This window comes from Klebsiella sp. JN_Kp121 (assembly GCF_040062145.1).
In the GTDB taxonomy this organism is placed as follows: Bacteria; Pseudomonadota; Gammaproteobacteria; order Enterobacterales; family Enterobacteriaceae; genus Klebsiella; species Klebsiella aerogenes.
Map to the genome: position 1 here is coordinate 57,672 of NZ_JBEAHX010000011.1, position 57,671 is coordinate 115,342.

Below are 57,671 nucleotides of genomic sequence, written 5' to 3' on the forward strand. Positions count from 1 at the left end.
TGGTCGCGCTGCCGGCAGCCGAGGCGGATAAAGCCATCGCCCTGCTGAACGAGCAGGGTGAAAACGCGTGGAAAATCGGTTACATCAAGGCATCCGATGCCGAACAACGCGTGGTCATTGAATGAAAAACATTGTGGTGCTGATTTCCGGTAACGGCAGTAATTTACAGGCGATTATTGATGCCTGCGCCCGGAAGCAAATCAACGGCACCCTGCGTGCGGTATTCAGCAATAAGGCCGAAGCATTCGGCCTTGAGCGCGCCCGCGAGGCCGGTATTCCGGCCTTTGCGCTCTCGCCGAAAGCGTTTGATAGCCGCGAAGCCTTCGACCGCGAGCTGATGCAGCAAATCGATGTCTTCCAACCCGATCTGGTGGTGCTGGCGGGCTACATGCGTATCCTTAGCCCAGCGTTTGTTGGCCACTATCAGGGGCGCTTGCTGAATATCCATCCTTCTCTGCTGCCGAAATATCCAGGGCTGCATACTCATCGCCAGGCGCTGGAAAATGGTGATGAGGAACATGGCACCTCGGTGCATTTCGTCACCGACGAACTCGACGGCGGGCCGGTGATCTTACAGGCTCGGGTGCCGGTATTTCCGGAAGACAGCGAAGATGACGTTACCGCCCGCGTTCAGGCGCAGGAGCACGACATCTACCCGCTGGTGGTGAGCTGGTTTGTTGATGGCCGCCTGCGTATGGAAGCTAACTCTGCGTGGCTGGATAATCGCAAGCTGCCGCCGCAGGGCTATGCCGCCGAAGAATAAGTTCGACCTGCCCCGGAGCAATCGCCGGGGCACCTTCCTCTCTTATTTCCTCGCTAATTATCGCCGTTTTCCAGACATAGCGCGTTAGGGTTCCAGGCTGCCGGTAACGGTATCGGACGCTGATAATCAAACTCGCGCAGTGTCAGACCCGCTACGCCGTTGGCATACAGTACCGGCAAACCGCCGGGATAAGGTTCGACACCCCAAACTCGGCCGCTTTGCGGATTCAGACACCAGGCGTTATCAATCCCCATCCCGGTCGGCGACATCGGATTGCACGGCGGGCGGATATCATAAAGCCCCTGCTCCGCTGCCAGGTTCAGCTTCTGGGTGAGCTGCACGCCGTCAAACAGAATACGCCGGATCTGACCTGGCGTTTCACTATGCAGGTTTATCGCGCCTTCGCACTCGCCAACCAGCCCGCGGAACTGGATCTGTGAGATTTCGCCGGGTTCAATCGCCGGATCGCGACGGCGCGCGGAAAGGAAAACAGGGTCCGCCTCGCCCCAATGACAGGCCGGCGCGCTCACGCAATCAAAAGCAATACTGCTAAAAATCATCCGCCGTAGCCGCCCGCCGTCGCGGGATATCAGGCCAATGCCGCGATTGGAGTCAAAGATAGTGCAGTTACTCACCAGCACATCTTCAATATCCTGCCAGGTTTCAGTACCGATTTTAAAGGCGCAGCTTTTCGAGCGCAGCGTGCAGTTAACGATGGTTACCTGACGCAACGGTCGCTGGATCCGCTCAGGTTTATCGGTGGTTTTCAAACAGATGGCATCATCCGCCGCGCTGAAATAGCTATTGGCGATATGGACCTGCTGGCAGCTGTCGATATCCAGCGCATCGGTATTGGCCATCGTCAAATCATTGTCGACGGTGACGCCGTCAACCACCACGCCCGTGCAGGAGACCAGATGAATTGTCCACATCGGGGCATGCCGTACGGTGATATTCTCCAGCCGGACGCGACGGCAATTTTCCAGCAAAATGATCCGCGGGCGCGCCCTGGCTGGCGTGCGGTAACCCATGGCATCAACTTGACGGGAAAACCAGCCGTCAGCACTGCCGTAAATCTCGCCGCCTCCGCAGATAGTAATATTCTGTGCATCCACAGCATACAGAAAGGCCCGATCTGAAGATTCCGCCCGGCTCAGCGCCGTCGCCTGAGCAAAGTCATCATAGTTTTCGCTAACGATAAGCTCGGCGCCCGGCGACAGCCACAAACAGGTGTTCGAGCCTATCCGTAAACCGCCGAGCGCGTACCTGCCACAATCAACCACCAACCGGCCGCCGCCCGCCTGCGCCAGTTCGTCCAGCGCCTGTTGAAAGAGTTCAGTATCAGGCGTCACGCCATCCGCATGGGGATGACGCTGCGAAAGATAAATGTTCATAGCATGTCCTGGAAATCAACGTGGGGACTATCTCACCATCTCTCTCACCCTCAGCGTAGGGTCGAAATCGCTACCGCGGAAATATCTGCGTACTCTTTCACATTCGCCGTCAGGATCTGGGGCAAAACGTGAGATTACGCGCAAAATTTGCCTGCGGAAAAAATGAAAACAGGGCCGTTATCACAGTAAACGCCCTCTTAAACCGCTGCATATGTGAGTAGCGTCACGGGATTTATTTCATTTTGTCGCCTTTTGGCATGCTGCTCGCAGAACGGTACGAAAAACCGACTGTCGGGATTTTCGCCTCCTTCCCCCTCTTTTACTGTGCAACCTCGCTTTCCTTCATATAAGAGATATTCCAATGACGAGGACAGTCTCCCCACAACGAGAAGTCAAAACCCGCAACATCCTCTGCTGGGGGATGGGCGATATTTTCGGCAGCGGCGCGATGACCATCACCGGCCTGTGGCTGCTCTACTTTTATATTGAAGTCGCCGGGCTCTCGCCCGCCGCTGCGGCCTCTATTTTCGCCATCGCCAAGATTTGGGACGGCATCACGGACCCGGTGATGGGCTACATTACCGACAACATTCGCACCCGTTGGGGGCGGCGACGGATCTTCTTTATTCTCGGCGCGCCGTTATCGCTCTGTTTCGCCCTGATGTGGATAAGTGGTTTTGGCTACGCCTGGTACCTTGGTACCTATCTACTATTCAGCACCGTCTTCACCCTGCTGATGGTGCCTTACGATACGCTGCCTGCAGAGATGACCACCCGCTATGATTTGCGCTCGAAAATGTCCGGCGCGCGAATGCTATTCGCTCAGGCGACAGCCTTTCTCGCGGCGCTGATCCCCGGGCAAATCATGGCCCACGTCGCCGATAAATCGCAGGCGTTTCTCTATATCGGCATTATCTTCGCCCTGCTTTTTGCCTTGCCGTGGATCTTCGTCTGGCGCGGTACCTGGGAACGTGAGCATCTCCCACCACCGCAGACGCAGCAAGGTTTAGGCAAAACACTACGTTCGCTGTATCGCGAAATGGCCTCTACCTTCCGTCTGCGGACCTTCCGTATTCATATCATGATGTATGTCGGCGGCGCGGTGGCGCTGGATATTTTCGGCTCGCTGTTTATGCACTATATGACCTACGTGCTACGTGTCGGCACCTCGCTGGCTTCGCAGGCCATGAGTCTGATGACGCTGTTTCAGTTCTTCGCGATCCCTTTATTTACCTGGCTTTGCATCCGCGTCGGCAACGGCAACGCCTATAAGGTCGCTATCGCGCTGATCCTCTGCGCGCTACTGTGGTTCAGCCAATTGACCGCTTCTTTCAGCCATCTTTCCTGGCTGCTGCTCGGCGGCGCAATCGTGATGGGCATCGCCCGCGGCGGCACCTATCTTATCCCATGGAATGTCTACAATTTTCTGCCCGATATCGATGAAGCTTACACCGGCGTGCGGCGTGAAGGGATCTACGCGGGGGTGATGATGCTGACGCGCAAATTCTCCCAGGCGCTGGCGCTGTTTATCGTCGGCCTGGCGCTGGAAGCCTTTGGATTCACCAAAGGCGCCGAAACGCAGAATACCGCCGTGCTGAATGGTATCTGGTGGGTATTCCTCGTAGGCCCCGGCCTGCTGGCCTTACTGGCAATGTATGGCGCGTTTCGTTTTCGCTTGAGCCAGCCGCGACATCAAATCCTGATTAGCGAACTGGAGCGTCTGCGCGCCGGTGGTCATCCACAGGATGCCAGCCTGCAGACCCGCGAAACTATCGAGCTACTGACCGGCCATCCTCATCGCAACGATCGCTGGCAACACGCCGCCGTTTCTTCTCAAGGAAATCACTATGTCGCAGAAAAACAACCGTCCTGAATTACAATCACTCATCGAAGCGCTAATCGGCAACTTAACCGCGATTACCGATGATAGCGGCGAGTATTTGCAACGGCTGGCGGATGGCCGGGTGGTTGACACCAAAGGTTGGGACGGTTGGGAGTGGACGCATGGCATCGCCCTGTTTGGCCTGTTTCGCTACCAGCAGCTGACAGGATCGCTTCGGGCTCGTGAACTTATCGACGGCTGGTTTAGCGCCCGTTTCGCCGAGGGTACGCCGGAGAAAAACATCAACACCGCTTGTCCGTTTTTAACCCTGGCGCTGTGCTATCAACAGACGCCGCGCAGCGACTGGCGCGCCTATCTGGAAAGCTGGGGAGATGCGATATATCGCCAGATGCCGCGTACCGAAGAGGGCTGCCTGCAACACGTCACCTATGAGAATCCCCATCATCAACAAATTTGGGACGATACGCTCATGATGGCGGTACTGCCGCTGGCGATGCTCGGCAAGATGTTTGGTAAACCGCGCTGGGTAGAAGAGGCGAAATTTCAGTTTTTGCAGCACCTGCACTATTTAAGCGACCACCAAAGCGGCCTGTGGTTTCACGGCTGGCATTTCGACGGCAGACACCATTTCGCCGGCGCGCTGTGGGCCCGCGGCAATAGCTGGATAACGCTGGCGATACCGGAACTGCTGGAGATACTTGAGCTCGACGAACATGACGCCTTTTACCGCCAGTTGCAAAATACTCTGCAGATTCAGGTCAGCGCCCTTGCCCGCTGCCAGGCCGAAAACGGCCTATGGCCGACGCTGCTTAACGACCCGGATAGTTATCTGGAAGCCTCTGCGACGGCGGGTTTTGCCGCGGGTATTTTCAAGGCGGTCCGCCTCGGCTACCTCGACGATGGGTTTCTGCCGGTCGCCGGGAAAGCCTGCCGGGGCATTATCGAACATATCTCGCCGCAAGGAGAGTTAACGCAGGTGTCGTTTGGCACGGCGATGGGCAACGACCTCGACCACTATCGTAACATCCCCCTGACCGCCATGCCCTACGGCCAGGCAATGGCGATACTGTGCCTGGTTGAAGCGCTACGCCGCACGCTTTAATACGGCTATCTGAGCGCCGTCAGTTCGGTGCTCAGGCTATCCGCCAGATTACGTGCTCGTACAGGATCGAACATCACGTAAAACGCCGGTGAGGCCTCGCCTGTCTGCTGACAAAGCGTTTCCATTTCCGATGCGCAGCGATATAACGCCTGCACGTTAATATGGCAAATCTCCCGCATGCTCCAGCTGTTTTCCACCTCTCGGGCGAAGTGCAGAGTAAAGAAGGCCTTTTGCGCGTGGGTAAACGTCTGGCAATAGAGCGCCAGTCCCTGCCACTCCTCACGCCACCGAAGCGCCAGCGCGGCGGGAAAATCCGCCGTGAGAGCGAACGCTTGCGCCGCTTTCCCCAACTGCTGCGCGCTGGCTGCGACCTCATCTTTTTCTTGCGCGATTTGCGTGAGATTAGCCATCGACTTCTGCGGGTCGTCGCGGGTGAAGTGGATATCCTGCGCCGAACCGGGTAACCAGTGGCTGCGCGCCAGTTGTCCGTAAAGGCCCCACACCGCCTGGCCGTAGCTTTCAGGCAATTGGCTATGGCGATGGAAAACATGGTCTCGCACATATATTGACTGATAGAGCGTCTGCGTCGCCTGCTCAAGCAGCGACTGGAACTGCTGCGCGACATCGGCTGGCGGACACCAGCCGTAACGCTGCGCCAGCCATTGCACCAGTAACTGCTGCTGATTTTTCGCCGCCCCTTCGCCCAGCAACTGACTACAGGCGAAGAGATTACATTCGCTTAACGTCGCAGGGATCCAGTGATTATCGATACTTTCCCAACTGGTTTTACAGATAGCGCCGGTAATGCACGGGTTGCGACTCTGACACCACAACAGTCGCCCCTGCAGCTCATCAATACGTAAAAACGGCATGACGCCCCATCCCACTTCTTCGCCGGCAAGATCGATATCGATCCATACATCTCGCGTCTGCACCGCCAACAGCGCCGGATTGTTAGGGAAAGCAGGCCAGAAACGTTCCGGCGTGAGTTTTATCGATACCGAAACCGCAGGCGGCAGCGGTTCAATCGCGTCCAGCACGGCGCTGAGATCGTCATTGCTGGCAGGGAAGACACGCAGTACCAGATGCTTATTTTGCGCGGCTACCGCCTGACTCAGGGCGTTAAAACAGCGGCGGTAGAGCATCAAGCTTTGCGCTGGCTGGCGGGGATCGTCGTGTTGTCTGTCCCACTGCGGGCGAGAGATCGGTAATAATCCATCGGTACTGGAGAGCGCGATAATCAAACCGGTGAGCGCCGGTACGCTTTGACACACGGCGCGGATTTTGTCGGTTAACCAGCGGCTCCAGAAATCGACATCAAAACGCACCCCGCGCGGGGTATCCAGCAGTTCCGGATGCGCTAATAACAGTTCGGTCGGGAAGCTAAGTTCTTTCGCCTGCAGATAACATCGCAACCCCTGCTCACGGCAGCGTAACGCCAGCCGGTTGAGATAGATACAGCGCGCTCGTTGTTGGCTCGACAATCGGTCGTTATAGTCAAAAGGGGTATACCCCTGTGGCGAAACCAGCTTGCCAAATAACTCGGCCTGTCCCACCACCACGGTATTAAAATCATGCTCAATTGCGTATTCAATCAACCGACAGGCCGACGGCCAGTGCCAGATGTCCTGATTATTGAGCTCCAGCGCCCGCGTTTCCCACATTGTTTCGCCCTCCATTTCGCCCCTGACTGAACATAACGTAAACAAACAAACGCGTCCGCTTTTTCCCGGCATCTGATTGCAAGAAAACTGTCATATTGCTTTGACATAGTTGGACATTCAATGGCAAAGCTCGCCATAATGAAAAAGCGACGTCAATGATCCGGAGTGTGAGTTGTAATGGGCCAGGAAAAGCTATACATCGAAAAAGAACTCAGCTGGTTGTCCTTTAACGAGCGCGTACTTCAGGAAGCGGCGGACAAGAGCAACCCGCTTATCGAGCGCATGCGCTTCTTAGGAATTTACTCCAATAACCTTGATGAGTTTTACAAAGTGCGCTTCGCTGAACTTAAGCGACGCATTCTTATCAGTGAAGAACAAGGTAGTACCGCCCATTCGCGTCATCTGTTAGGCAAAATCCAGGCCCGCGTGCTAAAGGCCGATCAGGAATTTGATGGTCTCTATAATGAACTGCTGCTGGAAATGGCGCGTAATCAGATCTTCCTGATTAACGAACGCCAGCTGTCCGTTAACCAGCAATCCTGGTTACGCAACTACTTCAAACAGTATCTGCGCCAGCATATTTCGCCGATTCTGATCAACCGCGAGACGGACCTGGTTCAATTCCTGAAAGATGATTACACCTATCTGGCGGTGGAGATTATCCGCGGCGATACCATTAACTATGCGCTGCTGGAAATTCCATCCGATAAGGTGCCACGCTTTGTGAACCTGCCGCCGGAGACGCCGCGACGCCGCAAACCGATGATTCTGCTGGATAACATTCTGCGTTACTGCCTGGATGATATCTTTAAGGGCTTCTTTGACTACGATGCCCTGAATGCATACTCGATGAAAATGACCCGTGATGCCGAGTACGATCTGGTACACGAAATGGAATCGAGCCTGATGGAGCTGATGTCCTCCAGCCTGAAGCAGCGCTTAACCGCCGAGCCGGTGCGTTTTGTCTACCAGCGCGATATGCCGGATGCGATGGTCGAAATGCTGCGCGATAAGCTCTCCATCTCGAACTACGATTCGATGCTGCCGGGCGGTCGTTATCACAACTTTAAAGACTTTATCGGTTTCCCGAATGTTGGCAAGGCCAATCTGGTCAACAAACCGATGCCGCGCCTGCGTCACCTGTGGTTCGATAAATTTCGCAACGGCTTTGACGCTATCCGCGAACGCGACGTACTGCTCTACTATCCGTATCATACCTTCGAGCACGTGCTTGAACTGCTGCGTCAGGCCTCGTTCGACCCAAGCGTGCTGGCAATCAAAATCAATATCTACCGCGTCGCTAAGGATTCACGGATTATCGATTCGATGATCCACGCCGCCCACAACGGTAAAAAAGTGACCGTGGTGGTTGAACTGCAGGCTCGCTTCGACGAAGAGGCCAATATTCACTGGGCCAAACGTCTGACAGAAGCCGGCGTACACGTTATCTTCTCGGCGCCGGGGCTGAAGATCCACGCCAAACTCTTCCTCATTTCGCGTAAAGAAGGCGATGAGGTAGTGCGTTATGCGCATATCGGCACCGGCAACTTCAACGAGAAAACCGCTCGTATCTACACCGACTATTCGCTCCTCACCGCCGACGCGCGCATCACTAATGAAGTCCGTCGCGTGTTTAATTTTATCGAAAACCCTTACCGGCCAGTCAGCTTCGACTACCTGTTGGTGTCGCCGCAGAACTCGCGTCGTCTGCTGTATGAAATGATCGACCGCGAAATCGCCAATGCGCAAAATGGGCAACCGTCCGGAATTACGCTTAAATTAAATAACCTGGTCGATAAAGGGCTGGTGGACAGACTCTATGCCGCCTCCAGTACCGGCGTGCCGGTTAACCTGCTTATCCGCGGCATGTGTTCGCTAATCCCGGGTCTTGAGGGAATTAGCGAAAATATTCGCGTGATTAGTATCGTTGACCGTTTCCTTGAGCACGATAGGGTCTATTGTTTTGAAAACGGTGGTGATAAACAGGTGTGGTTATCCTCCGCCGACTGGATGACACGCAACATCGACTATCGTATCGAAGTCGCCGTACCGCTGCTGGACCCGCGTCTGAAGCAACGCGTACTGGATATTCTCGATATCCTGTTCAACGATACCGTAAAAGCGCGCTATCTTGATAAAGAACTGAGTAATCGCTACGTGCCGCGCGGCAATCGCCGCAAAGTACGCGCACAGATAGCGATTTACGATTATCTCAAATCACTCGAACAACCCGATTAACCTATGCCAATAAACGAAAAAACACCTCGGCCGCAGGAGTTCGCTGCGGTCGACCTTGGTTCGAACAGTTTTCATATGGTGATCGCCCGTGTCGTCGACGGGGCAATGCAGATCATCGGTCGCCTGAAGCAGCGCGTCCACCTGGCCGATGGCCTGGATGAAAACTCGGTGTTGAGCGAAGAAGCGATTACTCGTGGGCTGAACTGCCTGTCGCTGTTTGCGGAACGTCTGCAGGGATTCTCCCCTTCCAGCGTTTGTATCGTCGGTACGCATACCCTGCGCCAGGCGGCTAACGCGGCGGATTTTCTCAAACGAGCGGAAAAAGTTATCCCTTATCCCATCGAAATAATCTCCGGTAACGAAGAAGCGCGTCTGATTTTTATGGGCGTCGAACATACGCAACCGGAGCGCGGCCGTAAGCTGGTTATCGACATCGGCGGCGGTTCGACTGAGCTCGTCATCGGCGAAGATTTCGAGCCCCGCCTGGTTGAAAGCCGACGTATGGGCTGCGTAAGCTTCTCGCAGGCCTATTTCGCCGGCGGCGTTATCAATAAAGAAAACTTCCAGCGCGCGCGCCTGGCGGCGGTGCAGAAACTGGAAACCCTGGCCTGGCAGTTCCGTATTCAGGGGTGGAACGTGGCGCTGGGCGCCTCTGGCACCATCAAAGCCGCGCACGAAGTGCTGGTCGCCATGGGGGAGAAAGACGGCTTCATTACCCCGGAACGTCTTGAAATGCTGGTCAGTGAGCTTCTGAAGAATAAAAACTTCGACTCATTAAGCCTGCCGGGATTGTCGGAGGACCGCAAAGCGGTATTCGCCCCGGGCCTTGCGATTTTGTGCGGGGTATTCGACGCGCTGGCGATCAAAGAACTGCGCCTGTCCGACGGCGCCCTGCGCGAAGGCGTGTTGTACGAGATGGAAGGTCGCTTCCGCCACCAGGATATTCGCAGCCGTACGGCCCAGAGCCTGGCGAACCAGTACAATATCGATCGCGAACAGGCGCGCCGGGTACTGGAGACTACCACTCAGATGCTGGAACAGTGGCAGGAGCAAAACCCGAAACTGGCTAACCCGCATCTGTCTGCCCTGCTGAAGTGGGCGGTAATGCTACATGAAGTGGGGCTGAACATTAACCACAGCGGCATGCATCGCCACTCTGCCTATATCCTGCAAAATAGCGATCTGCCGGGCTTTAATCAGGAACAGCAGACCCTGATGGCCACGCTGGTGCGCTATCACCGCAAAGCTATCAAGCTTGATGATTTGCCGCGTTTTACCTTGTTCAAGAAAAAACAGTTCTTGCCGCTGATCCAACTACTGCGTCTGGGCGTATTACTGAACAATCAGCGTCAGGCGACCACTACGCCGCCAAAACTGACATTGAAGACGGAAGCCAACCACTGGACGTTAATTTTCCCGCATGACTGGTTTAGCCAGAATGCGTTGGTGCTGCTGGATCTGGAAAAAGAGCAACAGTACTGGGAAGGCGTGCCTGAATGGCTGCTGAAAATTACTGAAGAAGAAGCGTAAAGCTGACATCTTTCACTAAAACGGCCGGGTCACACGCCCGGCCGTTTTTTATGCGACGTCAGCCGCGCAGGCCAGTTGTTCTATCGGAACCGGCATTCCAATGTCAAAGCCCTGCATATAATCAATCCCCAGCGAAATCACCGCCTGGCGGATCTCCGGCGATTCCACATACTCCGCCACTACCTGCATATTTTTGATTTGCGCCAACCGGCAAATCGACGCCACAACCTGATAATCCAGACTGCTGGTGACCAGATTACGGATAAAGCTACCGTCAATTTTCAGCATATCCACGTTAAGCGTTTTCAGCCGCGCATAGCTGGCATAGCCGGTACCGAAATCATCAATCGCCACCCGGCATCCCAACTCCTGCAACCGCGCGAGGGTTTGTTGCGCCTGCTCCGGATTACTGAGCGAGTGGTTTTCCGTCAGTTCAAAAATAAGCTGCCAGGGCTCAATATTATAATGATGCAGCATTTCCTCGACTTCGTCCGGGAAACGGCTGCGGCTGACCGAAACTGGCGACAGATTGATGGCCAAACGCATGCCCGGCAACGTATGGCGATTAGCGTTCATAAAAGCCAGCGTATTGTCGATAACCCAGCTGTCGATGCGCGAAGCCAGGCCAAATTCGTGCGCCGCAGGCAAAAAATTATCCGGCGCAACTAGCTCGCCCTGCTCGCCCACCATACGCAACAGGACTTCATGATAACTATCGCCGCGCATGCCGATAATGGGCTGCGCCATCAGCCGAAAACGATTCTGATCCAGCGCCTGCAGGATCTGGTTCATCATTGACACACGTTCTTTTAACCCCTGCTGAACGTGAACGGCGCCGCGGCGCTGCACGTTTTCCGGGTGGCCGCTGGTCAATGACATGTCGGCAATATTATTCAGTTCGCCGAGCAGTAAATACAGATGCTTGACAGGAGAACGTACGTTGCAATAGCTGATCCCGACGGGCGGCTGTAGCGGAATACCATCCCAGATAAAACGGAATTGCTTAATCCGCTCATCCAGCATCACGATGCGTTGTTGATGATCGTCGCTATTCAGGCGTATCACCAGGTCATGGCCCGAAAGGTGATAGACCATTTCGTTCGGCTGCAGTATGTGACTCAGGTATTCCGATAGCTGCTGCTTATACTGAATGCGTAGCATCACGCCGTAGTGCCGCCCAAGCAACTCCAGCTCTGGCATGCGTAAAAAGCACAGCACCGACCAGGTCGAGTGGTTTAGCGCTCGGCTCAGGGCCCGTAAATTCGGCATATGAACGACCGGGTCGAGAAAGGCCATCCGGCGAACCCGACGGTGGATCATCCGCTGCTGCGTCGCCAGCATTGCCATATAAGCGATAATAAAAGAGAACACCAGGTAACTGGAGGAGGTAATCGCCAGCTGGTTATTGTAGATCGGGGAAAATGGCAGGTAGCTGTAATGAAAATGGATAACCAGAATTAATATCGGCGGCCACGCCAGGGAAATAAAACGATAGCCAAAACGCATCGCCCCCCACAACATGACCGGCATAAGTAATGACAATGTATAATTTGTGCTAAATATCGTGCTGCTGGCATTTAACGGCATGAATAATAAAGCCAGTATTATTAACAATACTATTGCCCAGACAATAATTTCCAGCGGTTTTATTTTTTGGTCGATTTGTAAACGCACCTGGGATATAAAACCGCGTAAGTGTAGCGGGTTACGAATAACACGCAGCAAAAAATAGCACAGTGGCACACCGGTCAAGCACCCCACCATCAGCGCCTGAAAAGTGATTAACGAACGTAAACTAAATGGCGTTGACCCCACCAGTTCCGCCGCCCGCGGATGCAGGCCAAGATACTCAGCAATCTGCGAAATAATGAGAAAAATTACCGAGGGCAGCAGCATTTGCCAGAACAGCCGATACGGCATCAGGGCAACATTACCATGTGAAATCTGCTGACGGCGTGGAACGAAAATGCGATAACCGCCCCAGCACAGCACTGAAGGGATCAAAAAATGAAACAATACGCCGATAGATTGCTCGAAGGTCATTCCGCGCGTAATGGTCAGCAGCAAGCCGACTATAATGCCCGGAATCGCCGCCCAGCCGAAAAACAGCATCAGGCTCAATACTAACGCCAGCGGAAGATAAAACAGAAAGACGGTGTGACCGTTAAGATTTGCAAATGTATTCGCGGCGCGCGCCAGCGGCAACAGCAGCGTAGGGAGGATGAGCGGTAGTGCCCACCATTTATCCTGATATCGTTTGTATAGTTTAATAATACTCATAGATGCTCGACAGATTACCCCAACTCCTGCGGAGTATATTCAGACAGGCATCCAACCCGACCAGGCTAACCGCGAAAGTAATAACGATGCGGAACAGATGGACGATTTTAGTGGCCAATGGAATCAAGCAATTGACGCAAATCAACAAACTATTTAGCTAATATTAATAAAACTTATTTTTTTGCGGCCTGGTGCAATAACTAAAATCCGTGTAAATACGATGTTCATTTTATATAACATCTAGTAATGTTTTAGCACTACGATTTTTACACCGCCGACAATTGACCCCGCCGCTATACTATGACTTAATACCCCCATCGCCCGTCTTCGGGTATACTTCAAGGAACCTTTTGTGAGTCAGGCACCCAGTATGCATAAACGACATCGATTTAACCGTCGCATGACCCGTATCGTACTACTTATCAGTTTTCTCTTCTTCTTTGGACGCTTTGTCTACTCCTCTATCGGTGCCTGGTACCATCATCAGGACAAACAAGAGTCGCAGCAATCGACCATCACCATTGACGCTCCCGCGACGCCAACGACCCCAGCCCAGGAATAACGCCTACGGCAAAATTTTTAGTTGGTGCAGCAGACGCAGCATCTCCGCTATCCCTTTGTTGATAACTTTATCCTGACGCATCACTACGCCCAGTTGGCGATAGAGCCGCGGCGATAGCGACTGTACACGTATTCCGGTGCGGTCATCTTCAGCCGCCACCGCCATCTTCGGTACGATACTGTATCCCAGACCAGCACGCACCATACGCTTGATAGCCTCAATGCTACCGAGTTGCATCACCGGCGCCGAGTTTACCCCGGCAGCGCGAAACCAGCCATCGATCAGCTCACGGGTCCCGCTGCCGGCTTCAAATGCTATTAGCGAAAGTGCCTGTAGCAGTGAAGGCGTCAATTGCCCCACTAGCGGTTCATCATCGTTGGCAGTAATAAATACAAACTCTTCCTCCAGCACTGGCGTTACCGCCAGGCTGCGGCCGCTGGCAGGTAAGGTCACCAATCCCAAATCAAGCCGGCTCTCTTCCACCGCACGTACAATGTCAAGCGTATTACCGGTCGTGACGCCAACCGTTAACAGCGGATGCTTCTCGCGTAGATGGCACAATAGCGGCGGCAGCAAATGAATACAGGCCGTCGCCCCGGTACCGAAGCTCATCGTACCGTGCACTTCATGGTTAAACTCAGCCACCGACTGCACCGCCGTATTCACCGCCTGCTCAATAATCTCACTATGGGCCAGTAGCGCCAATCCGGCGGCAGTAGCCTTGATCCCTCGCCCGGTACGCTCAACCAACCGCGTCTACAGGAACTGCTCAAGCTGGCGAACCTGCAGGCTTACCGCCGGCTGCGATATTCCCAGTACATCAGCGGCGGCGGAAAAACTGCCGCGCTGCGCCACCAGCCGGAAGGTTGTCAGATTTACCAAATTCAGCATCGTCATCACAAAGTTTCTCTTATGCAGGCTATAAGCCCCAGGTGCTGCCTGCACAATAGCGCGCGCGATATGCTGCCGACAACTGCATAACGCTCTGGAATTCAATGAAAACGTCAATCTTGCCTGGCACCGCGCCTCTTTCCCTTACCCTCGCAGCCGGCGGCAACCAGCTCATCAACTGGGGGATCGTTTTTTATATGCCCGGTACCTTTGCCGGCGCTATTGCTAATGATACTGGCTGGGGCGGAACAGAGATCTTTCTCGGTTTGACCTTCGCCATGCTGGTGATGGCGGCGATCTCGCCTTTTATCGCCCGCCTGTTGGCCTGGTTTGGCGGTCAGCGGGTGGTGTTCATCGGTTCATTAACCATCGCGGCAAGCTGCCTGGCAATGTCGCAGGCAGACAGCCTGATCTTCTGGTACGTCGCATGGCTACTGGCCGGTGTCGGTATGCGGCTGGCGCTATACGATGCGCTGTTCGCCGCGCTGGTTAACCTGTATGGTCAACGCGCCAGAGTAACTATTTCACGGGTGACCCTGGCTGGAGGACTGGCCTCAGCGATATTCTGGCCGCTGGGCACCGCGCTGCTCGCGCTAATGGGCTGGCGTGGAGCGCTGGTAATCTACAGCCTGTTTGGCCTGCTTAGCGCACTACTGCTGTGGCGGATGCCTAATCAACGCTTGCCCGACCGGGGCGCTCATCAGGAGAAAGTGCCGCTTTCCCGTCGCAACCAGCACATAGGCCTGCTGTACGCCTCGCTTATCGCTTTGGTCACCTTTATTTCTAACGGCACATCCACCCATCTGCCTGAGTTTATCGCCAGCTACGGTCTGCCGGTAATGATAGGGGTACTATGGGGCATCGGACAGACCGGCGCCCGATTTCTGGAGGTGATTTCAGGAGCGCGCCTCTCCCCACTTCAGTTAACGCTGTTGACCACAGCGCTGTTGCCGCTCTGCTTTTTACTGGGCCTCAATGCCGCCTCGCTAAACTGGACCGTTGGCGGTTTCGTTTTCGCCTACGGGGCAATTAACGGCCTGACGACGGTATTTAAAGCAACATTACCGTTGCAGCTATTCGCGGCGGAAGATTACGCGCAGCGTACCGGACGGCTGTTGATCCCAGCGCAACTACTGGCCGCCGTCTCGCCATTTGCCTATGCCTGGCTAAATCAACATCTGGGGATAGAAAGGAGCCTTGCTATTTCGGGTCTATTATCGCTGGTCGTACTGGGGCTGGCGCTGAGAATCGGCTGGCTGCAGCGGCGGCAGGTTGTGCGGATAAGTCATGGACAAAGTGAAGAGAGGGTATAAAAAACCCTCTGTAAAACACACACATTTAGGACTATCAGGCCACGATCAGACGCTTAAACAGCAGCTGCTGAACATCCTGCCGATGTGCCAGGATCGCATGCGCGGTTACTAACGTTCCGTCTACGGAATACAAAACCCGGTAGCCTTCAGCGTGATTAAACTCCCGATATTTGGCGCAGCCAATTTTCAGCAATTCGGGGCAAATCTGGCAGCCCAAGGGGAACTGTCCTACGGTGCTCTCAAACTGGGTGAGAATATCTGCGATAACCGGACGCGGCTCAACATCAACACGCTTCAGAAAACCCGCTATTGTGTCGATGCAGTGCTTTACTGTAAGCGTATACTCAAAGATCACCTGCTGTTCCATGGAAATCCCTTAACGTTGAGCGCGCTGCGTTTAATCCGCAAGGCCATCCAGCAACTGGTCTTTCGAGAACACGCGCCCTTCCGCTTTATCTTTCTCTGACAGAGTAAGCAATTTCAGCAAAGCAATGGCGTTTTCCCGTTCCTGCTGCTGATCATAGGACTCTATAACGTAAGCAGGCACACCGTTTTGTGTGACCAGGATAGGTTCTGACAGATCAAGCGTTGCGGCGTTCTTTTTAACGTAGCTGATAGTCTCTACTTTCATGTTGGTCCGCCTAATGGTCATGTCTCGGTTTTAATATAGACTATATTTAGACTACGCTCAATAATCCTTCCTCAGCGCCATTTACCAGGACATAAAAAAACCCTCTGTAAACAGAGGGTTTCGTTCAGCTATCAGCAGAAATTATTCCCACTCAATAGTCGCTGGCGGCTTACCGCTGATGTCGTACACCACGCGGGAAATACCGTTAACTTCGTTGATGATGCGGTTGGAAACACGGCCGAGGAAATCATACGGCAGGTGCGCCCAGTGCGCGGTCATAAAGTCGATGGTTTCTACCGCACGCAGGGAGACGACCCAGTCGTATTTACGGCCATCGCCCATCACGCCGACGGAGCGAACCGGCAGGAACACGGTAAATGCCTGGCTTACTTTGTCATACAGGTCGGCTTTGCGCAGTTCTTCAATGAAGATAGCGTCCGCGCGACGCAGCAGGTCGCAGTACTCTTTCTTCACTTCGCCAAGTACGCGAACGCCGAGGCCCGGCCCCGGGAACGGGTGGCGGAACAGCATGTCGTACGGCAGGCCCAGCTCCAGCCCAATCTTACGCACTTCGTCTTTGAACAGCTCTTTCAGCGGTTCAACGAGGCCCATCTTCATCTCTTTCGGCAGACCGCCCACGTTGTGGTGAGATTTGATGACGTGCGCTTTACCGGTCGCGGAAGCGGCGGATTCGATCACATCAGGGTAGATAGTGCCCTGCGCCAGCCATTTCACGTCTTCCAGCTTCAGCGCTTCTTCGTCAAACACTTCAACGAAGACGCGGCCAATGATTTTACGCTTCGCTTCCGGATCGTTTTCGCCCTTCAGCGCGGTCAGGAAGCGATCTTCCGCCGCAACGTGCACGATGTTCAGGCCGAAACGGTCGCCGAACATATCCATAACCTGCTCGGCTTCGTTCAGGCGCAGCAGGCCGTTATCCACGAATACGCAGGTCAGATTTTTGCCGATGGCGCGGTGCAGCAGCATCGCGGTAACGGAAGAGTCAACGCCGCCGGACAGGCCGAGGATGACTTTATCTTCACCCACCTGCTGACGAATACGCTCAACCGCGTCGTCGATGATCTTCGCCGGCGTCCACAGCGCTTCACACTGGCAGATGTCGCGCACGAAGCGCTCCAGCATACGCAGCCCCTGACGGGTGTGGGTGACTTCCGGGTGGAACTGTACGCCGTAGAAGCGTTTTTCTTCATTCGCCATGATGGCGAACGGGCAACTCTCAGTGCTGGCGACGGTCACAAAGTCGGAAGGGATAGCGGTGACTTTATCACCATGGCTCATCCACACGTCCAGCAGCGGCTTACCGTCAGCGCTCAGCGCATCTTCGATGCCCTTGATCAGCGCGCTGTCGGTCTGCACTTCCACCTGCGCGTAACCGAACTCGCGCTCGTTGGAAGCTTCAACGTGGCCGCCCAGCTGCATGGCCATGGTCTGCATGCCGTAGCATACGCCGAATACCGGTACGCCGGCCTCGAAGACGTACTGCGGCGCGCGCGGGCTGTTGTCTTCGGTAGTGCTTTCCGGGCCGCCGGAAAGAATGATGCCGTTCGGGTTGAACTCACGGATTTGAGCTTCGGTCACGTCCCAAGCCCAGAGTTCGCAATAGACCCCTAACTCACGTACGCGACGCGCAACCAGCTGGGTGTACTGAGAACCGAAGTCCAGGATAAGAATGCGATGTTTATGAATGTTATCCGTCATTGACGTTAATTCCAGAGAAGTAGCGATGATTGAATAAAAATCGCCCGGCGCGTAGCCGGGCGATGAAAATCAGGAGCCCATGCGGTAGTTCGGGGATTCCTTGGTGATCGTCACGTCGTGAACGTGGCTCTCCTGGATGCCCGCGCCGCTGATGCGCACGAACTCTGCTTTGGTACGCAGTGCGTCAATAGTACCACAACCGGTCAGACCCATACAGGAGCGCAGGCCGCCCATCTGCTGGTGAATGATCTCTTTCAGGCGGCCTTTATAGGCAACGCGGCCTTCGATACCTTCCGGTACCAGTTTGTCAGCGGCGTTATCGCTCTGGAAGTAACGGTCGGAGGAACCTTTGGACATCGCGCCCAGGGAACCCATACCGCGGTAGGATTTGTAAGAACGGCCCTGATAGAGCTCGATTTCACCCGGGGATTCTTCGGTACCGGCCAGCATGGAGCCAACCATCACCGCGGCAGCGCCTGCGGCAATCGCTTTTGCGATATCGCCGGAGAAACGGATACCGCCATCGGCGATAACCGGAATACCGGTGCCTTCCAGCGCTTCAACCGCGTCGGAAACGGCGGTGATCTGCGGAACGCCTACGCCGGTAACGATACGGGTAGTACAGATGGAGCCTGGGCCGATACCCACTTTCACCGCGCTGACGCCAGCTTCCGCCAGGGCACGAGCACCCGCGCCGGTCGCCACGTTACCGCCGATGATTTGCAGGTCAGGATATTTAGCGCGCGTTTCGCGAATACGCTGCAGAACGCCTTCGGAGTGACCGTGAGAAGAGTCGATCAGCAGAACGTCAACGCCTGCGGCAACCAGCGCGTCAACGCGCTCTTCGTTACCGGCGCCAGCGCCAACGGCCGCGCCAACGCGCAGACGACCGTGCTCGTCTTTACACGCATTCGGTTTACGTTCCGCTTTCTGGAAATCTTTTACGGTGATCATGCCGCGCAGGTGGAAGCTATCATCCACTACCAGCGCTTTTTCTACGCGTTTTTCGTGCATTTTCGCGAAGACCACTTCACGGCTTTCACCTTCACGCACGGTGACCAGGCGCTCTTTCGGCGTCATATAAACGCTGACCGGCTGATTCAGGTCGGTAACAAAACGCACGTCGCGGCCGGTGATAATGCCGACCAGTTCGTTGTCTTCGGTCACTACCGGATAACCGGCGAAACCGTTACGTTCGGTCAGTTCTTTCACTTCGCGCAGGGTGGTAGTCGGCAGAACGGTCTGTGGATCGCTTACCACGCCGGATTCATGTTTCTTCACGCGGCGGACTTCTTCAGCCTGGCGCTCGATTGACATGTTTTTATGAATAAAGCCGATGCCGCCTTCCTGGGCCAGGGCAATTGCCAGGCGCGCTTCAGTTACGGTATCCATCGCCGCGGAGAGCATAGGAATATTCAGACGAATCGTTTTCGTCAGCTGCGTGCTGAGATCGGCGGTATTCGGCAGAACGGTAGAATGAGCGGGAACAAGGAGGACGTCGTCAAACGTCAGGGCTTCTTTAGCGATACGTAGCATGGGCAATATCTCGACCAGGGTGGATAAATATTGCCGTGGCATTATACAGAGCGTAACCGATTGCATCCACCCTTTTTTGCAAATAATACTTGCGATCCCCTCTCAGCGCGTTACTATCGACTGAATAACCTGCTGATTTAGAATTTGATCTTGCTCACATGTTGCCATCTCAATCCCCTGCAATATTTACGGTCAGCCGCCTGAATCAGACGGTTCGCTTACTGCTGGAACGCGAAATGGGCCAGGTATGGATAAGCGGCGAGATCTCTAACTTCAGCCAGCCCTCTTCCGGCCACTGGTACTTCACCTTAAAAGACGATAACGCTCAGGTGCGCTGCGCGATGTTTCGCAACAGCAACCGTCGCGTCACATTTCGCCCGCAGCATGGCCAGCAGGTGCTGGTTCGCGCCAACATTACCCTTTACGAGCCTCGCGGCGACTACCAGATCATCGTCGAAAGCATGCAGCCCGCCGGTGAGGGCCTGTTGCAGCAAAAATATGAGCAGCTCAAGGCGCTCCTGACGGCAGAAGGGTTATTCGATCAAAGCCACAAGCAGGCGCTCCCCTCTCCCGCGCACTGCGTCGGCGTCGTCACCTCCAAAACCGGCGCCGCGCTGCATGATATCTTACATGTGTTGAAACGCCGCGATCCCTCGCTGCCGGTGATTATCTACCCGACGGCGGTGCAAGGCGATGATGCGCCGGGGCAAATCGTGCGCGCAATAGCATTAGCCAACCAGCGCCAGGAATGCGATGTGCTGATCGTCGGGCGCGGCGGCGGTTCGCTGGAAGATTTATGGAGCTTTAACGACGAACGGGTCGCGCGGGCAATTTTCGCCAGCCGCATTCCGGTAGTGAGCGCCGTCGGCCATGAAACTGACGTCACTATCGCCGATTTCGTCGCCGACCTGCGTGCGCCGACGCCTTCTGCGGCGGCAGAGATCGTCAGCCGCAATCAGCAGGAACTGTTGCGTCAGCTACAGTCCGGCCAGCAACGCCTGGAGATGGCGATGGATTACTTCCTCGCCAACCGCCATCGCCGCTTTACTCAGCTGTTTCACCGTTTACAGCAGCAACATCCTCAGCTGCGCTTAGCGCGTCAGCAGACCGAACTGGAGCGCCTGCGTCAGCGGATGCGCTTTGCGCTGGAAAGCCAGCTCAAACGTGCCGACCAGCGTCAGCAGCGCGCCGTGCAGCGGTTGAATCAGCAAAACCCGCAGCCGCGCATCCATCGCGCGCAGTCGCGTATTCAGCAACTGGAGTATCGTCTGGCGGAAAATATTCGCGCCCGCCTGAGCGAGCAGCGCGAGCGTTTCGGCAATACCGTGACGCATCTGGAGGCCGTCAGCCCGCTGGCGACGCTGGCTCGCGGCTACAGCGTCACCTCAGCCGGCGATGGCAAAGTATTGAAAAAAATCAAACAGGTACAGGCTGGCGATGTCGTGACTACCCGGCTGGAAGATGGTTGGGTCGAAAGCGAAGTGACAGTCATCACTCCGGTGAAGAAAACGCGCGCCCGCAAAAAAGTCTAATTATCCTCCCGTTTCATGCGGGGATAACTATACTGCTGTCATGCCCTTTTAAAACCGTTCATCCGGCCAGGGAGCGTGATATGCCAGATACTCGTCCTCGTTTCGTGATTCCCCCCTACATTTTACGCCGCATTGTCGATCATGGCTCAGCTCAGCAACAGCGCTGCGCGCAGCAAACGCTGAGCCATGTACAAACCCTGATGGCGCATGTGCCAGGCCGCCCCGCCGCCGCCCATGTCGCCACGCCAGGCCAGCTTGAGCGAGACATTTATGATGCCAGGCAGACTCAGGAACTTCCAGGGATCCAGGTGCGTTTTGAAGGACAGCCTTCCAACGGCGATGTCGCCGTCGATGAGGCCTATGATTATCTCGGCATCACCCATGATTTTTTCTGGAAGAGCTATCATCGTGATTCGCTGGACAACCGCGGATTGAAGCTGACCGGCAGCGTCCACTATGGTCACGAATATCAAAATGCCTTCTGGAACGGGCAACAAATGGTGTTTGGCGACGGTGATGGCGAGATCTTTAATCGTTTTACTATTGCTATTGATGTGGTGGCGCACGAGTTAAGCCATGGCGTTACGGAGAGCGAAGCCGGGCTTATCTATTTCGAACAATCCGGGGCGCTCAATGAATCGCTTTCCGATGTTTTTGGCTCGCTGGTCAAACAATATCAGCGCCAGCAAACGGCAGATAAAGCAGACTGGATAATTGGCGAGGGGCTACTTGCGAAAGGTATTCACGGCCAAGGTCTGCGTTCGATGTCGCACCCGGGAACCGCCTATGATGACCCTATTCTTGGCAAAGACCCACAACCCGCCCACATGAAAGATTTTGTGCATACCCAGCAGGATAACGGCGGCGTGCATATTAACTCCGGCATTCCTAATCATGCTTTCTATCTCGCCGCCATCGCGCTGGGTGGTTTTGCATGGGAAAAAGCGGGATATGCCTGGTATGACGCGGTTTGTGATAAATCGCTGGCAAAAGACGCCGATTTCCCGGCCTTTGCCAAACTGACGATTCATCATGGCGAAAAACGTTTTGGTAAAGAGACCGCCGAGGCGATTCGAAAGGCCTGGGAGGATGTTGGAGTCACATCATGAACGAGGCAGACCTCAGCGATGACGCGATTATTGAGCTGGCCCGCGAAGGTGGCGTCGCTTGGATCCCGACGCTGAGCGGCATGCGTAAGATTGTCGTGGCGCAGCTTAACGAACAGCAAAAACAGCGCATCGCCGCAATACTGCAGCAGTCATTGCCGCTCGGCAAGCCGCCGGGGCAGCCGGATTCTCCAGGTAGCGGCGACCAGCGTTTCTTTCGCATCCAAATAATCAGCGCCCAGCACTATCACAGCCTGATCATTCTCATCCCGGAAGAGCGGGCGCCGGAGGCGCTGGTTGAACTCTGGCGAAATGGTGAAGGCTGCGTTAGCGATTAACCGAGCACAAATTCGACGCGTTTTTTCGAAATCAATCCGTGGCCGTGCTGGCAGAAATAATCCACCGCGCCGCAGGCCTTCAGTACTTCCAGCGGCTGATGGCAGTCCGGGCAGCGGGCCTCTACAGCAAACTCTTTCTCACAGTGCGCGCAATGCGCGCCGTTGCCTTGCGTTTCCAACTGGGCATGGCAAATCGGGCAATTGAGTTCCATGGTGCCTCCTTCTCATAATGAATAGCATGAGTTTATCACGTCATACGTCAGCGTTGCTGACCCGCGAAGCGTTGAATAGGGTAGATAAAAAAAACCCGCCAGCGGCGGGTTTCTGCATTATTTACTTTTCTTGATATGCTTAATCAAGCGCTTACGCTTACGCATCTGGTTCGGCGTCAGGGTATTGCGTTTATTGGCAAACGGGTTTTCCCCTTCCTTGAACTGAATACGGATCGGCGTACCCATGACATCCAGGGATTTACGGAAGTAGTTCATCAGGTAACGCTTATAGGAATCAGGCAGGTCTTTCACCTGGTTGCCGTGAATCACCACGATCGGCGGGTTATAACCGCCGGCGTGCGCATACTTCAGCTTCACGCGGCGACCGCGTACCAGCGGCGGCTGATGGTCTTCTGCTGCCATGGTCATAATGCGGGTCAGCATGGCGGTACCCACGCGACGGGTGGCGCTGTCGTAAGCTTCGCGCACCGATTCGAACAGGTTGCCGACGCCGCTGCCGTGCAGAGCGGAGATAAAGTGCACGCGGGCGAAGTCGATGAAGCCCAGACGGAAGTCGAGGGTTTCTTTCACCTGCTCTCTCACTTCCTGGCTCAGGCCATCCCATTTGTTGACCACGATAACCAGGGAACGACCGCTGTTAAGGATAAAGCCCAGCAGCGACAGATCCTGATCGGAGATACCTTCACGGGCATCAATGACCAGCATCACCACGTTGGCGTCTTCAATCGCCTGCAGCGTCTTGATGACTGAGAATTTCTCCACGACATCGGTAATTTTGCCGCGCTTACGCACGCCGGCGGTATCGATCAGCACGTATTCGCGTTCATCGCGCTGCATCGGGATGTAGATACTGTCGCGGGTAGTGCCTGGCATATCGTAGACCACCACACGGTCTTCGCCGAGAATGCGGTTAGTCAGCGTTGACTTACCGACGTTCGGGCGGCCGACGATCGCCAGCTTAATCGGGAGATCTTGCGGGTTGAAGTCGTCTTCCGGTTCTTCAACTTCTTCGCCGTTTTGCTCGGCTTCAAACTGCGCCCAGTAGGCGGCGTCTTCATCCACTTCTTCCTGCGGATTAACCTCATCTACCCACGGTAGCAGCACGTGTTCCAGCAGGCTGGTAACACCGCGACCATGCGAAGCGGCGATCGGATAAATATCGCCCAGCCCCAGCGACCAGAAGTCGGCCATCGCCTGATCGACGTCGATGCCGTCGGTTTTGTTCGCCACCAGGAAGGTCGGTTTTTCTCGAGAACGCAGATGTTTGGCGATCGCGGAATCCGCCGGCATCAGGCCCGCGCGCGCATCAACCATAAACAGCACCACGTCGGCCTCTTCAATCGCCAGCAGAGACTGTTCCGCCATCCGGGTTTCCACGCCTTCTTCCGTACCGTCGATACCGCCGGTATCGATACAGATAAATTCGCGGCCTTCCACTTCAGCACGACCGTACTTACGGTCGCGAGTCAGCCCCGGGAAATCCGCGACCAACGCGTCACGAGTGCGCGTTAAGCGGTTGAAGAGCGTGGATTTTCCAACGTTAGGGCGCCCGACAAGCGCGACCACAGGTATCATGTTAAATGCCTCATACAAATTGCAATACAACCTCATTTTACGAGGTTTTTTAAAAAGTCAAAACGGCCCCTGTCTGTCAGGAGCCGTTTATTAAAGCGATACTACCGCGCGAGTTAACGCGTGATCGAATACAGCGTACCGTCTTTGGCCTGGATAAGCAGGCGACCGTCGGCGATAACCGGGTCGGTCAGGAAACCGGAGCTATCGACTTTCTGCTGCGCCACAAAGTGGCCGTCTTCCGGATTAATCCAGTGCATGTAACCTTCGCTGTCGCCTACCACCAGGCTGCCGTTATACAGCGCCGGAGAAGTCAGCAGACGGTGCAGCAGATCGCTCTGGGTCCACAGCGTTACGCCGCCATCGGTGGTCAGCGCCAGCAGACGGTCATTCTGATCGACCAGATAGATACGGTCGCCGTCAACGATGAAATCGTTCACAGAACCCAGTTCGCGCTTCCAGATAATCTGGCCGCTGCGCAGATCCAGCGCGGTCAGGTTGCCATTATAAGCCAACGTATAAACAACGCCATTAACGATAACCGGCGTGGTGTCAACGTCGTTCAGACGGTCGATTTCAGTCGGGCCGGTGGCCGTAGAAATACGCTGCTGCCAAATCATCTGCCCCTGCTGCATCAGCACGGCGCTGACGCGACCGTTGTCACCGCCGACAATCGCCGCGCCATAAGCGGTGGCCGGAGCGGACTCACCGCGCAGGGAGAGCGCAGGCATGTCCAGGTTCACGGTCCATTTTACCGCGCCGTCGGTTTCGTTCAGCGCCTGCAGCTGACCGTTGCTGGTATGCACCAGTACCATGCCATCGCTAACGACCGGACGAGAAATCGCTTCACCCGCCACACGGCTCTGCCACGCGACGGTACCGTCGCTGGTATTCAGCGCGAACAGCTGCGCCTTTTCAGTACCAACATAAACGTGGCCGCCGGAAACGGTCAGCCCGCCGGAGAGCAGCGCCGGGGCGCGCGAGAACCAGCCGTCTTTTTCCGCCAGGTTCACCGACCAGACTTCTTTACCGTCTTCAGCGTGCAGCGCTTTCACGGTGCCTTTACGGTCAGCCGCATACACAACGCCGTCGGCAAAGGCCGGGTGCAGGTTGGAATAGAAATCACCGATACCATCGCCAACTGAAGTGCTCCAGGACGTGGACGGCGTAAACTGGTTTTCCACCGTCGGCAGCGGTGACATTTTCACCACATCTTCTTCGCTGTTAAACAGCGAGCAACCGCTCAGTAAGGTGACGGAAAGCAGCCCTGGCAAAAGTAATTTACGCAATTGCATCGAGTCCCTCTCAGATGGACAAATTATTTATTTTCATACGCATCATTTCGCTGAGCGCTGGCGATGCATCGCTTTTCACGCCTGATTCCCAGGCCGCGCGGGCACCCTGCTTGTCGCCTTTGCTCAGCAGAATTTCACCGCGCAAATCGGCAACGATAGCGGTCCAGCCTTCGCCTTTAATGCCTTCCAGGGTTTTCAGCGCCGCATCCGGCTGCTTAAGCTGCAGCTGTACGCGGGCCAGACGCATATTGATAACCGATTTCAGGTTATCGTCAGAGGCGGCCGCCAGCCCTTGTTGCAGCTGCTTCTCCGCGCCCTGCAGATCGTTTTTATCGACCAGACGCTGCGCGAGCTCCAGCGATGCGAACGCGCCATAGGTGTTTTTGCTGTCGGCGGCGAATTTCTCCGCTGCGGTCAGGGTTTCAGGCGAATCTGACTTCAGTGCGGAAATGGCATTCTCATAGGCCAGAGAGGAATCCCGGGCCGAATCCAGCTGATGGGAAGTCCAGTAGCGCCAGCCAACCAGCGCGCCGATCCCTAAAATCACCCCGACGGCCAGCGCTTTACCGTTCTCGGCAAAGAAACGCTTGAGGGCGTCGACCTGCTCGTTTTCGTTGTTGAAAGTTTCCACGCAGTCCTTCTCCTGACTAATAGTTTCCGGGAAATTAACCCAGAAGTGTGCGCAAATGCGCGGCAACGCTATCCTGCGTTACGGTAGTTTGCTCACCTGAGCGTAAATCCTTCACTACCACGTTTCCGTCAGCAATTTCTGACTCACCGACCACCAGCGCGACGCGCGCGCCCCACTTGTCAGCGCGGGCGAACTGCTTCTTAAAGTTACCGCCGCCGTGGTTAGTCATCAGCTTAACGCCGGGCAGCGCATCGCGAACCTGCTCAGCCAGACGCATTGCTGCGGACTGAGTATCGGTACCGGAGGCTACCAGGTATATATCGACAACAGGATCGGCTTTAAATTCCGGATTGACTGCCTGAACCAGTAAAACAAGACGTTCCAGGCCCATCGCAAAGCCAACGCCCGGCGTTGCGCGTCCGCCAAGCTGCTCTACCAGACCGTCATAACGGCCGCCGGCGCAGACGGTACCCTGCGAACCGAGGCTGGTCGTGACCCACTCAAATACGGTGCGATTGTAATAGTCGAGCCCGCGCACCAGGCGCTGGTTGACGGTATAGCGAATTCCAGCGGCGTCGAGCAGCGCGCACAGACCGGCGAAGTGTTCTTTGGACTCGTCGTCCAGATAATCGCCCAGCGCCGGCGCATCGTTCAGCAGCGCCTGCACTTCCGGATTTTTAGAGTCCAGCACGCGCAGCGGATTGGTATACATGCGGCGTTTGCAGTCTTCATCAAGCTTATCTTTAAATTGTTCCAGATAGGCAACCAGCGCGTCGCGATAGGCGGCACGCGCCTCCAGCGAACCGATGGAGTTCAGCTCAAGGCTGACATGATCGGAAATGCCCAGCTCGCGCCACCAGCGCGCGGTCAACATGATAAGCTCAGCGTCGATATCCGGGCCCTGCAGGCCAAAGACTTCCGCGCCAATCTGATGGAACTGACGGTAGCGCCCTTTCTGCGGACGCTCGTGGCGGAACATCGGCCCCACGTACCACAGACGCTGTTCTTGATTGTACAGCAGACCATGTTCGATGCCGGCACGTACGCAGCCCGCCGTTCCTTCCGGACGCAGCGTCAGGCTATCGCCATTGCGGTCTTCGAAGGTATACATCTCTTTTTCAACCACGTCGGTCACCTCGCCGATCGCGCGTTTGAATAACGGGGTCTGCTCTACAATCGGCAAACGAATTTCGCTGTAACCGTAGCTACCGAGCACCTGCTTCAGTGAGCCTTCAATGCGCTGCCAGAGAGCGGTTTCGCCCGGCAGATAATCGTTCATGCCACGGATGGCTTGAATGTTCTTTGCCACGTTTATTCTCTTTATATATAAAAATGAACCCCGGCGCCTTGCGCCCGCAGGTTCAATCATACACGGGAAGCGTATTGCTTCCCAACACGTTATTTTGCTTCAACCTGCTGAACTTCAATACGACGCGCTTCATCCAGCATGGTGGCTTTCGCACGGATACGCGCTTCCAGCTGGTCGATCATGTCGTTGTTGTCCAGTCGGTCTTTGCGAACGCCGTCTTCGTACAGGCCGCTTTTCTTGTTGCCGCCGGTGACGCCGAGAGTGGAAACCAGCGCTTCGCCAGGGCCGTTAACCACACAGCCGATGATCGAAACATCCATCGGAGTGATGATATCTTCCAGACGCTGCTCCAGCGCGTTCACCGTACCGATGACGTCAAACTCCTGACGCGAGCAGGTCGGGCAAGCGATAAAGTTAATACCGCGAGAACGGATGCGCAGCGACTTCAGGATATCGAAGCCAACTTTGATCTCTTCCACCGGGTCGGCGGCCAGCGACACGCGCAGGGTATCGCCGATCCCTTCAGACAGCAGCAGACCTAAACCGATCGCGGATTTTACCGCGCCGCTACGCGCGCCGCCGGCTTCGGTGATCCCGAGATGCAGCGGTTGATCGATCTGCTTCGCCAACAGACGATAGGATTCAACAGCGAGGAAGACATCTGAGGCTTTTACGCTAACTTTGAACTGATCGAAGTTCAAACGATCGAGATGATCGACGTGACGCATGGCGGACTCTAACAGCGCCTGGGGCGTCGGCTCGCCGTATTTTTCCTGCAGATCTTTTTCCAGCGAACCGGCGTTGACGCCGATGCGGATAGGAATGTTTTTGTCGCGCGCGCAGTCCACAACCATGCGGATACGCTCTTCGTTACCAATGTTGCCAGGGTTGATGCGCAGGCAATCAACGCCATATTCCGCGACTTTCAGCGCGATACGGTAGTCAAAGTGGATATCGGCGACCAGCGGGACGTTGACCTGCTGTTTGATGAGCTTGAAAGCTTCCGCTGCGTCCATCGTCGGGACGGAAACGCGGACGATGTCCGCGCCTACGCGCTCCAGCGCTTTGATTTGATTTACCGTCGCGGCCACATCGGTGGTGCGAGTATTGGTCATCGACTGTACGGCGATGGGAGCCCCATCGCCAATCGGCACATTACCAACGTAAATGCGTTTGGACTTTCTACGTTGAATTGGAGCCTGGTTATGCATGAAAAATCTCCCGCGTTACCCGTCTGTTACTGCGCCGGTGATTGTTCGGCATTAAGGGTCAGACGCGCAACCTGGTTAGTTCTGATAAAACGACTCAAATCGACTGGTTTGCCCAGATACTGGATTTGTACCGCAGCCGGGGCGCCGATTTTCAGCTTATACGGCGCCTGACCGCTCAGGTTCAGGTTCCCGCCTTTACGCTGCAGGCCGCTGAACAGTTTCTTACCGGTCGCATCGCTCACTTCCAGCCAGCAATCGGCGCTAAAGTTCATCACCAGATCCTGAGCGGAAGCCGTCGTCGCGGCATTCGCCTGATCGGTCGGCAATGCGGAGGTCGGGGCTGGCGCAGCCGGCGCGGCGGCGGCGGTATCGACGTTAGCCTGCGAAGGAGCGACCACGGCGTTGTTATCCACCGGCGCGGGGGTAGCCGCTGGCGCGCTTGGCGCAGGTGCGGTGGAGGTATCGACCGGCGCGCTATTGGCATTGGCTGCCGTCGTATCCGGCGCGTTATTCGCCGAGCTGGTATCCAGCGGAATTGACTGGCTGCCGCTATCGCTACTGTTCAGATCGCTGGTGGATTGATCGGCCATGCTGGTGATCTCTTCCTGCTGCGCTTTGTGGTCTTGCCACCACCATGCGCCGCTCAGGCCAATAACCACAAACAAAATCAGCCAGGTAAAGCTCATCAGCCAACCGTCGCGTTTTTTGCGACGTTTACCCAGCGAGAAGCTCTGCATCGGCGCCACTTTGGCGGCGCGAATCGGCGCTTGCTTCGCCATCATCGGCAGCAGTTCTTCTTCCGGAATATGTACGAGGCGAGCGTAGGAACGGATATAGCCACGCAGGAAGGTCGAAGCGAGATCGGCTGGCGCCTTATCTTCTTCAATATCACGAACCGTGGAAACCTTCAGGCATAAGCGTTCAGCCACCGCTTGCTGGCTGAGTCCGAGTTGTTCGCGGGCGTTACGCAGGCGCGCGCCCGTAGAGTTTGCTTCTTGATGGTCTTGAGTGGCTTCAGTATTCATTCGCTACAACTACTGGTACGTGAAATTTAAAGTTCAGCGCGGGAAAGAGCCTGCGCCGCGAGACACTGCTCAACGTCAACCGACAGTATAAGGCTGTCCGGGCGACTATCACAGAGACTTATCAATATTGAATGCTAAGCGGTTGTTGTACCGCTACATACTGCCTCAAAGTCGACAAAAACGCACCGTAATTATTAACCGAATCAGCGTATTTCGCCTGGCAATTCGACATATTTATGCAGCGCGCAGCGAAAGCTGTGCGCTGCATAACTTATCAGACGGCTTTCACGTCGATCGCTTCGCCCTGCATACGCTTACGCAGCGTACGTTTGGTACGGTCGATTACGTCGCCCGCCAGCTGGCCGCAGGCAGCATCAATATCGTCGCCGCGGGTTTTACGCACGATGGTGGTGAAACCATATTCCATCAGCACTTTGGAGAAACGATCGATACGGCTGTTAGAACTACGGCCATACGGCGCGCCCGGGAACGGGTTCCATGGGATCAGGTTGATCTTGCACGGCGTATCTTTCAGCAGCGCCGCCAGTTCATGGGCGTGCTCGGTACCGTCGTTGACGTGATCCAGCATGACATACTCGATAGTCACACGACCCTGGTTGGCGTTGGACTTCGAAATATAGCCGCGCACCGAGTTCAGGAAGGTCTCAATATTGTACTTTTTGTTAATCGGTACAATTTCGTCGCGGATGGTGTCGTTCGGCGCGTGCAGAGAAATCGCCAGCGCAACGTCGATCATGTCGCCGAGTTTATCCAGCGCCGGCACCACGCCGGAGGTAGACAAGGTCACGCGGCGTTTGGAGAGACCAAAACCGAAGTCATCCAGCATGATTTCCATCGCCGGAACGACGTTGTTGAGGTTCAGCAGCGGCTCGCCCATGCCCATCATTACCACGTTGGTAATTGGACGCACGCCGGTAGTCTTCACCGCGCCGACGATTTTCGCCGCGCGCCAGACCTGGCCGATAATTTCGGAAACGCGCAGGTTACGGTTGAAGCCTTGCTGAGCGGTGGAGCAGAATTTACATTCCAGCGCACAGCCAACCTGTGAAGAGACGCACAGCGTGGCGCGGTCTTCTTCCGGGATGTATACCGTTTCAACGCGTTGATCGCCAACGGCAATCGCCCACTTAATGGTGCCGTCGCTGGAGCGCTGCTCTTCAACGACTTCCGGCGCGCGGATCTCGGCGACTTCCTTCAGTTTGCCGCGCAGGACTTTGTTGATGTCGGTCATTTCATCAAAGTCATCGCAGCAGTAGTGATACATCCATTTCATCACCTGATCGGCGCGGAAAGGCTTCTCGCCCATGTTTTTGAAAAACTCGCGCATCTGCTGACGGTTTAAATCCAGCAGGTTGATTTTGGCATCTTTATTCGGCACCGTCAGAGCGGCGGTATCAGGTGTGACAATTTGTTCAGACATAATTTTTCCGGCCTCGTTATTACACGTTATGGCCCCAGGTGGGTTGAAAAAGAAACGCCCCGGAGAGCGACTGCTCGTCCGGGGCGCTATATTCTACAAATTCTGGCGCATCATTGCCACGTTTGCACAAAGCAATGATAAAAAAATCTGTAACTGCGTACTTAATCCTCTAAGGCTTTTCGATTGTCAGGCCAACGCCGCGACGGTCGAAAAGACGAGGGGCGTATCTCCAAAGTATTTCAGGTCACCGCGAGGCGGCGAGTTCGCAAATCCCCGGAAGCATAGATAACTATGTGACCGGGGTGCGCGAATGAAGCCAACAAAGCGGTGGCGTGAAAGACGCAGGAGATTAGCGAGTGCGCGGGCAAACCTCGCCTTCAGCAAAGAAGAACGCGATTTCGCGAGCAGCGGATTCTACAGAGTCGGAACCGTGGGTGCCGTTCTCGGTGAAGCTGTCAGCGTAGTCAGCGCGCAGGGTACCGGCCAGGGCGTTGTCCGGGTTGGTGGCGCCCAGCAGGTCACGGTGACGCTGAACCGCGTTTTCGCCTTCCAGTACGGAAACCACGATCGGGCCGGAGGTCATGAACTCAACCAGACCGTCAAAGAACGGACGACCTTCGTGCTCAGCATAGAAACCGCGAGCCTGCTCAACGGTCAGATGCAGCATTTTGGTGCCGACGATTTTGAACCCTGCAGCTTCAAAGCGAGAAAAGATGCTGCCAATAACGTTTTTTGCCACCGCGTTTGGTTTGATGATGGAAAAAGTACGTTCAATAGCCATGATTACCTCTAATTAAATGTTCTGTTGTTGCACATACGATCGTATGGCCTGGCGCGCATTATAATGAGCAACGTCGGCGATGCCTACGGATGAAGGTAACATTTTGTTAAAATAAGATGAGTATTAGCAACACAAACCGCCAACAACAGATTTACCCTGTTTATTGTAGGGTGAAATTAGCGGCCGCCGTTTGCCCTGCCTCATCCATTACCACCAGTTGCCACTCGCCGGGTTTATCTAGCGTAATTGTCGTTCTTACGCCTGTTGCCTCTAATGGTTCGCCGTTAATAAACCACCAGCGTCGCCCTTCCCCACCGCTCGTTTGTACGGGTAACATCACCCGCGCCTCGCCCGGCAGTCGTTTTATCACTGCGCCTTCGCGGATGCCGGAAAGCACCAGCGGCGCGGCATCCTGAGTCTGCAGCGGCGGACACGCCTTCGATGCCGTACCCAGCCGCGCCCGGCGGCGCTCGCTAACCGGCAGCCAGGGTTCCAGCGGCAGCGGCCAGACATCAACAGAAGTTTCTGTCGCGCCCGGACAATCCGCGGCGACCCTTTCTCCTGCTGCGTTACGCCAGACCGGGAAGCGGATACCGCGCACGCCCTCCTGACCCGGTAGCAGCAGCGTCGGCGGCTGGCTGGCGTCCAGAAGCCAGCTGGCTAAACGCCTGCGGCAGTTACTATCGCCAACCGGCAGATCCTGCCCGCCGGGCCAGCAGACAGTGCCGCGGCTCACCGACTGCGGACGCGGGTCGACCGGCAGCCCGCCGCGGCTCATTAACGGACGCGCCAGCAGCATATTATTGACCTGGTTTAACAGCGGCACGGCGCTGGCAAAACCAAACTGCCCCACCACCGGCGTACCGTCTGGCCGTCCGGTCCAGATGCCAATCAAATAACGCGCGTTGAGGCCTACCGCCCACGCATCGCGATAACCGTAGCTGGTACCGGTTTTCCACGCCAGCGGCACCGCCTGCGGCAGCGACGCATCGGGTAATGGCTGGGCTTCGCCTGCCAATATCCGCCGGGTGATCCACGCCGCGCCTGGCGACATTAGCGCCCTTTCCACCAGCGGGTCGTCGGGCTTCATGCGCAGCCGCGCCGCCTTGCCATGGCGGGCGAAGGCGCCATATGCCGCGACAATATCTTCCAGCCTCGCTCCGGCGCCGCCGAGGATCAGCGACAGATTCGGTTCGGCGCCGGCGGGTAGCATCAGAGGGAGCCCGGCATTGCGTAAATTAGCCGCAAAGCGTTTTGGTCCATAGGCTTCGAGCACCTGCACCGCCGGGAGATTCAACGAACGCACCAGAGCCTCGCTGGCGCTCACCGGGCCATGAAACCCGCTGTCGAAATTACCTGGACGATAATCGCTAAAGCGCCGTGGCACATCCTGTAATAGCGATGCCGGGTGAATCAGCCCGTCATCCATCGCCATCGCGTAGATAAAGGGTTTCAGCACCGACCCCGGCGAGCGCACCGCCGAGACCATATCAATGTGGCCGAAGCGGCTATCATCGCGGATATCCGCCGATCCCACCCAGCCGCGGACTTTCATATCGGTGTGATCGACGACGACAATCGCCAGTGAGCTGCGCGGCGGCAGACGTGATTTCCAGTTCATCGCCAGATCTTCAAGCTGCCGCTGGAGCCCGGCATCGAGCGTTGTCGTCACCTTTTCATCACCGCTTGTCGCCAGCGCCCGGCGCGCAAACAGCGGCGCCAGCTGCGGCATCTGCCGCGGAAAAAGCCACACCGGCTCTTCCATCGCTTCCTGTACCGCTCGTTGCGGCCAGACGCCCTGGCTGAGCATCCTCTCCAGCACCTTATCGCGAGCCGCCTGCGCCCGCTGCGGCCAGCGGTCCGGGCGTAAACGGCTCGGCGCCTGCGGCAGCACGGCCAGTAGCGCCGCCTCGCCGTAGCTAAGCTGAGCGGGCGGTTTACCAAGATAAGCCCAGCTAGCCGCGCCGATCCCCTGCAGGGTGCCGCCAAACGGCGCGCGGTTCAGATACAGGGTAAGAATTTCGCTTTTTGACAGATGCCACTCCAGCTGCAGCGCCCGCCATAGCTGGCGTAGCTTGCCGCCGAAGGTGCGCGGATGAGGGTCGAGCAGACGCGCGACCTGCATGGTGAGCGTGCTGCCGCCAGAAATCACCCGCCCGGAAGTGAGATCCTGCCAGGCGGCACGCAGCACCGCGAAGGGATTGACCCCCGGATGTTTCCAGAACCAGCGGTCTTCATACTGAATGAGCGCCTGCAGATAGCGCGGCGAAACGTCGGCGATGGTGACCGGATAACGCCAGACGCCCTGCGCATCGGCAAAGCGCCAGAGCGGCGTGCCGTCTTCCGCTACCACCACGCGGGCTGGGGTGACTTCATGTAGCGGCAGCGGCCACAGACGATCGGCCAGCAGCACCGCTAACCACAGCAGAAAAATAAACGCCGCCAGCCAGCGCCAGCGGCGTTTTATGCGAGGTAATGCGCGCATTTATGGCGTAACGGTAAGCGGGCCGCTGGCCGTTCCGGTCGCCCGCCACTGCGGTACATACATCGACTCCACCTGCGGTTGCGGAACCTGATAGGTGCCCGGCGTCACCGCCCGTGCCAGATAGACCAGCGTCACCGGCTGACCTTCATTGATGGCGACGGCGGCGACAAAGCGGTCATCGCGGAACTCGATATGCTGAATATCCGCCTGCTGCATCTGGTTAAGCAGGTTTTGTACCGCTTCGCCATTCTCCTGCAGGCTGGCGCTGCTATTAGCCAGGTTCTGGTTTTCCAGCTCAAGTCCCGCCGGCAGCAGATCGACCACCAGCGCATCAGGAACGTTACGTTTGGCGGTCACCTCCAGCTTGACCAGCACCAGTTCGCCGCTGCGCAGCGAAGTCAGCGATTTCTGCTGACCGTGGGTATCGAAAATAGCGCGTTCAATCCCCAACACGTTGCCGCCCGCCTGTGGCGCGCTTTGCGGATAACCGCTGCTATCGAGGCGCAGCCACAGCGGCTGATTGCCGGTATTCGTCACCTGCAGCGCCGCCAGCCGATCGCCGTCGAGATTGCGGGTTTGCGCTTTGTCGCTGGCAAGCGGCTGCGCCTGCAGCGACGTTTGCGCCTGCCAGTTGCCCGGCAGGTCGGCAAGCGTACGCCCGGCAAGGAACAGCGCGTTGGTTTCCTGCGTCGACAGCCAGCGCTGGCCGAAGGCCTCTTCCGACAAGCTGCTCAACAGCTGGTTTTGCACCTCTGGCAGCAGCTTATTCTCTTCCAGCAGCGCCAGCTTCAGCGCATCATCGCGAAGTTGGCTGCCGTAATCGCCCAGCCAGCGATTCTCATCCTGGCGCGGCGTGGTAACCGCCAGCTTCATGGCCTCATCGCCGCGCGGCGCATCCCCCATGGTTTTCAGCGCAATACCGAGTTGCAGCAGCGGCAATCCAGAACGCGCCTGTTCGTGACGGCTCCAGATTTCACGCAAGGCGCCGAGCGGCGCTTTTTGCTGGCGCGCCAGCACCAGCGCGGCATATGCCTGAGCGGCAAAGCGGCTGGCCTGCGCATCGTCGCTGTAGCGCACGGTCATCAAACCCGGTTCCTGCAGATAGCGCAGCAGGCGCTCGTTGCCCTTATTAAGGGCGTTGACCGGCACGCTATAGCCCTGCTCACCCGCGCGGACGAGGAAGTCCATGGCGTAGGCGGTTAACCAGTACTCTTCCGGGCCGGCTTTATCCCATAGCGCAAAGCCGCCGTTTTCCAGCTGCATCTGCAGCAGGCGCGAGATACCAACATCGACCGCCGCGCGGCGTTTCTCATCGCTATCGCCGCTGATGCCCAGCGCTTTTAGCTGCGCCGCGCTGGTGTACAGAGAAGGGAACAGGCCGCTGGCGGTCTGCTCAAGGCAGCCGTAAGGATAGGCTTTCAGCTCGCGGATGTAGCGGGCGAGATTCAACGGCGGTTTACCGCTGAGCAGCAGTTGGCCCTGCAGCGTTTGCGGGGCGAACCCCTGACTCTGCGCCGCCGGCGCCTGCCAGCTTTCACTAGGTTGTAGCACCGCGCCGCTATTGACGGTCTGGGCCGGGAATGCCGGACGTACGCCGATTTTCCACTGTTTTTGCAGCGGCGCGAAGGTTTCGCCCGGCAGGCTCAGACCGCTGATAGTGGCGTTGACCTGACCATCGCCGAATCCCGCTAACGCGGTCACCGGTATAAACAGCGTGCTGCGGGCGCCCGGCGCCAGTTGTACCGGCGGCAGTTGGCCCTCGGTCAACGTGACCAACCCGCTGGCGGTAAGATGTACCTGCAGGGTTTGCGGTTTGTCGGTCAGATTGCTGAGATCCAGCGCCAGACGCGTGGCGTCGCCGCTGGCGAGGAAACGTGGGGTATTTAGTTCCGCGATAACCGGGGCGGCTACCACCACTTTATCTTCGCTGCTGCCGAAGTCGTCTGCCGTCCACGCCTGCGCCATCACCCGCAGCTCGCCGTTAAAATCGCCGATGGGTAATGTCACCGAGCCTTCACCCCGATCGTCCAACACTACCGGCTGCGCCTGCTGAGCGACGATCGTCACGTGATTAACCGGCGGTTTGCCGCCGCGTTTTAACTCGTCGCCATCGCCGCCGAAGCGCAGACTGGCTAATCGCCCTTGCCCTTCGATCACCTGACCGTAGATGTCATAAATATCCGCGCCGTAACGTTTCTGGCCGAAGAACGCGTTCCACGGATCCGGCGTAGCGTAATCGGTAATATTCAGCACCCCGCTATCCACCGCCGAGAGCAGAACGTTAACCTGTTTCGGCACCTCGCCCTCTTTAACGCTGGCCTTCACTTTCACCGTCAACGGCTGATTCGGGCGCATTTTCTCCGGCGCTTCCAGCGCCAAAGACAGACGGCGGTTTTCATCGCCCAGCGGCAGATGCAGCAGGCCGACCGCGCGTTTCGGCGTCGCCGATCGCGATTTATCGCCGGGGCGAACCACCAGCGTGCTGAGGTAGAGATCGTGGCGATTCCAGGCTTTATCCACCGGAATAGACAGATCCATGCCCTCCGCCGGGACGTCAATTTCCTGCCACCACAGCGGCCCTTCGCTGGATTCGACCATCGCGTAGCCTTTACCCGCCGCCGGGGCGGCAATATGCAGCTTGATGGTGTCGCCCGGTTTATAGCCAGGTTTGTCGAGCTTCATCGTTACGCGATCAGGACGCGCCGCGCCGGCGCCTTCGCTATTATCCTGCCAGCTATAGCCCGCCCAGAAGCGCACGCTGCTGACAACGTCATCCGGCCCTTTCACCTCCAGGCGATACGAGCCCCACTCTACCGGGAAACTCACTTTACCTATCTGCCCGGCCTGCAAATCCAGCGACTCCTCGCCCTCCTGCAGATCTTTTTGATCGAACTGCGACTGCCAGCCTTCGCTATCGGACCAGTTCCAGTAGTAGTCGCGCCGCTCGCGGATCAGCCGCACCTGCAGACCGGAGACCGCTTTTTTCTCGCCTTTGGCATCGGCATAGACGATGTCAAACGCGGCGTTACTGTTTTCATCGACTACCGGCTGTTTCACCGTGGTATCGGTGCGGTAGTCGTAAACGTCCTTCAGCGTAAATTGCGGACGGATCCCCGGCAGCGCCTCGGCAGGCCAGATCGGCTGCTGTACGGTACGGGTCACCGGACGGCCGCCGGATTCCAGCAGGCTGGCCTGCAACACGACCTGCAGCGGCGAATGGCTATCCTGCCACTGGCTCGCGGTGGTCACTTCGCCATGGCCTTTTTCATCCAGCGTCAGTTGGACTTCATCGAGGCTACGGGAGAGGTTTTCTTCCGCGATATCGCCGAACTGGAAGCCCGGCAGCGCAGCGACGGCATCGCGTAGCGGACGCAGGAACAGTTTGCCCTGCAGCTGATTGCCGCTGGCCGGCGCGCCGTAGAGATAAGCGCCGCTGACGCTAAAGGCGACGTCGTCATCCGGGGCGATAGGCGCGGCCTGCGGCGTCAGATTCAGCGCCATGCGTTCGGGCATAAAGTCTTCGACGTGGAAATCCCACTCGCGGGGTTGATTATCGCCGGTGCTGGCGCGAATACGCCACATGCCGGTGGCCGCGCCGCTGTCGAGCGGATAAGTAAACTGATACAGGCCATTGACCGGTTTGCTCATCACAGAGCGAATCACCTGGCCATCCGGCTGCACCACTTCCAGCTTCACCGGCTGCTCCGCCAGCGGTTTACCATCGCCGTCGCGCAACAGCGCGTTAAGGATAACCGTTTCCCCCGGGCGATAGAGATCGCGCGGGCCAAACATAAAGAACTGTTTACTGAAGCCAGGGGCGCCAGCGATGGAGAATTCCGCCAGATCCAGCGCCGGCAGTTTAAGGTCAAGCAGCGTCGTCTGCCCGTCTTTACGCGCCAGCAGCAGCGCCGCTTCTTTATCGGTTTGCAGAGTAACATGGCCCTGGCTATCGCTTTTCGCCTGCGCCAGCGTCTGCCCTTTGGCGTTTAGCAGTTGCACTTCAATATCCGACTGCGCGGCGCCATTTTCGAGGCTCTGGGTGAAGACATCGAGCCGGTTGTGGTAGCGATGCGCCGAGACGCCGATATCGCTGAGGGTGAACAGCGTTGCCGCATTACTGTAGCTGTAATGACCGGCCGGATTCATCACCGCCACATAGACGCCCGGCTGCTGAAGCGGCTTGATGTCGTTAAGCGGCAGCAGCAGCTTTTCACGGGTATTACGCGCCGGGTTGAGATCGAAGCGCCCGCTGTAAACCAGATCGGCCATCTTCAACAGTTCGTCAGATTCCCAATTGCTTAACGAGTTACGGTATTCCCACTGACTGACGAAGGCCGAGAGTGATTCCGGCTTGATACGGAAAAAATTAACATCGACATTGTCGACGTTCAGCGCCATCACTGGCAGCCCGGCGACCACTTTCCCCGGCAGCAGCGAACCGCGGCTGGCGAAACCGACGCTCGGCGCGATATCGCGAGTAGCGATGTTTTTTTCAAAAGGGCTGCCGAGGGTGGCGTCATTGAGGGCAATGAGCGTTGGGTCAACGGTGACGATCAATTCACGCTTTGGCTCGAGGTGGCGCAGACGCAGCTCTTTGAGATTCGGCGCCAGCTCCCACGCGCCGTCAACCTTGCCGCTTTTCTTATCGACCAGATGCACGCTGTGGGAGAAATCCTGATCCGGTTTGAGCGGAATGGAGAAGGTCAGCACCAGCGTCGCTGCGCCATCTAGCTGCACTTCAGAAGCGTCGAGCAACGTCAAAGCCTTGCCCTGGCTTTTTTCTTTTAACGTCGCCAGCTGCGCGCTATCCGGCTTTTTCGCGCTATCGGCGGCGCCTTTATCGGCCGCCGATACGGCCTGTGGTTCACCGCTGTTATCGCAGCCGCTTAATGAGATCGCGGTAAGGAGCGCTAACGATAGCGCCGCTAAACGAAATGGTTTCATCCTTCTAACCCCTCGGCCCAGAGCCTGATGCAATCAATAACGTTCTATTATGCGTCATCGCGGCGATTCTCAACAGCTACCAGCATAGAAACCACCGATGAATCAGAAAAGTGCGTGACCGCCTCCCCACTCCCGCGACCTTAACTTGTCAGCCCTTTATAAAACGCCGACAATTCATTGATCGATAATAAAACGGAGGCACTCATGTCCACCTCATTCTTTGTTGCGGCCGACTGGCTGGCGGAACATATTGATGACCCGCAGATTCAAATTCTTGATGCGCGGATGGCGCCGGCGGGTCAGGAAGCGCTGCGCGATATGGCGGCGGAATACCGCGACGGGCATATCCCCGGCGCGGTTTTTTTTGATATCGAAGCGCTGTCTGACCACACCAGCCCGCTGCCGCATATGATGCCGCGTGCGGAAACCTTCGCCGTGGCGATGCGCGAGCTTGGCGTCAACAGCGATAAGCACCTGGTGGTTTATGATGAAGGCAATCTGTTCTCAGCGCCGCGCGCCTGGTGGATGCTACGTACCTTCGGCGTCGAAAAGGTGTCGATTGTCGCCGGCGGCCTCGAAGGCTGGCGCCGTGATGAATTGCCGCTGGAGAAAGGCGAACCCGACCTGCCGGAAGGCGAATTTGAGGTGAACTTCGATCCGGAGGTGATCAAACGCTTAACCGATGTGCTGCTGGTCAGCCACGAAGGATCGGCGCAGATCGTTGATGCCCGTCCGGCGGCGCGTTTTAACGGGCTGGCGGATGAACCGCGTCCAGGCTTACGCCGCGGGCATATCCCCGGCGCGCTTAACGTCCCGTGGACCGAGCTGGTGATTAATGGCGAACTGAAAACCGTTGATGAGATGAACGATATCTTTAAGCGTCAGGGCGTTGATTTTGCCCGACCGATTATCGCCAGCTGCGGTTCCGGGGTAACGGCGGCAGTAGTGGTACTGGCGTTGACCACCCTCGGCGTCAACGGCGTGTGCCTGTACGATGGCTCGTGGAGTGAATGGGGCGCGAGAACGGATTTGCCGATCGAGCCGGCGCAGTAAAGGTAAAATATCCGGGTAGTGGCTGCGCCCTACCCGGCAGGCTTTAAATAATCCGGTTCTGTTTGAAATCGCGCAGGAAGCTGCCCCAACGCTTTTCATAGAACGGCGTAATATGGGCAATCATAAAGTGGCTGATGCCCTTCTCGCCTTCTACCACCTGGCAAATATCGATAGGTTCATCGCCTGGCAAGGTATCGGTGGCCACGCTGCCGGTGGTTTGGATAATGGATTCAATATCCCCTTCCGCTTCAATCCCGATCAACAAGTTGGCCGGCGCGTCGGCGCTCTCTTTAATCGAGCACAGAAACGCCCGCTTGACGGTCTTCAGCGTTTTGAACAGCGTGGTCAGCGAATCCACCATCTGCGCCGGCGGTTCGGCGACCTCAGACAGCAGCAGCGCTTCACCGCCTTCCAGTACCGTCTGGGTACTGAGCGGACTGCCCTCTTCACCCAGCAGATGGCTGATTTCCCGCGGGGTAAATTCTTTGCCGCTCGGCAGCTTCGGGTTGAGGAACAGCGATTCGCCCAGCGTCATCGCCATCAGCGTGCGGGCGGGCATCATCACGAAAGCCTGTTCGTCTTCTACCGCCTGCTGCAGCGCCTCCAGCGAGGTAAAGAACGGAATAACCGACGTGCCGTCTTCTTTTTCCCAATGCTGTAGATCGAGGGCGCTATCTTCGACAATCTGCTCGCCGTCCGCCGCGCTACCCGGCACCCACACGGTGGCCTCAAGCAGCGCGGTGAAAAATGCCGGACGATGGGCAGGCTCGGTCGCCGCCTTCTCCAGCAGAGTTTCTAATTCATTTTTAGTATCAGACATAGATTCGCTACTTCAAAAATCGCCCGTCCGCGCGGGCCTACGGTTTTCCAGGCCGGGTAAGCGTAGCGCCACCCGGCAAGGCCATTACTCAGCCGTCAGCAGATTAGCGATAGTGCGCACGCCAAGGCCAGTCGCACCCGCCGACCACTGTTCAACCGCAGCTTTACGGTAAGTCGCAGAGCAGTCGATATGCAGCCAGCCCTGGTGGTAGTTTTCCACGAAGTGGGACAGGAAGCCCGCTGCGGTGCTGGCGCCGGCCGGATACGCCGCGCTACCGGTGTTGTTCAGCTCAGCGAAGTTAGACGGTAGCTGGTTGCGGTGGAATTCGGCCAGCGGCAGACGCCAGAAGGCTTCATTTTCCGCCTGCGCGCTCGCCAGCAGACGATTCGCCAGCGCGTCGTCAAAGCTAAACAGCGCGTGGTAGTCGTTACCCAACGCCGTTTTCGCCGCACCGGTCAGGGTGGCGGCATCGATGATCAGCTGCGGCTTCTGCGCCGAGGCGTCGATCAGGCCATCCGCCAGCACCAGGCGACCTTCGGCGTCGGTGTTCATGATTTCAACGGTTTTACCGTTGCGGTAATGAATGATATCGCCAAGCTTGAAAGCGTTGCCGCTAATCAGGTTATCCGCGCAGCACAGGAACAGCTTCACACGTTTGTTCAGACCGCGGGTAATGGCGAAAGCCAGCGCGCCCGTCACGGTGGACGCACCGCCCATGTCGGATTTCATCGAATCCATAAAGGCGCTTTGCTTGATGCTGTAGCCGCCGGAGTCGAAGGTGATGCCTTTGCCGACCAGACAGGCGTATACCGGCGCGTCTTTATCGCCGGTCGGGTTGTAGTCCAGCGCCAGCAGGACCGGCGGGCGCTCGGAGCCGCGGCCAACGGTATGCAGGCCAAGATAGTTCTGCTCACGCAGATCTTCGCCTTTGGTGATGCGATAGCTGACCTTTTCACCCGCCACGCCGCACAGCAGATCGACGGCGCGCTGCGCCAGCTGTTCTGGCCCCAGCTCTTCTGCCGGCGCGTTGATGGTGTCGCGAACCCAATCGATGATCGTCAGACGGTTATCCAGCTCGCTGCGCTGCGCGTCGTCCAGGGTTGGCCATTCGACCTGGCGCTGACCTTTCGGCCCTTTATAGCCGGCCCAAAAGGCCCAGGCGCGATCGGTGTTCCAGCCTTCGCCGCTCAGGGCGACGTGCTTGATACCCATGCCGTCAATTTTGCGCGCCGCGCGCTGGATTAACCCCAGGTCGTCTTTACCGTTGAGATGTAAGGCGATACCGTCGTTATTGATACTCCAGGTCGCTTTTTCTCCCCAGCGCGCATCGGCAGGCAGAGTAGAAAGCGTAATCTTCATGGCTTCGGTCATTATCTTTATCCTTATTAGCAAACGGGCCACCCTATGGCAGCCCGTTAAAATTTTTCCGCTTGAGGCGAAAATTATTCGGCTTCGTCTAACCAGACTAGCAGAATCGCCTCCAGAATTTTTTCATTGGATGCGTTTGGGTCGTCATCGAACTCTTCCAGGTCGCAAATCCACTGATGCATATCGGTGAAGCGAACGGTTTTCGGGTCGAGATCCGGGTAAGCGTCATACAAGGCTTCGCCGATTTCGCGGCTGTCGGTCCATTTCAGTGCCATATTAGTGCTCGCGTGCGTGGTTGATGGTGTAACGCGGGATCTCAACGACCAGATCTTCGTCGGTGACGCGCGCCTGGCAGCTCAGACGGCTGTCAGGTTCCAGCCCCCAGGCTTTATCCAGCATGTCGTCTTCATCTTCGCTACTTTCCGCCAGCGAGTCAAAACCTTCACGCACGATGCAGTGGCAGGTGGTGCAGGCACAGGATTTCTCACAGGCGTGTTCAATCTCGATACCGCTACGCAGCGCCGCATCCAGAATGGTTTCACCGCTCTCAGCTTCCACAACTACGCCATCCGGGCACAGGTCCTGGTGGGGCAGAAAAACAATTTTTGGCATTTTAAACCTCGTCCACGGATTGGCCTTTCAGCGCAGCGCGGACCGACTGGTCCATGCGGCGTGCGGCGAATTCCTGGGTTTGTGTGTCGATATTTTTAATGGCTTCTTTAATCGCGTCGGCATCTTCGCCTGCCGCGGCGGTGCGAACTTGCTCCGCGGCGGCATCGATAACCTGACGCTCTGCGGCGCTTAACAGCGCGGCGTCGGCGGCCAGCGCGCTTTCCAGGCTCTCCAGTACGCGAGCGGCTTCGACTTTCTGTTCAGCCAGCATACGCGCCTGAATATCCTGTTCGGCGTAGCTCATCGAATCTTTAATCATGTTGGCGATTTCGCCGTCGGTCAGGCCGTAAGACGGTTTCACCTGGATTGAGGCTTCCACGCCGGTCGATTTCTCCATCGCCGTGACGCTCAGCAGACCGTCGGCATCAACCTGGAAGGTCACGCGAATATGCGCCCCGCCCGCCGGCAGCGCCGGGATACCGCGCAGCGCAAAACGCGCCAGCGAACGGCAATCCTGCACCAGCTCACGCTCGCCCTGCATCACGTGAATAGACATCGCCGTTTGGCCATCTTTGAAAGTGGTAAACTCCTGCGCCCGGGCCACCGGAATGGTGGTATTACGCGGGATCACTTTCTCTACCAGGCCGCCCATGGTTTCCAGCCCAAGCGACAGCGGGATAACATCAAGCAGCAGCAGTTCGCTGTCCGGTTTGTTGCCGACCAGAATATCCGCCTGAATCGCCGCGCCAATGGCGACGACTTTGTCCGGGTCGATAGAGGTCAGCGGGGTACGGCCAAAGAATTCGCCAACGCGCTCACGCACCAACGGCACGCGGGTGGAGCCGCCAACCATCACCACTTCCAGCACTTCTTGCGCTTCAACGCCGGCGTCTTTCAGCGCGCGACGGCAGGCCATCAGAGTACGTTTTACCAGTGGGGCAATCAGATCGTTAAACTGGCTACGGCTGATATCGCCCTGCCAGCCGCCGACCTCAACGTGCGCCACGTCGGCATCGCTCAAGGCGATTTTCGCCGCAATGGCGGCATCCAGCAGCTCACGCTGCAGGCGGTTATCGCTACGGTCGCGGAGACCCGCCTGCTCGCGCAGATAGTCGGCCAGCAGATGGTCGAAATCATCGCCGCCGAGAGCGGAATCGCCGCCGGTCGCCAGCACTTCAAACACCCCGCGGCTTAAGCGCAGAATGGAGATATCAAAGGTACCGCCGCCGAGATCGTAAACCGCAATCACCCCTTCCTGGCCGGAATCGAGGCCGTAAGCGATAGCCGCCGCGGTCGGCTCATTGAGCAGACGCAGCACGTGCAGGCCCGCCAGACGCGCCGCGTCTTTGGTTCCCTGACGCTGAGCATCATCGAAATAGGCCGGAACGGTAATGACCACGCCGTCGAGATCGCCCGCCAGCGCTTCAGTGGCGCGAGCGGCCAGCGCTTTGAGGATATCGGCGGAGACCCGCACCGGGTTCAGCAAGCCGCCGGCGGTCTGGAGCATCGGCAGTCCATTTTCGCTGGCCTGCAGCTGATACGGCAGATGCGGATAGCGGGTTTGAATATCGGCGAGGGAACGCCCCATCATTCGCTTCACCGAGCTGATGGTGTTCACCGGATCCTGAGCGGCATTCAGCCGGGCTTCATAGCCGACGGTCAGCCCCGAGGCGTGGTAGTTCACGACCGACGGCAGCAGGTAGCGGCCTTGATGATCGGGCAGAGTTTCGGCCTGGCCGCTACGCACGGTAGCAACCAGAGAATTGGTGGTGCCAAGGTCGATACCTGCCGCCAATCGACGCTGATGCGGCGCGGCGCTCAGACCAGGCTCACTAATTTGTAATAGGGCCATAATTGCTTCCGAAAATTAAAAATCGAGCAGTTTTTCTTCGAGTTCTTCAGCACTGCTGCGCAGTTTATCGAGAAAACGGAGCTTGCGTACAGTATCAGCCGCCGCATCCCAGGTCTCGTTTTGCAATTGTTCAACCATCAGTTGATGGCGGGTATCAAACAGCGCTTTTACCCGTTTGATAAAGGCTTCCAGCCGCGCTTCATCTTTCGCCTGGCCGATTTCATCGAGCTCTTCGCGCAGTTCCAGCTGTTCCATCAGGAACGCGGTGTCGCGGACGGTGTGCTGCTCGCTGGCGAGGTCAAAGCCGTGCAGCGAAAGGAGATATTCCGCACGGGTCAGCGGATGGCGCAGAGTCTGCCATGCCTGGTTAATGGTGGCGGAGTGCTGAACCGCAGCCAGCTGTTCCGCAGCGGGCGCGCTGGCGAATTTATCCGGATGGTACTGGCGCTGCAGATCCTGATACCGGACAGCCAGTTGTTCGAGCGAGAGGGTATAGCTGGCTGGTAACCCGAAGAGGGTGAAATAGTCCATAGTAACCTCAGGGTCATGCATCTAAACGAAAACCCCACGCGCGGCGTGACCGCGGTGGGGTTGGGGATTACCGATTATACGTTAAAGCTTTCGCCGCAACCGCACTCATCTTTCACGTTCGGGTTAGTAAATTTGAACCCTTCGTTAAGGCCTTCTTTGACGAAGTCCAGTTGAGTGCCGTCGAGGAATTGCAGGCTCTTACCGTCGATCACGACTTTCACGCCTTTGTCTTCAAACACGGTGTCTTCTGCCGCCGGCTCGTCAACAAATTCCAGTACATAAGCCATGCCTGAACAGCCGGAGGTTCTTACCCCCAGACGCAGGCCAAAGCCTTTACCGCGGTTCGCCAGGAAGGAATTGACTCGCGCTGCTGCACTGTCGCTTAAGGTAATCGACATAACAAACCTCAACTCTTAATTATTTTGCTTCACGTTTGCTTTTGTAATCCGCAATCGCGGCTTTAATCGCGTCTTCCGCCAGGATAGAGCAGTGAATTTTCACCGGCGGCAGTTCCAGTTCATCGGCGATATCGGTGTTCTTGATAGCCTGCGCTTCGTCCAGCGATTTACCTTTCACCCACTCGGTGACCAGGGAGCTGGAAGCGATAGCGGAACCGCAGCCATAGGTCTTGAAGCGCGCGTCTTCAATGATACCTTCATTGTTGACTTTAATCTGCAACTTCATGACGTCGCCGCACGCCGGCGCGCCAACCATACCGCTACCGACGCTGTCGTCGCTGTTGTCGAAAGAGCCGACGTTGCGCGGGTTTTCGTAATGATCGATGACTTTTTCGCTGTATGCCATGATGAATTCTCCTTATCGGTGCCGAATTAGTGATGTGACCATTCAATGCTGTTCAGATCCACGCCCTGCTTGAACATTTCCCACAGCGGAGAAAGGTCGCGCAGACGGCCGATGGAGTTACGAACCAGCTTGATGGTGTAGTCAATCTCTTCTTCGGTAGTGAAACGACCTAAAGAGAAACGAATAGAACTGTGCGCCAGTTCATCAGTCATGCCTAATGCGCGCAGCACGTAGGATGGCTCAAGGCTCGCGGAAGTACAGGCTGAACCGGAGGAAACCGCCAGGTCTTTCAGAGCCATAATCAGCGACTCGCCTTCAACATAGTTGAAGCTGACGTTGAGAATGTTCGGCGCGCCCTGCTCGAGGTCGCCATTCAGATAGACTTCTTCCATATCTTTCACGCCGTTCCACAGACGGTCACGCAGGCCGCGCAGGCGCGCCATTTCGCTTTCCATCTCTTCTTTCGCGATACGGTAAGCTTCGCCCATACCGACGATCTGGTGGACAGGCAGGGTACCAGAACGCATGCCGCGCTCGTGACCGCCGCCGTGCATCTGCGCTTCGATGCGAATACGCGGCTTACGGCGTACATACAGCGCGCCGATACCTTTCGGGCCGTAAATTTTGTGACCGGAGAAGGACATCAGGTCAACTTTCAGCTGGCTCAGATCGATAGGCAGTTTGCCCACGCTCTGGGTGGCGTCAACGTGGTAAATGATACCGCGGGCGCGGCACATTTCGCCGATGGTAGCGATATCCTGCACCACGCCGATTTCGTTATTCACGTGCATGATGGAAACCAGGATGGTGTCGTCACGCATCGCCGCTTCCAGTTCTTTCAGATCGATAATACCGTTGCTCTGCGGAGCAAGGTAGGTCACTTCAAAACCTTCGCGCTCAAGCTGACGGCAGGTATCCAGTACCGCTTTATGCTCGGTTTTGCTGGTGATGATGTGCTTGCCTTTTTTCTGATAAAAGTTGGCTGCACCTTTAATCGCCAGGTTATCGGATTCCGTTGCGCCGGAGGTAAAGACGATTTCGCGCGGATCGGCGCCGACCAGTTCGGCAATCTGATTACGGGCGATATCTACCGCCTCTTCAGCCTGCCAACCGAAACGGTGAGAACGTGAGGCCGGGTTACCAAAGGTCCCGTCCAGGGTCAGGAACTGCATCATTTTCTCGGCAACACGCGGGTCCACCGGCGTTGTTGCGGAGTAATCGAGGTAAATCGGTAATTTCATTGCTCTTAAACTCCGTACATCACTCAATGCAAGGAACCAGGCAACCGGCTTGATGTACGACCGAGTACACGAGATGTCTCAACATCCCGGCCTGATTCTGAAAATCTTTATTATTGCTATCTACCCTGCCGTTTCACCTTGCAGCCCGTAAGCCGCAAGCTGAAACTAAGCCTCGTGCTAGGCGCGCAGTTTTACGTCAATGGCGTCCTGAGAACGCGTAGTACGCTGAGATTCATGATTGTGCTGACGACCAGAAACATCGAGGATTTCCTGGTTATTCACCAGTTCGCCCAGGGTGATGTTGTTGAGGAAACCGGTCAAACGTTCGCTCAGATCGCGCCACAGCGCGTGGGTCAGACACTTATCGCCACCCTGGCAGCCGCCTTTACCCTGACAACGGGTGGCGTCAACGGATTCGTCTACGGCGCTGATCACTTCGCCAACGGCGATGCTGCCAGCTTCTTTACCTAACAGGTAACCGCCGCCTGGTCCACGAACGCTGGATACCAGACCATTTTTACGCAGGCGAGAGAACAGCTGTTCCAGATAGGAAAGCGAAATTCCCTGACGCTCTGAAATATCTGCCAACGGAACCGGACCCGTTTCAGAGTTGAGCGCAACGTCAAGCATTGCGGTCACGGCATAACGCCCTTTAGATGTCAGTCTCATGTCTTACTTAACCTCAAACTCGCCCCTGCCCGGGCTTTTTATTAATATGGGTATTGCATAGCAGGGCCAAGTCTGACATTCCCGAGTAAATTGGTCAACTATTTACTTGACTGTTTTAGTCAGGTATTTGGCTTTCCGTGCCGTTATTGATTTCGAGCCGCTCCCGGGGTCGGCCAAAGGCCTCGCCCGGGCTACAACAGATTCGTAGGCCGGATAAGCGAGGCGCCATCCGGCGTTAACGCGCTTACTTACCTTTATTCTGCTGCTCAATAGACGCCAGCATCCCGCGCAGGATGTTCAGCTCCTGGCTTTCCGGACGCGCGCGGGTGAACAGACGACGCAGCTTGTTCATCACCTGCCCCGGATGATTCGGGCGGATAAAACCGGTCGCCAGCAGCGTCTGCTCAAGGTGGCCGTAGAAACGTTCTAAATCATCGACCAGCGGATATGGCGTTTCTTCATGTTCAACCGCCGGCTGCGCCTGCTCCTGAGTCGCCAGCCAGGCCATTCGCACTTCATAGGCGATAACCTGCACCGCCATTGCCAGGTTCAGCGAGCTGTACTCGGGGTTGGCGGCGATCGCCACGTGATAGTGGCACTTCTGCAGTTCGTCGTTAGTCAGGCCAACGCGCTCGCGGCCAAAGACCAGCGCGACCGGCGCATGCTGACCTTCGGCGACGCTTTTCAGACCGCATTCGCGCGGATCCAGCATCGGCCACGGCAGCGTGCGGGAGCGCGCGCTGGTGCCAACCACCAGGCTACAGCCCGCCAGCGCTTCATCAAGGGTATCGACGATCTGCGCGTTACCAATCACATCGCTGGCGCCAGCGGCCAGCGCGATGGCCTGGGAATCAGGTTTCACCAGCGGGTTGACCAGCCACAGGTTAGTTAAGCCCATGGTTTTCATCGCGCGGGCAACGGAGCCCATATTGCCGGTGTGTGAGGTTTCTACCAGTACGATTCGAATATTTTGCAGCATTATGGTTCTTCGGCTAAAGATTATTCGTGCATGCTAACATAAAACGGAGACATAAGCAGAATTCGCTGTTACTATATGCGCCGTTTTTTCCCGTTCTTTAACATCCAGTGAGAGATACCGATGCATCCGATGCTGAACATTGCCGTGCGCGCAGCGCGCAAGGCGGGTAATTTAATTGCCAAGCACTACGAAACGCCAGATTCCGTAGAAACCAGCCAGAAAGGCAGCAATGACTTTGTGACTAACGTCGATAAAGCCGCAGAAGCGATTATTATCGAAACCATTCGCAAGTCTTACCCACAGCACACCATCATCACCGAAGAAAGCGGCGAGCACGCTGGTGAAGATCAGGATATTCAATGGGTTATCGATCCACTGGATGGCACCACCAACTTCGTTAAACGTCTGCCACACTTCTCTGTTTCCATCGCCGTACGCATTAAAGGCCGTACTGAAGTCGCCGTGGTTTACGATCCAATGCGTAATGAACTGTTCACCGCCACCCGCGGCCAGGGCGCGCAGCTGAACGGCTACCGTCTGCGCGGCAGCAACGCTCGCGATCTCGACGGTACTATCATCGCCACCGGTTTCCCGTTCAAAGCGAAGCAGCACGCTACCGCTTACATGAACATCCTCGGCAACATGTTCACCGAGTGCGCTGACTTCCGTCGCACTGGTTCCGCCGCGCTGGATCTGGCCTACGTTGCCGCTGGCCGCGTTGACGGTTACTTTGAAATCGCCCTCAAACCGTGGGATTTCGCCGCTGGTGAACTGATCGCTCGTGAAGCAGGCGCCATCGTTTGCGACTTTACCGGTGGTCATAACTATATGCTGACCGGCAACATCGTAGCCGGTAACCCGCGCGTCGTAAAAGCGATGCTGGCGAACATGCGCGAGCAGCTGAGCGAAGCGCTGAAGCGTTAATTTCTCACTGAATGTAAAAAGGAAGCCGCGGCTTCCTTTTTTTATACCCTAAAACGGCCGCAAGCCGCCGCCCGGCGGGATCGCGCTACTCCACATCACGACAGCCGCCGTCAATAGCGCCACGCCGCCGGCCAGCGCCAGCGTCGCCCAGCCAACCTGTTTCCACATCGCTGGTGCCTGATGGCGACTCAGGCGGATAGCCAACTGGCGGAATCCATGCACCAACAGCGCCAGCCCGCTTATGGTCAGCGACGTTCCCGCCGCCATCACCAGCGCGGCTGCCATGCCCCAGCCAAAGACGCCGATCACCTTACTGAACAGCAGCACCATAATCGCTCCCGAGCAGGGACGCATGCCCATCGACAGCACAATCGCCAGCCTGGCGCGCCAGTCGTCGCCACTCTGTAGTTGATCCGGCGCCGGAAGGTGCTGATGGCCGCAGCCGCAATGTTCATCATGGACGTGCTGCAGGGTAAAAGCGGTAAACGTTGGCCGCCGTAGCAAGACTCGCAGTTTTTTCAATGCCCGCCAGCACAGTAAAAGCCCCAATGCGCCGACCAGCAGATAACTGCCCTTCTCCAGCCAGAAGCTGCTGAGATGCAATTGACGCGCCGGGAGCTGCAGCAGCGTCAATACCACCACCACCAGCGCTATCGCCACCATTCCCTGCAACAGCGATGCCGCCAACGTCAGCGTAATACTCGATTTCAACTTTGAGGGATGGGTGGCAAGCCAGGTGGTAATCACGATTTTTCCGTGGCCGGGGCCTAAGGCATGTAGCACACCGTAGACAAAGCTGAACCCGAGCAGCGATAACCCCGCCGCTGAAGGGTTATCTGCCACCGCCTGCAGCAGTTGGCTGAGCTCAAGATTCAGTGAACGCTGCCAGACCGCGCTTTGCAACAGTACCTGCGGCCAGGCGAGCCACAACCAGATACCGCCCACGACGGTCAGCGTCAGAAACAGCGCCAGCGGCCAGAGTGATTTCCAGCGCGGCGCCCGCGCTCGCGGCGTAAAGACTACTGACATGTCAAGGTTACCTTCTGGGCGAAGTAGTTACCCAGTTCCATATCTTCCGGCGGCGCGTCCTCTTTATCGAGCGACTGCGCATAAGACAACATTTTGTCGTTGGGTTTCGGCGTCATTACCGTGGCCTTGCAGGAGGCCCGCAGCGCGGCAGGCAACGAAAAATCGCTATCCTGCTCATAAAACATATCGACGTAGTAGGTCGGATCGAAGGTGGATAAAGTAAAGGTTTGTCCGGCAACAGGTTGCGGTGTCGCCAACGGCAAGGTGAAGGTGAGTACCGCCTGCAGCCCGCTACGCGCAAGGCCGTAGCCATCCGGGCGGTTAGCAAACTTAACCCGCTGGCCGTTATGCCACAGTTCGCTGAAGTAGTGCTGGCCGAGTACGTTGGCCATGACCTCCGCCGCCAGTTTTTTCCATACTTCGCTGCCCGCCTTTGCATTGCCGGCATCATAGAGCAGATCCGCTGAAGTTATTTCGTCCATCGTCCAGCGCATCTTAAAGCCGGTCAACAGACCGTCTTTCACCACGGCTTCACTCTGCAAATTAATGAAGCTGTGCGGATGCGCAACGGCTGACAATGATAAAACCATGAAAAATGCCGCACCGACGCAGTGTTTCACTTTCTTCATCTGTTCCTCGCGTGAAAAATTCTGTGAACTTCGCCAGCAATCCTGATCTAAAGGCCGCGGCCCGCCCTGCTCACCCTGCATCCTTTGGCTATTCTTAGCTGAAACCCTAACTGGAACTTACCAGATGATGACAGTGATTGAACCACCATCTGCGCTTTCCAGTCCACAGCGCCGTAGCCAGGTGCTCCTGATGTTCTATCTTCCGGGACAATCCGTCACGCCGCAACAGCTGGTCAGGCTCAACCAGGTGGATGAGGCGACGGCCCAACAGGATATCGCGGAGACGGGGCGCGAAATTCAGCGTTATCATCGACTGACTCTCGCGTCGCAGATGGACGGCAGCTATCGGATTGAAGGCGCCGCGCTCGATCAACGCCTGTGCCTGCTGCACGCTCTCCGGCGTGGGCTACGCCTGTGCCCGCATTTCGTTCATCACCATTTTACCCCGGCGTTAAAAACGCAGCTTAAACAGCAGGGTATCGCGCGAACCTTATATGATGATACCAATCTTCAGGCGCTGGTGAATCGCTGCGCTCGCGCGCTCAATCGGCAGTTCGACTGCCGGGACGGTCAGTTCCTGCGCCTGTATCTTCAGTACTGCCTGCTACAACATCATCTGGGCCAGTCGCCGGATTTCACCCGTGAGCAGCGCAACTGGGCGCAGGCCGCGGCGGAATTTAACCTCGCCGCCGAAATCGTCCGCCACTGGCAGCGGCGGGTCAGCGCCACGCCCCACGCCGGCGAACAACTTTTCCTGACCCTGCTGTTTATGTTACTGAAAACCCCGGATCCCATTCACGACGGTCATCAACAGGACAGACGCCTGCATCTGGCGATCTCCCGCTTGATCCATCGTTTCCAGGATCTGGCGGGACGGCCATTCAGCGATGAACAAGGGTTGAGTGACCAGCTCTATATCCATCTTTCGCAGGCGTTGAACCGCAGCGTATTCGCCATCGGTATTGATAACGCTTTACCGGAGGAGATCGAACGCCTGTATCCGCGCCTGATGCGTACCACCCAGGAGGCATTACGCGATTTCGAAACGGCCTATCATATTCAATTTAATCAGGAAGAGGTCAGCTTAATCGCGGTGATTTTCGGCGCGTGGTTGATGCAAAAAGCCGACCTGCATGAAAAGCAGGTAGTGCTGCTGACGCGGGAAAATTGCGAACTGGAACAGGCGCTGGAAATGCAATTGCGGGAATTAACGCTGCTGCCGCTGAATATTAAATACTTAAGCGTGACTCAGTTTCAGCAACAAGGCGCGCCGAAGGATGTGACCTTAGTGGTCACGCCTTACACCACCGCGCTACCGCTGTTTTCGCCGCCGCTGTTTCATGCTGAAGAGAATTTTAGCGATCACCAGCGGCAGCAGATTTGCAAAATGCTTGAGGATTAGGCGCTCACCGCCTTCGGTCGCACGATCAGCGCCGGTAGCGCCACCAGCGCCATCACCCAGAAGACGCCCTGATGCAGGTGCTGGTAGAGGAAACCAGCAAACACCGTCATCACCGCGATGCTGCCGCCCATCGCCACCGCCGAGTAAACGGCCTGCAGGCGGATAACCTCACTTCCCTGCCGCGCGGCGATATAGCGCATGGCCGCCAGATGACAGACGGTAAACGTTCCGCAGTGGAGGATCTGCGCGACCAGTAGCCATGGCAGCGCGGTCGTCCAGCCCATAATCGTCCAGCGCGCCACCCCGCACACCGCCGAGAGCAGCAGCAGGTCGCGGGCGCTAAACCGACGGAACACTTTTTTACTCAAGGCGAAAATCACCACTTCGGCGACGACGCCGAGCGACCATAAATAACCGACGGCGGAGGCAGAATAACCGGCCTGCTGCCAGTATAGCGCGCTGAAGCCATAGTAGGCGGCATGCGCTCCCTGCAACAGACAGACGCAGGCTAGAAAACGCCAGCTTTGCCGCACCAGGCTAAGCCACGCCGGTAGTCCGGCCGCCTCCTGATGGCGGCTCTCCCCCTGCGGCATCACTGAAGGTTTCAGCAGCATGCCCAACAGCATCGAAGCGGTGCCCAGGCTTAACAACAACAGGATCGCCCGGTAATCAAACAGACTCACCAGCTTGCCGGTCAGCGCAGAACCGATGACAAAAGCAATCGATCCCCACAACCGCACCCGGCCGTAATCCATGGTGATCTGCTTTTGCCAGGTGTTGGCCAGCGCATCGGTTAAGGGTACCAGCGGCGAGAAAAAGAGGTTGAATCCGACGATGACCACCATCAGCCAGGCCACCTGCCCACCGACCCAGAAGGCGAGAGCAAACAGCAGCGTCAGCAACGCCAGGATACGCAAGGCGCTAATCAAACGAGAAGGATCGCTGACCCGCGGCGCAATTAGCAGGCTGCCCAGAAAACGCGCCACCAGCCCGGCGCCGAGCAGCACGCCAATGGTTTCGGGCGTCAGGCCAACGCCTGCCAGCCAGACGCTCCAGAATGGTAAAAAAATACCGTAGCTAAAAAAGTAGGTGAAGTAACTTAGCGCCAGCCAGCGCGTGGAGTGCAAGACCATGATTCCCTCCCGAATGGAAGCTCTAGTCTGGCGATAAAGCGCATACTGAGCAAACCCATGTCTCACTATCTTCATGGTCGTTAAGTACATTTCTCTTAAAATCGTGAGCATTGTCACGCGATGAGTGTGCGACATGGCGGGCAGTATGAAAAAAAATCCGATAACCGGGCATCAGAGCGCTTCCCTCGTATCGGCTTAATCGCCGCTCAACGAGGCGCAACAATATTATTTTCCCAGCGTGGCGGGGAGTAAAAATGTGTATTACGTTTAGATCACACGCCTGTGATAAAGGACTGATTATGAACACGCTACGCTATTTTGACTTTGGCTCTTCCCGCCCTGTCCTGCTGTTAATCGCACGTATTGCGATCGTGCTGCTGTTCATTATTTTTGGCTATCCGAAACTGATGGGGTTTAGCGGAACGGTACAATATATGGCTTCTTCCGGCGCGCCGATGCCGACGCTGGCGGCGATCATCGCGGTCATCATGGAGGTACCCGCCGCTATTCTGATTATTTTAGGTTTCTTCACCCGCCCGCTGGCGGTGATCTTTATCTTTTACACCCTGGGTACCGCGGTTATCGGCCATCATTACTGGGATATGACCGGCGATGCGGTATTGCCGAATATGATTAACTTCTATAAGAACGTCAGTATCGCCGGGGCCTTCCTGCTGCTGGCGATAACCGGACCAGGTTCGATTTCGCTGGACCGTCGATAACCAGCAGACACAAAAAAGGCCGCAATCGCGGCCTTTTTTATCTTAACGCGGCAAGATTACGCGTAAACCGGGAAACGGGCGCAGATATCCAGCACTTTACCTTTGACGCGCTCAATAACAGCTTCGTCGTTGATATTGTCGAGAACGTCGCACATCCAGCCAGCCAGCTCTTTCACTTCCGCTTCTTTAAAGCCGCGGCGAGTCACAGCCGGAGAACCGATACGGATACCGGAAGTCACGAACGGGCTCTTCGGATCGTTCGGTACGCTGTTTTTGTTAACGGTGATGTTGGCGCGGCCCAGGGCGGCGTCAGCTTCTTTACCGGTCAGGTTTTTATCTACCAGATCCAGCAGGAACAGGTGGTTTTCAGTACCGCCGGAAACCACTTTGTAACCGCGGTTCAGGAACACTTCCACCATCGCTTTGGCGTTTTTGGCAACCTGCTGCTGATAAACTTTGAACTCTGGCTCCATCGCTTCTTTCAGCGCCACCGCTTTCGCGGCAATTACGTGCATCAGCGGGCCGCCCTGCGCGCTTGGGAACACGGCGGAGTTCAGTTTCTTGTACAGCTCTTCGCTACCGCCTTTCGCCAGGATCAGGCCGCCGCGCGGACCCGCCAGGGTTTTGTGGGTGGTAGTAGTAACAACGTGGGCGTGCGGAACCGGGTTCGGATAAACGCCGGCGGCAATCAGGCCCGCTACGTGCGCCATATCGACGAACAGGTAAGCGCCGATGCTGTCAGCGATTTCACGCATTTTCGCCCAGTCAACGATACCGGAGTAAGCGGAGAAGCCACCGATGATCATCTTCGGTTTGTGCTCCTGGGCCTGCTTCGCCATGTCTTCGTAGTCAATTTTACCGGACTCATCGATACCGTAAGGAATGATGTTGTACAGTTTACCGGAGAAGTTAACCGGGGAACCGTGGGTCAGGTGGCCGCCTTGCGCCAGGTTCATACCCAGCACGGTATCGCCTGGTTGCAGCAGAGCGGTATAGACGGCAAAGTTAGCCTGCGAGCCGGAGTGCGGCTGCACGTTAGCGTAGTCGGCGCCGAACAGTTCTTTCGCGCGGTCGATAGCCAGTTGCTCAACGATATCCACGTACTCGCAGCCACCGTAGTAGCGCTTGCCCGGATAACCTTCGGCATATTTGTTAGTCAGCTGGGAACCCTGAGCCTGCATCACGCGCGGACTGGTGTAGTTCTCGGAGGCGATCAGTTCGATGTGCTCTTCCTGACGTACTTTTTCCTGCTCCATAGCCTGCCACAGTTCGGCATCATAATCGGCAATGTTCATTTCACGCTTTAACATCCGCATCTCCTGACTCAGCTAACGATAAAATTTTGGCCTAAAAAGGCGGTCCTGATGGACAACGGCCCACAGTATAACCGAATCATTCTGTGATAACAGGTCTTGACAAAGGATTTTACGCAAACGATTGGCTCCACAGCACACAAGGCTTTGAGCAATAACGCATCAAACATTATCAACGGATTTCTTTTCAGGTTTGTGATGCAAATTCTTCATGTTGTAACTGCTTTGCGGCAAAGTGATAAAGAACCATTTACATAGCAGGGTTATTTATATAAGATGCATTTGAAATGCATCAATAGGATAACATTTAAGGAAGCTGCTATGCTCGACGCTCAAACCATCGCCACGGTCAAAGCCACCATTCCCCTGCTTGTAGAGACCGGCCCAAAGCTAACCGCGCATTTTTATGACCGCATGTTTACTCATAACCCGGAGCTCAAAGAGATCTTCAATATGAGTAACCAGCGCAACGGCGACCAGCGCGAAGCGCTGTTCAACGCTATCGCCGCCTACGCCAGTAATATCGACAACCTGCCGGCCCTGCTGCCGGCGGTTGAAAAAATCGCCCAGAAACATACCAGCTTCCAGATTAAACCGGAGCAGTACAATATTGTCGGCAGCCATCTGCTGGCGACCCTCGACGAAATGTTTAGCCCAGGCCAGGAAGTACTCGACGCCTGGGGCAAAGCCTACGGGGTGCTGGCGAACGTCTTCATCAACCGCGAAGCGGAGATCTATCAGGATAACGCCAGTAAAAATGGCGGCTGGGAAGGTACCCGCGCGTTCCGCATTGTTAAGAAGACCCCGCGCAGCCAGCTTATTACCAGCTTTGAACTGGAGCCTGTCGACGGTCAGCCGGTCGCCGATTACCAGCCAGGACAGTATCTGGCTATCTGGTTGAAGCCGGAAGCCTTCGAATATCAGGAAATTCGTCAATACTCTCTGACCCGCAGAGCGGACGGTAAAGGCTATCGCATCGCGGTGAAACGCGAGAATGGCGGCCAGGTGTCCAACTGGCTGCATAACCACGCCAGCGAAGGCGACGTAGTCTATTTAGCCGCGCCAGCGGGCGACTTCTTCCTCAACGTGGAAGCGCAGACGCCGGTGACCCTGCTCTCCGGCGGCGTCGGCCAAACGCCAATGCTGGCGATGCTGGATACGCTGGCCAAAAGCCATCATCAGGGCCAGGTGAACTGGTTCCACGCGGCGGAAAACGGTGAC

The 57,671-nt window shown here is 56.5% G+C and carries 49 protein-coding genes and 1 pseudogene (2 of these 50 cut by a window edge); 16 read left to right on the forward strand and 34 right to left on the reverse strand.

Going from position 1 to position 57,671, the window contains the following annotated elements:
* Both purM and purN read left to right on the forward strand, forming a co-directional pair.
* Positions 1 to 125, forward strand: the 3' portion of a protein-coding gene (gene purM / locus ABLU86_RS16065; RefSeq protein ID WP_045392672.1) for a phosphoribosylformylglycinamidine cyclo-ligase. The gene continues 913 nt to the left of window position 1, outside the view; 125 of the gene's 1,038 nt are visible here — the last part of the coding sequence; the start codon falls outside the window, past its left edge; the stop codon is at positions 123 to 125.
* Positions 122 to 763, forward strand: a complete 642-nt coding sequence (gene purN / locus ABLU86_RS16070) for a phosphoribosylglycinamide formyltransferase (protein ID WP_015370398.1) — start codon at positions 122 to 124, stop codon at positions 761 to 763. The genes purM and purN overlap by 4 nt, the downstream gene beginning before the upstream one ends.
* A 53-nt stretch (positions 764 to 816) precedes the next feature.
* Here purN and ABLU86_RS16075 read toward each other — a convergent pair whose 3' ends face one another.
* Positions 817 to 2,157, reverse strand: a complete 1,341-nt coding sequence (locus ABLU86_RS16075; RefSeq protein ID WP_348796235.1) for a glycosyl hydrolase family 28 protein — start codon at positions 2,155 to 2,157, stop codon at positions 817 to 819.
* Positions 2,158 to 2,578: 421 nt separating this feature from the next.
* Here ABLU86_RS16075 and ABLU86_RS16080 point away from each other — a divergent pair, with 421 nt between their 5' ends.
* Positions 2,579 to 4,030, forward strand: a complete 1,452-nt coding sequence (locus ABLU86_RS16080; RefSeq protein ID WP_348796243.1) for an MFS transporter — start codon at positions 2,579 to 2,581, stop codon at positions 4,028 to 4,030.
* Positions 4,005 to 5,102, forward strand: a complete 1,098-nt coding sequence (locus ABLU86_RS16085; RefSeq protein WP_047044693.1) for a glycoside hydrolase family 88 protein — start codon at positions 4,005 to 4,007, stop codon at positions 5,100 to 5,102. Before ABLU86_RS16080 ends, ABLU86_RS16085 begins: the two co-directional genes overlap by 26 nt.
* A gap of 5 nt (positions 5,103 to 5,107) precedes the next feature.
* On the opposite strand, the gene ABLU86_RS16090 is transcribed toward ABLU86_RS16085, so the two are convergent.
* Positions 5,108 to 6,766, reverse strand: coding sequence for a hypothetical protein (locus ABLU86_RS16090; RefSeq protein WP_047044691.1), 1,659 nt, complete (start codon positions 6,764 to 6,766; stop codon positions 5,108 to 5,110).
* 177 nt (positions 6,767 to 6,943) lie between these two features.
* Between ABLU86_RS16090 and ppk1 the strand changes: the two genes are divergently transcribed.
* Positions 6,944 to 9,004, forward strand: coding sequence for a polyphosphate kinase 1 (gene ppk1 / locus ABLU86_RS16095; RefSeq protein WP_015370393.1), 2,061 nt, complete (start codon positions 6,944 to 6,946; stop codon positions 9,002 to 9,004).
* Positions 9,005 to 9,007: 3 nt separating this feature from the next.
* Positions 9,008 to 10,534 carry an exopolyphosphatase gene (ppx, locus tag ABLU86_RS16100; protein ID WP_020078189.1) on the forward strand — a complete coding sequence of 509 codons (1,527 nt, stop codon included), beginning with the start codon at positions 9,008 to 9,010 and terminating at the stop codon, positions 10,532 to 10,534.
* A 48-nt stretch (positions 10,535 to 10,582) separates the two neighbouring features.
* Here ppx and ABLU86_RS16105 read toward each other — a convergent pair whose 3' ends face one another.
* Positions 10,583 to 12,814, reverse strand: a complete 2,232-nt coding sequence (locus tag ABLU86_RS16105; protein ID WP_015370391.1) for an EAL domain-containing protein — start codon at positions 12,812 to 12,814, stop codon at positions 10,583 to 10,585.
* Positions 12,815 to 13,184: 370 nt separating this feature from the next.
* Between ABLU86_RS16105 and ABLU86_RS16110 the strand changes: the two genes are divergently transcribed.
* The gene (locus ABLU86_RS16110; protein WP_165798573.1) at positions 13,185 to 13,376 is read left to right on the forward strand and encodes a YfgG family protein; all 192 of its coding nucleotides are present in this window, start codon (positions 13,185 to 13,187) and stop codon (positions 13,374 to 13,376) included.
* 3 nt (positions 13,377 to 13,379) lie between these two features.
* On the opposite strand, the pseudogene ABLU86_RS16115 reads toward ABLU86_RS16110, so the two are convergent.
* A pseudogene (locus tag ABLU86_RS16115) lies at positions 13,380 to 14,273 on the reverse strand (LysR family transcriptional regulator).
* Between the two features lie 98 nt (positions 14,274 to 14,371).
* Between ABLU86_RS16115 and ABLU86_RS16120 the strand changes: the two are divergent.
* Positions 14,372 to 15,580 (forward strand): MFS transporter, encoded by a 1,209-nt coding sequence (locus ABLU86_RS16120; protein WP_348796234.1) that lies wholly within the window; start codon positions 14,372 to 14,374, stop codon positions 15,578 to 15,580.
* Between the two features lie 34 nt (positions 15,581 to 15,614).
* Here the strand turns inward: ABLU86_RS16120 and ABLU86_RS16125 are convergent, their stop codons facing one another.
* From ABLU86_RS16125 to guaB, 4 genes are all read right to left on the reverse strand, one after another.
* On the reverse strand, positions 15,615 to 15,947 hold the full coding sequence (locus tag ABLU86_RS16125) for a hypothetical protein (RefSeq protein ID WP_045377530.1): 333 nt from the start codon (positions 15,945 to 15,947) through the stop codon (positions 15,615 to 15,617).
* A 30-nt stretch (positions 15,948 to 15,977) separates the two neighbouring features.
* The gene (locus ABLU86_RS16130; protein WP_004853132.1) at positions 15,978 to 16,211 is read right to left on the reverse strand and encodes a type II toxin-antitoxin system Phd/YefM family antitoxin; all 234 of its coding nucleotides are present in this window, start codon (positions 16,209 to 16,211) and stop codon (positions 15,978 to 15,980) included.
* 141 nt (positions 16,212 to 16,352) lie between these two features.
* A complete protein-coding gene (gene guaA, locus ABLU86_RS16135; protein WP_015703162.1) occupies positions 16,353 to 17,930 on the reverse strand; it encodes a glutamine-hydrolyzing GMP synthase in 1,578 nt (525 codons plus the stop codon).
* Between the two features lie 69 nt (positions 17,931 to 17,999).
* Positions 18,000 to 19,466, reverse strand: a complete 1,467-nt coding sequence (guaB, locus tag ABLU86_RS16140; protein WP_015370334.1) for an IMP dehydrogenase — start codon at positions 19,464 to 19,466, stop codon at positions 18,000 to 18,002.
* A gap of 158 nt (positions 19,467 to 19,624) precedes the next feature.
* Between guaB and xseA the strand changes: the two genes are divergently transcribed.
* The 3 genes from xseA (at position 19,625) to ABLU86_RS16155 (ending at position 22,442) form a co-directional block, all read left to right on the forward strand.
* Positions 19,625 to 20,998, forward strand: a complete 1,374-nt coding sequence (gene xseA, locus ABLU86_RS16145) for an exodeoxyribonuclease VII large subunit (RefSeq protein WP_015703163.1) — start codon at positions 19,625 to 19,627, stop codon at positions 20,996 to 20,998.
* 80 nt (positions 20,999 to 21,078) lie between these two features.
* Positions 21,079 to 22,107: a M4 family metallopeptidase gene (locus ABLU86_RS16150; protein ID WP_015370332.1), complete on the forward strand. Its 1,029-nt coding sequence runs from the start codon at positions 21,079 to 21,081 to the stop codon at positions 22,105 to 22,107.
* Entirely contained in the window at positions 22,104 to 22,442 is a 339-nt protein-coding gene (locus ABLU86_RS16155) for a protealysin inhibitor emfourin (RefSeq protein WP_015703164.1), read from the forward strand. The genes ABLU86_RS16150 and ABLU86_RS16155 overlap by 4 nt, the downstream gene beginning before the upstream one ends.
* On the opposite strand, the gene ABLU86_RS16160 is transcribed toward ABLU86_RS16155, so the two are convergent.
* The 11 genes from ABLU86_RS16160 to ABLU86_RS16210 all read right to left on the reverse strand — a co-directional run bounded on the left by ABLU86_RS16160 (position 22,439) and on the right by ABLU86_RS16210 (position 39,369).
* A complete protein-coding gene (locus ABLU86_RS16160; RefSeq protein ID WP_348796233.1) occupies positions 22,439 to 22,654 on the reverse strand; it encodes a zinc ribbon domain-containing protein in 216 nt (71 codons plus the stop codon). The two genes, ABLU86_RS16155 and ABLU86_RS16160, sit on opposite strands and share 4 nt — an antisense overlap.
* Before the next feature lie 117 nt (positions 22,655 to 22,771).
* Entirely contained in the window at positions 22,772 to 24,250 is a 1,479-nt protein-coding gene (gene der, locus ABLU86_RS16165; protein ID WP_015370328.1) for a ribosome biogenesis GTPase Der, read from the reverse strand.
* Between the two features lie 113 nt (positions 24,251 to 24,363).
* A complete protein-coding gene (gene bamB / locus ABLU86_RS16170) occupies positions 24,364 to 25,542 on the reverse strand; it encodes an outer membrane protein assembly factor BamB (RefSeq protein ID WP_015370327.1) in 1,179 nt (392 codons plus the stop codon).
* Between the two features lie 10 nt (positions 25,543 to 25,552).
* Positions 25,553 to 26,173, reverse strand: coding sequence for a YfgM family protein (locus ABLU86_RS16175; RefSeq protein ID WP_015370326.1), 621 nt, complete (start codon positions 26,171 to 26,173; stop codon positions 25,553 to 25,555).
* Between the two features lie 34 nt (positions 26,174 to 26,207).
* Positions 26,208 to 27,482, reverse strand: coding sequence for a histidine--tRNA ligase (gene hisS, locus ABLU86_RS16180; protein ID WP_015703166.1), 1,275 nt, complete (start codon positions 27,480 to 27,482; stop codon positions 26,208 to 26,210).
* 89 nt (positions 27,483 to 27,571) lie between these two features.
* Complete coding sequence (gene ispG / locus ABLU86_RS16185) at positions 27,572 to 28,693, reverse strand: flavodoxin-dependent (E)-4-hydroxy-3-methylbut-2-enyl-diphosphate synthase (protein ID WP_015370324.1); 1,122 nt, start codon at positions 28,691 to 28,693, stop codon at positions 27,572 to 27,574.
* Positions 28,694 to 28,719: 26 nt separating this feature from the next.
* Positions 28,720 to 29,718 carry a cytoskeleton protein RodZ gene (gene rodZ / locus ABLU86_RS16190; protein WP_032708883.1) on the reverse strand — a complete coding sequence of 333 codons (999 nt, stop codon included), beginning with the start codon at positions 29,716 to 29,718 and terminating at the stop codon, positions 28,720 to 28,722.
* 274 nt (positions 29,719 to 29,992) lie between these two features.
* Positions 29,993 to 31,159 carry a bifunctional tRNA (adenosine(37)-C2)-methyltransferase TrmG/ribosomal RNA large subunit methyltransferase RlmN gene (locus ABLU86_RS16195; RefSeq protein ID WP_015370322.1) on the reverse strand — a complete coding sequence of 389 codons (1,167 nt, stop codon included), beginning with the start codon at positions 31,157 to 31,159 and terminating at the stop codon, positions 29,993 to 29,995.
* 349 nt (positions 31,160 to 31,508) lie between these two features.
* A complete protein-coding gene (ndk, locus tag ABLU86_RS16200) occupies positions 31,509 to 31,940 on the reverse strand; it encodes a nucleoside-diphosphate kinase (protein ID WP_004866348.1) in 432 nt (143 codons plus the stop codon).
* Between the two features lie 160 nt (positions 31,941 to 32,100).
* Positions 32,101 to 34,425 (reverse strand): peptidoglycan glycosyltransferase PbpC, encoded by a 2,325-nt coding sequence (gene pbpC, locus ABLU86_RS16205; RefSeq protein ID WP_259924899.1) that lies wholly within the window; start codon positions 34,423 to 34,425, stop codon positions 32,101 to 32,103.
* The gene (locus tag ABLU86_RS16210) at positions 34,426 to 39,369 is read right to left on the reverse strand and encodes an alpha-2-macroglobulin (protein ID WP_348796232.1); all 4,944 of its coding nucleotides are present in this window, start codon (positions 39,367 to 39,369) and stop codon (positions 34,426 to 34,428) included. It lies immediately after the preceding gene.
* Between the two features lie 204 nt (positions 39,370 to 39,573).
* On the opposite strand from ABLU86_RS16210, the gene sseA reads away from it, so the two are divergent.
* Entirely contained in the window at positions 39,574 to 40,422 is an 849-nt protein-coding gene (sseA, locus tag ABLU86_RS16215) for a 3-mercaptopyruvate sulfurtransferase (RefSeq protein WP_015370319.1), read from the forward strand.
* Between the two features lie 43 nt (positions 40,423 to 40,465).
* Here the strand turns inward: sseA and sseB are convergent, their stop codons facing one another.
* The 11 genes from sseB to trmJ all read right to left on the reverse strand — a co-directional run bounded on the left by sseB (position 40,466) and on the right by trmJ (position 49,298).
* Positions 40,466 to 41,242 carry an enhanced serine sensitivity protein SseB gene (gene sseB / locus ABLU86_RS16220; protein WP_015370318.1) on the reverse strand — a complete coding sequence of 259 codons (777 nt, stop codon included), beginning with the start codon at positions 41,240 to 41,242 and terminating at the stop codon, positions 40,466 to 40,468.
* An 84-nt stretch (positions 41,243 to 41,326) separates the two neighbouring features.
* On the reverse strand, positions 41,327 to 42,613 hold the full coding sequence (gene pepB, locus ABLU86_RS16225; RefSeq protein WP_348796231.1) for an aminopeptidase PepB: 1,287 nt from the start codon (positions 42,611 to 42,613) through the stop codon (positions 41,327 to 41,329).
* Between the two features lie 71 nt (positions 42,614 to 42,684).
* Positions 42,685 to 42,885, reverse strand: coding sequence for a Fe-S cluster assembly protein IscX (gene iscX / locus ABLU86_RS16230; RefSeq protein ID WP_002913954.1), 201 nt, complete (start codon positions 42,883 to 42,885; stop codon positions 42,685 to 42,687).
* A gap of 1 nt (position 42,886) precedes the next feature.
* Positions 42,887 to 43,222, reverse strand: a complete 336-nt coding sequence (gene fdx / locus ABLU86_RS16235; protein ID WP_012540871.1) for an ISC system 2Fe-2S type ferredoxin — start codon at positions 43,220 to 43,222, stop codon at positions 42,887 to 42,889.
* A gap of 1 nt (position 43,223) precedes the next feature.
* Positions 43,224 to 45,074: a Fe-S protein assembly chaperone HscA gene (gene hscA / locus ABLU86_RS16240; RefSeq protein ID WP_015370316.1), complete on the reverse strand. Its 1,851-nt coding sequence runs from the start codon at positions 45,072 to 45,074 to the stop codon at positions 43,224 to 43,226.
* A gap of 15 nt (positions 45,075 to 45,089) precedes the next feature.
* Positions 45,090 to 45,605: a co-chaperone HscB gene (hscB, locus tag ABLU86_RS16245; RefSeq protein WP_012540869.1), complete on the reverse strand. Its 516-nt coding sequence runs from the start codon at positions 45,603 to 45,605 to the stop codon at positions 45,090 to 45,092.
* Positions 45,606 to 45,679: 74 nt separating this feature from the next.
* The gene (gene iscA / locus ABLU86_RS16250; RefSeq protein ID WP_012540868.1) at positions 45,680 to 46,003 is read right to left on the reverse strand and encodes an iron-sulfur cluster assembly protein IscA; all 324 of its coding nucleotides are present in this window, start codon (positions 46,001 to 46,003) and stop codon (positions 45,680 to 45,682) included.
* Between the two features lie 19 nt (positions 46,004 to 46,022).
* Positions 46,023 to 46,409: a Fe-S cluster assembly scaffold IscU gene (gene iscU, locus ABLU86_RS16255; RefSeq protein WP_004866383.1), complete on the reverse strand. Its 387-nt coding sequence runs from the start codon at positions 46,407 to 46,409 to the stop codon at positions 46,023 to 46,025.
* A 26-nt stretch (positions 46,410 to 46,435) separates the two neighbouring features.
* Positions 46,436 to 47,650 carry a cysteine desulfurase gene (iscS, locus tag ABLU86_RS16260; RefSeq protein ID WP_015703173.1) on the reverse strand — a complete coding sequence of 405 codons (1,215 nt, stop codon included), beginning with the start codon at positions 47,648 to 47,650 and terminating at the stop codon, positions 46,436 to 46,438.
* A gap of 177 nt (positions 47,651 to 47,827) precedes the next feature.
* Positions 47,828 to 48,319 (reverse strand): Fe-S cluster assembly transcriptional regulator IscR, encoded by a 492-nt coding sequence (gene iscR / locus ABLU86_RS16265; RefSeq protein ID WP_015370314.1) that lies wholly within the window; start codon positions 48,317 to 48,319, stop codon positions 47,828 to 47,830.
* A 244-nt stretch (positions 48,320 to 48,563) separates the two neighbouring features.
* Complete coding sequence (gene trmJ / locus ABLU86_RS16270) at positions 48,564 to 49,298, reverse strand: tRNA (cytosine(32)/uridine(32)-2'-O)-methyltransferase TrmJ (RefSeq protein WP_015370313.1); 735 nt, start codon at positions 49,296 to 49,298, stop codon at positions 48,564 to 48,566.
* Between the two features lie 120 nt (positions 49,299 to 49,418).
* On the opposite strand from trmJ, the gene suhB reads away from it, so the two are divergent.
* Positions 49,419 to 50,222 (forward strand): inositol-1-monophosphatase, encoded by an 804-nt coding sequence (gene suhB / locus ABLU86_RS16275; RefSeq protein WP_015370312.1) that lies wholly within the window; start codon positions 49,419 to 49,421, stop codon positions 50,220 to 50,222.
* Positions 50,223 to 50,270: 48 nt separating this feature from the next.
* Here suhB and ABLU86_RS16280 read toward each other — a convergent pair whose 3' ends face one another.
* The gene (locus tag ABLU86_RS16280) at positions 50,271 to 51,251 is read right to left on the reverse strand and encodes a nickel/cobalt transporter (RefSeq protein ID WP_045367515.1); all 981 of its coding nucleotides are present in this window, start codon (positions 51,249 to 51,251) and stop codon (positions 50,271 to 50,273) included.
* Positions 51,242 to 51,880: a DUF1007 family protein gene (locus ABLU86_RS16285; RefSeq protein WP_032708890.1), complete on the reverse strand. Its 639-nt coding sequence runs from the start codon at positions 51,878 to 51,880 to the stop codon at positions 51,242 to 51,244. Before ABLU86_RS16285 ends, ABLU86_RS16280 begins: the two co-directional genes overlap by 10 nt.
* A gap of 124 nt (positions 51,881 to 52,004) precedes the next feature.
* Between ABLU86_RS16285 and csiE the strand changes: the two genes are divergently transcribed.
* Positions 52,005 to 53,282 carry a stationary phase inducible protein CsiE gene (gene csiE, locus ABLU86_RS16290; RefSeq protein ID WP_032706139.1) on the forward strand — a complete coding sequence of 426 codons (1,278 nt, stop codon included), beginning with the start codon at positions 52,005 to 52,007 and terminating at the stop codon, positions 53,280 to 53,282.
* Here the strand turns inward: csiE and ABLU86_RS16295 are convergent.
* On the reverse strand, positions 53,279 to 54,415 hold the full coding sequence (locus ABLU86_RS16295; RefSeq protein ID WP_015370308.1) for a 3-phenylpropionate MFS transporter: 1,137 nt from the start codon (positions 54,413 to 54,415) through the stop codon (positions 53,279 to 53,281). The two genes, csiE and ABLU86_RS16295, sit on opposite strands and share 4 nt — an antisense overlap.
* A gap of 299 nt (positions 54,416 to 54,714) precedes the next feature.
* Between ABLU86_RS16295 and ABLU86_RS16300 the strand changes: the two genes are divergently transcribed.
* The gene (locus ABLU86_RS16300; protein ID WP_015370306.1) at positions 54,715 to 55,137 is read left to right on the forward strand and encodes a DoxX family protein; all 423 of its coding nucleotides are present in this window, start codon (positions 54,715 to 54,717) and stop codon (positions 55,135 to 55,137) included.
* Positions 55,138 to 55,193: 56 nt separating this feature from the next.
* Here the strand turns inward: ABLU86_RS16300 and glyA are convergent, their stop codons facing one another.
* On the reverse strand, positions 55,194 to 56,447 hold the full coding sequence (gene glyA / locus ABLU86_RS16305) for a serine hydroxymethyltransferase (protein WP_015370305.1): 1,254 nt from the start codon (positions 56,445 to 56,447) through the stop codon (positions 55,194 to 55,196).
* Positions 56,448 to 56,771: 324 nt separating this feature from the next.
* Here glyA and hmpA point away from each other — a divergent pair, with 324 nt between their 5' ends.
* A protein-coding gene (gene hmpA / locus ABLU86_RS16310) for an NO-inducible flavohemoprotein (protein ID WP_015370304.1) crosses the window boundary here: on the forward strand, positions 56,772 to 57,671 show its 5' portion. The gene runs 291 nt beyond the window's last position; the window shows 900 of its 1,191 coding nt (coding positions 1–900); it begins with the start codon at positions 56,772 to 56,774; its stop codon lies off the right edge, out of view.

Excerpts from the sequence above, each read along its gene's own strand:
- purN (WP_015370398.1), top strand. The coding sequence starts at position 122 with ATGAAAAACATTGTGGTGCTGATTTCCGGTAACGGCAGTAATTTACAG.
- ABLU86_RS16075 (WP_348796235.1), bottom strand. The coding sequence starts at position 2,157 with ATGAACATTTATCTTTCGCAGCGTCATCCCCATGCGGATGGCGTGACG.
- ABLU86_RS16080 (WP_348796243.1), top strand. The coding sequence starts at position 2,579 with ATGGGCGATATTTTCGGCAGCGGCGCGATGACCATCACCGGCCTGTGG.
- ABLU86_RS16085 (WP_047044693.1), top strand. The coding sequence starts at position 4,005 with ATGTCGCAGAAAAACAACCGTCCTGAATTACAATCACTCATCGAAGCG.
- ABLU86_RS16090 (WP_047044691.1), bottom strand. The coding sequence starts at position 6,766 with ATGTGGGAAACGCGGGCGCTGGAGCTCAATAATCAGGACATCTGGCAC.
- ppk1 (WP_015370393.1), top strand. The coding sequence starts at position 6,944 with ATGGGCCAGGAAAAGCTATACATCGAAAAAGAACTCAGCTGGTTGTCC.
- ppx (WP_020078189.1), top strand. The coding sequence starts at position 9,008 with ATGCCAATAAACGAAAAAACACCTCGGCCGCAGGAGTTCGCTGCGGTC.
- ABLU86_RS16105 (WP_015370391.1), bottom strand. The coding sequence starts at position 12,814 with ATGAGTATTATTAAACTATACAAACGATATCAGGATAAATGGTGGGCA.
- ABLU86_RS16110 (WP_165798573.1), top strand. The coding sequence starts at position 13,185 with ATGCATAAACGACATCGATTTAACCGTCGCATGACCCGTATCGTACTA.
- ABLU86_RS16120 (WP_348796234.1), top strand. The coding sequence starts at position 14,372 with ATGAAAACGTCAATCTTGCCTGGCACCGCGCCTCTTTCCCTTACCCTC.
- ABLU86_RS16125 (WP_045377530.1), bottom strand. The coding sequence starts at position 15,947 with ATGGAACAGCAGGTGATCTTTGAGTATACGCTTACAGTAAAGCACTGC.
- ABLU86_RS16130 (WP_004853132.1), bottom strand. The coding sequence starts at position 16,211 with ATGAAAGTAGAGACTATCAGCTACGTTAAAAAGAACGCCGCAACGCTT.
- guaA (WP_015703162.1), bottom strand. The coding sequence starts at position 17,930 with ATGACGGATAACATTCATAAACATCGCATTCTTATCCTGGACTTCGGT.
- guaB (WP_015370334.1), bottom strand. The coding sequence starts at position 19,466 with ATGCTACGTATCGCTAAAGAAGCCCTGACGTTTGACGACGTCCTCCTT.
- xseA (WP_015703163.1), top strand. The coding sequence starts at position 19,625 with ATGTTGCCATCTCAATCCCCTGCAATATTTACGGTCAGCCGCCTGAAT.
- ABLU86_RS16150 (WP_015370332.1), top strand. The coding sequence starts at position 21,079 with ATGCCAGATACTCGTCCTCGTTTCGTGATTCCCCCCTACATTTTACGC.
- ABLU86_RS16155 (WP_015703164.1), top strand. The coding sequence starts at position 22,104 with ATGAACGAGGCAGACCTCAGCGATGACGCGATTATTGAGCTGGCCCGC.
- ABLU86_RS16160 (WP_348796233.1), bottom strand. The coding sequence starts at position 22,654 with ATGGAACTCAATTGCCCGATTTGCCATGCCCAGTTGGAAACGCAAGGC.
- der (WP_015370328.1), bottom strand. The coding sequence starts at position 24,250 with ATGATACCTGTGGTCGCGCTTGTCGGGCGCCCTAACGTTGGAAAATCC.
- bamB (WP_015370327.1), bottom strand. The coding sequence starts at position 25,542 with ATGCAATTGCGTAAATTACTTTTGCCAGGGCTGCTTTCCGTCACCTTA.
- ispG (WP_015370324.1), bottom strand. The coding sequence starts at position 28,693 with ATGCATAACCAGGCTCCAATTCAACGTAGAAAGTCCAAACGCATTTAC.
- rodZ (WP_032708883.1), bottom strand. The coding sequence starts at position 29,718 with ATGAATACTGAAGCCACTCAAGACCATCAAGAAGCAAACTCTACGGGC.
- ABLU86_RS16195 (WP_015370322.1), bottom strand. The coding sequence starts at position 31,159 with ATGTCTGAACAAATTGTCACACCTGATACCGCCGCTCTGACGGTGCCG.
- ndk (WP_004866348.1), bottom strand. The coding sequence starts at position 31,940 with ATGGCTATTGAACGTACTTTTTCCATCATCAAACCAAACGCGGTGGCA.
- pbpC (WP_259924899.1), bottom strand. The coding sequence starts at position 34,425 with ATGCGCGCATTACCTCGCATAAAACGCCGCTGGCGCTGGCTGGCGGCG.
- ABLU86_RS16210 (WP_348796232.1), bottom strand. The coding sequence starts at position 39,369 with ATGAAACCATTTCGTTTAGCGGCGCTATCGTTAGCGCTCCTTACCGCG.
- sseA (WP_015370319.1), top strand. The coding sequence starts at position 39,574 with ATGTCCACCTCATTCTTTGTTGCGGCCGACTGGCTGGCGGAACATATT.
- sseB (WP_015370318.1), bottom strand. The coding sequence starts at position 41,242 with ATGTCTGATACTAAAAATGAATTAGAAACTCTGCTGGAGAAGGCGGCG.
- pepB (WP_348796231.1), bottom strand. The coding sequence starts at position 42,613 with ATGACCGAAGCCATGAAGATTACGCTTTCTACTCTGCCTGCCGATGCG.
- iscX (WP_002913954.1), bottom strand. The coding sequence starts at position 42,885 with ATGGCACTGAAATGGACCGACAGCCGCGAAATCGGCGAAGCCTTGTAT.
- fdx (WP_012540871.1), bottom strand. The coding sequence starts at position 43,222 with ATGCCAAAAATTGTTTTTCTGCCCCACCAGGACCTGTGCCCGGATGGC.
- hscA (WP_015370316.1), bottom strand. The coding sequence starts at position 45,074 with ATGGCCCTATTACAAATTAGTGAGCCTGGTCTGAGCGCCGCGCCGCAT.
- hscB (WP_012540869.1), bottom strand. The coding sequence starts at position 45,605 with ATGGACTATTTCACCCTCTTCGGGTTACCAGCCAGCTATACCCTCTCG.
- iscA (WP_012540868.1), bottom strand. The coding sequence starts at position 46,003 with ATGTCGATTACCTTAAGCGACAGTGCAGCAGCGCGAGTCAATTCCTTC.
- iscU (WP_004866383.1), bottom strand. The coding sequence starts at position 46,409 with ATGGCATACAGCGAAAAAGTCATCGATCATTACGAAAACCCGCGCAAC.
- iscS (WP_015703173.1), bottom strand. The coding sequence starts at position 47,650 with ATGAAATTACCGATTTACCTCGATTACTCCGCAACAACGCCGGTGGAC.
- iscR (WP_015370314.1), bottom strand. The coding sequence starts at position 48,319 with ATGAGACTGACATCTAAAGGGCGTTATGCCGTGACCGCAATGCTTGAC.
- trmJ (WP_015370313.1), bottom strand. The coding sequence starts at position 49,298 with ATGCTGCAAAATATTCGAATCGTACTGGTAGAAACCTCACACACCGGC.
- suhB (WP_015370312.1), top strand. The coding sequence starts at position 49,419 with ATGCATCCGATGCTGAACATTGCCGTGCGCGCAGCGCGCAAGGCGGGT.
- ABLU86_RS16280 (WP_045367515.1), bottom strand. The coding sequence starts at position 51,251 with ATGTCAGTAGTCTTTACGCCGCGAGCGCGGGCGCCGCGCTGGAAATCA.
- ABLU86_RS16285 (WP_032708890.1), bottom strand. The coding sequence starts at position 51,880 with ATGAAGAAAGTGAAACACTGCGTCGGTGCGGCATTTTTCATGGTTTTA.
- csiE (WP_032706139.1), top strand. The coding sequence starts at position 52,005 with ATGATGACAGTGATTGAACCACCATCTGCGCTTTCCAGTCCACAGCGC.
- ABLU86_RS16295 (WP_015370308.1), bottom strand. The coding sequence starts at position 54,415 with ATGGTCTTGCACTCCACGCGCTGGCTGGCGCTAAGTTACTTCACCTAC.
- ABLU86_RS16300 (WP_015370306.1), top strand. The coding sequence starts at position 54,715 with ATGAACACGCTACGCTATTTTGACTTTGGCTCTTCCCGCCCTGTCCTG.
- glyA (WP_015370305.1), bottom strand. The coding sequence starts at position 56,447 with ATGTTAAAGCGTGAAATGAACATTGCCGATTATGATGCCGAACTGTGG.